The sequence below is a fragment of the Nostoc sp. genome, from assembly GCF_036917455.1.
Lineage (GTDB): Bacteria > Cyanobacteriota > Cyanobacteriia > Cyanobacteriales > Nostocaceae > Nostoc.
On record NZ_JBALDK010000059.1, the window covers coordinates 1 to 57671 of the forward strand.

The 57671-nt window shown below is 41.9% G+C and carries 48 protein-coding genes, 2 tRNA genes, 1 pseudogene and 1 other annotated feature (1 of these 52 running past the window's edge); of the genes and pseudogenes, 28 read left to right on the forward strand and 23 right to left on the reverse strand.

The window, feature by feature from the left end:
• Positions 1-875: 875 nt before the first annotated feature.
• Entirely contained in the window at positions 876-1820 is a 945-nt protein-coding gene (locus tag V7K42_RS06395; protein WP_334914578.1) for a glycosyltransferase family 2 protein, read from the reverse strand.
• 159 nt (positions 1821-1979) lie between these two features.
• Here V7K42_RS06395 and rplS point away from each other — a divergent pair, with 159 nt between their 5' ends.
• From rplS to V7K42_RS06440, 9 genes are all read left to right on the forward strand, one after another.
• Complete coding sequence (gene rplS, locus V7K42_RS06400; protein ID WP_012412089.1) at positions 1980-2342, forward strand: 50S ribosomal protein L19; 363 nt, start codon at positions 1980-1982, stop codon at positions 2340-2342.
• Positions 2343-2488: 146 nt separating this feature from the next.
• Positions 2489-2561 (forward strand) — tRNA-Trp (locus V7K42_RS06405).
• 260 nt (positions 2562-2821) lie between these two features.
• A complete protein-coding gene (gene secE, locus V7K42_RS06410; protein ID WP_094331819.1) occupies positions 2822-3043 on the forward strand; it encodes a preprotein translocase subunit SecE in 222 nt (73 codons plus the stop codon).
• Positions 3043-3684, forward strand: a complete 642-nt coding sequence (gene nusG, locus V7K42_RS06415) for a transcription termination/antitermination protein NusG (RefSeq protein WP_094331820.1) — start codon at positions 3043-3045, stop codon at positions 3682-3684. Before secE ends, nusG begins: the two co-directional genes overlap by 1 nt.
• Before the next feature lie 6 nt (positions 3685-3690).
• A complete protein-coding gene (gene rplK / locus V7K42_RS06420; RefSeq protein WP_094331821.1) occupies positions 3691-4116 on the forward strand; it encodes a 50S ribosomal protein L11 in 426 nt (141 codons plus the stop codon).
• Between the two features lie 94 nt (positions 4117-4210).
• Entirely contained in the window at positions 4211-4924 is a 714-nt protein-coding gene (rplA, locus tag V7K42_RS06425; protein ID WP_334914581.1) for a 50S ribosomal protein L1, read from the forward strand.
• Positions 4925-4987: 63 nt separating this feature from the next.
• Positions 4988-5156: a sequence feature (ribosomal protein L10 leader region), on the forward strand.
• Positions 5157-5218: 62 nt separating this feature from the next.
• The gene (rplJ, locus tag V7K42_RS06430) at positions 5219-5833 is read left to right on the forward strand and encodes a 50S ribosomal protein L10 (RefSeq protein ID WP_334914583.1); all 615 of its coding nucleotides are present in this window, start codon (positions 5219-5221) and stop codon (positions 5831-5833) included.
• 93 nt (positions 5834-5926) lie between these two features.
• Positions 5927-6316, forward strand: coding sequence for a 50S ribosomal protein L7/L12 (gene rplL / locus V7K42_RS06435; protein WP_334914585.1), 390 nt, complete (start codon positions 5927-5929; stop codon positions 6314-6316).
• 397 nt (positions 6317-6713) lie between these two features.
• Positions 6714-7889, forward strand: a complete 1176-nt coding sequence (locus V7K42_RS06440) for a sulfate ABC transporter substrate-binding protein (protein WP_334914587.1) — start codon at positions 6714-6716, stop codon at positions 7887-7889.
• Positions 7890-8002: 113 nt separating this feature from the next.
• On the opposite strand, the gene V7K42_RS06445 is transcribed toward V7K42_RS06440, so the two are convergent.
• The 3 genes from V7K42_RS06445 to V7K42_RS06455 all read right to left on the reverse strand — a co-directional run bounded on the left by V7K42_RS06445 (position 8003) and on the right by V7K42_RS06455 (position 10331).
• Positions 8003-9409, reverse strand: coding sequence for a lysophospholipid acyltransferase family protein (locus V7K42_RS06445; RefSeq protein WP_334914589.1), 1407 nt, complete (start codon positions 9407-9409; stop codon positions 8003-8005).
• 110 nt (positions 9410-9519) lie between these two features.
• Entirely contained in the window at positions 9520-9966 is a 447-nt protein-coding gene (locus tag V7K42_RS06450; protein WP_334914591.1) for a DUF2127 domain-containing protein, read from the reverse strand.
• Between the two features lie 292 nt (positions 9967-10258).
• Positions 10259-10331: transfer RNA gene (locus V7K42_RS06455), tRNA-Ala, on the reverse strand.
• 71 nt (positions 10332-10402) lie between these two features.
• On the opposite strand from V7K42_RS06455, the gene trhO reads away from it, so the two are divergent.
• Entirely contained in the window at positions 10403-11326 is a 924-nt protein-coding gene (trhO, locus tag V7K42_RS06460) for an oxygen-dependent tRNA uridine(34) hydroxylase TrhO (protein ID WP_334914593.1), read from the forward strand.
• Positions 11327-11414: 88 nt separating this feature from the next.
• On the opposite strand, the gene V7K42_RS06465 is transcribed toward trhO, so the two are convergent.
• Together V7K42_RS06465 and V7K42_RS06470 are read right to left on the reverse strand one after the other, a co-directional pair.
• Positions 11415-12914: a hybrid sensor histidine kinase/response regulator gene (locus V7K42_RS06465; RefSeq protein ID WP_334914596.1), complete on the reverse strand. Its 1500-nt coding sequence runs from the start codon at positions 12912-12914 to the stop codon at positions 11415-11417.
• Positions 12915-12921: 7 nt separating this feature from the next.
• Positions 12922-15720, reverse strand: coding sequence for a PAS domain S-box protein (locus V7K42_RS06470; RefSeq protein ID WP_334914598.1), 2799 nt, complete (start codon positions 15718-15720; stop codon positions 12922-12924).
• A gap of 571 nt (positions 15721-16291) precedes the next feature.
• Between V7K42_RS06470 and V7K42_RS06475 the strand changes: the two genes are divergently transcribed.
• From V7K42_RS06475 to V7K42_RS06505, 7 genes and pseudogenes are all read left to right on the forward strand, one after another.
• Positions 16292-16492 (forward strand): hypothetical protein, encoded by a 201-nt coding sequence (locus V7K42_RS06475; protein WP_334914600.1) that lies wholly within the window; start codon positions 16292-16294, stop codon positions 16490-16492.
• Between the two features lie 450 nt (positions 16493-16942).
• Positions 16943-17272 carry a hypothetical protein gene (locus tag V7K42_RS06480; RefSeq protein ID WP_094331831.1) on the forward strand — a complete coding sequence of 110 codons (330 nt, stop codon included), beginning with the start codon at positions 16943-16945 and terminating at the stop codon, positions 17270-17272.
• Positions 17273-17325: 53 nt separating this feature from the next.
• Positions 17326-17874: a GIY-YIG nuclease family protein gene (locus V7K42_RS06485; RefSeq protein ID WP_334914602.1), complete on the forward strand. Its 549-nt coding sequence runs from the start codon at positions 17326-17328 to the stop codon at positions 17872-17874.
• A gap of 53 nt (positions 17875-17927) precedes the next feature.
• Complete coding sequence (locus V7K42_RS06490) at positions 17928-19388, forward strand: protein kinase domain-containing protein (protein ID WP_334914604.1); 1461 nt, start codon at positions 17928-17930, stop codon at positions 19386-19388.
• Positions 19389-20179: 791 nt separating this feature from the next.
• Positions 20180-20539 carry a Mo-dependent nitrogenase C-terminal domain-containing protein gene (locus V7K42_RS06495; RefSeq protein WP_334914606.1) on the forward strand — a complete coding sequence of 120 codons (360 nt, stop codon included), beginning with the start codon at positions 20180-20182 and terminating at the stop codon, positions 20537-20539.
• Positions 20540-20561: 22 nt separating this feature from the next.
• Complete coding sequence (locus V7K42_RS06500) at positions 20562-20834, forward strand: cupin domain-containing protein (protein WP_334713516.1); 273 nt, start codon at positions 20562-20564, stop codon at positions 20832-20834.
• A gap of 166 nt (positions 20835-21000) precedes the next feature.
• Positions 21001-21087 (forward strand): annotated as a pseudogene (locus V7K42_RS06505) (four-helix bundle copper-binding protein); the annotation flags it as partial.
• A 124-nt stretch (positions 21088-21211) separates the two neighbouring features.
• Here the strand turns inward: V7K42_RS06505 and modB are convergent.
• Both modB and V7K42_RS06515 read right to left on the reverse strand, forming a co-directional pair.
• Positions 21212-23032: a molybdate ABC transporter permease subunit gene (modB, locus tag V7K42_RS06510; RefSeq protein ID WP_334914608.1), complete on the reverse strand. Its 1821-nt coding sequence runs from the start codon at positions 23030-23032 to the stop codon at positions 21212-21214.
• 249 nt (positions 23033-23281) lie between these two features.
• Positions 23282-24184: a class I SAM-dependent methyltransferase gene (locus tag V7K42_RS06515; protein WP_334914610.1), complete on the reverse strand. Its 903-nt coding sequence runs from the start codon at positions 24182-24184 to the stop codon at positions 23282-23284.
• Positions 24185-24365: 181 nt separating this feature from the next.
• On the opposite strand from V7K42_RS06515, the gene V7K42_RS06520 reads away from it, so the two are divergent.
• Entirely contained in the window at positions 24366-25874 is a 1509-nt protein-coding gene (locus V7K42_RS06520) for a hydroxysqualene dehydroxylase (protein ID WP_334914612.1), read from the forward strand.
• Between the two features lie 108 nt (positions 25875-25982).
• Positions 25983-26348 carry a DUF6464 family protein gene (locus tag V7K42_RS06525; RefSeq protein WP_334914614.1) on the forward strand — a complete coding sequence of 122 codons (366 nt, stop codon included), beginning with the start codon at positions 25983-25985 and terminating at the stop codon, positions 26346-26348.
• A gap of 107 nt (positions 26349-26455) precedes the next feature.
• Here V7K42_RS06525 and fmt read toward each other — a convergent pair whose 3' ends face one another.
• Positions 26456-27457, reverse strand: coding sequence for a methionyl-tRNA formyltransferase (gene fmt / locus V7K42_RS06530; RefSeq protein ID WP_334914616.1), 1002 nt, complete (start codon positions 27455-27457; stop codon positions 26456-26458).
• A gap of 861 nt (positions 27458-28318) precedes the next feature.
• On the opposite strand from fmt, the gene V7K42_RS06535 reads away from it, so the two are divergent.
• Positions 28319-29635 carry a hypothetical protein gene (locus V7K42_RS06535; RefSeq protein WP_334914618.1) on the forward strand — a complete coding sequence of 439 codons (1317 nt, stop codon included), beginning with the start codon at positions 28319-28321 and terminating at the stop codon, positions 29633-29635.
• Positions 29636-29913: 278 nt separating this feature from the next.
• Here V7K42_RS06535 and minE read toward each other — a convergent pair whose 3' ends face one another.
• The 6 genes from minE to V7K42_RS06565 all read right to left on the reverse strand — a co-directional run bounded on the left by minE (position 29914) and on the right by V7K42_RS06565 (position 36155).
• On the reverse strand, positions 29914-30204 hold the full coding sequence (minE, locus tag V7K42_RS06540; protein ID WP_012410010.1) for a cell division topological specificity factor MinE: 291 nt from the start codon (positions 30202-30204) through the stop codon (positions 29914-29916).
• Between the two features lie 36 nt (positions 30205-30240).
• A complete protein-coding gene (minD, locus tag V7K42_RS06545; protein ID WP_012410009.1) occupies positions 30241-31047 on the reverse strand; it encodes a septum site-determining protein MinD in 807 nt (268 codons plus the stop codon).
• A 288-nt stretch (positions 31048-31335) separates the two neighbouring features.
• The gene (gene minC / locus V7K42_RS06550; protein ID WP_334914620.1) at positions 31336-32370 is read right to left on the reverse strand and encodes a septum site-determining protein MinC; all 1035 of its coding nucleotides are present in this window, start codon (positions 32368-32370) and stop codon (positions 31336-31338) included.
• Positions 32371-32623: 253 nt separating this feature from the next.
• The gene (locus tag V7K42_RS06555; protein WP_334914622.1) at positions 32624-33946 is read right to left on the reverse strand and encodes a four-carbon acid sugar kinase family protein; all 1323 of its coding nucleotides are present in this window, start codon (positions 33944-33946) and stop codon (positions 32624-32626) included.
• 57 nt (positions 33947-34003) lie between these two features.
• Positions 34004-34666: a hypothetical protein gene (locus tag V7K42_RS06560; RefSeq protein WP_334914624.1), complete on the reverse strand. Its 663-nt coding sequence runs from the start codon at positions 34664-34666 to the stop codon at positions 34004-34006.
• Between the two features lie 283 nt (positions 34667-34949).
• Entirely contained in the window at positions 34950-36155 is a 1206-nt protein-coding gene (locus tag V7K42_RS06565; protein ID WP_334914626.1) for a glutathione S-transferase family protein, read from the reverse strand.
• A gap of 377 nt (positions 36156-36532) precedes the next feature.
• Between V7K42_RS06565 and V7K42_RS06570 the strand changes: the two genes are divergently transcribed.
• Entirely contained in the window at positions 36533-37804 is a 1272-nt protein-coding gene (locus V7K42_RS06570) for an ATP-grasp domain-containing protein (RefSeq protein ID WP_334914628.1), read from the forward strand.
• 32 nt (positions 37805-37836) lie between these two features.
• Here the strand turns inward: V7K42_RS06570 and V7K42_RS06575 are convergent, their stop codons facing one another.
• From V7K42_RS06575 to V7K42_RS06605, 7 genes are all read right to left on the reverse strand, one after another.
• Positions 37837-38709 (reverse strand): STM4011 family radical SAM protein, encoded by an 873-nt coding sequence (locus tag V7K42_RS06575; protein WP_334914630.1) that lies wholly within the window; start codon positions 38707-38709, stop codon positions 37837-37839.
• Positions 38710-38805: 96 nt separating this feature from the next.
• Positions 38806-38961: a hypothetical protein gene (locus V7K42_RS06580; protein WP_334914632.1), complete on the reverse strand. Its 156-nt coding sequence runs from the start codon at positions 38959-38961 to the stop codon at positions 38806-38808.
• Between the two features lie 81 nt (positions 38962-39042).
• The gene (locus V7K42_RS06585) at positions 39043-40386 is read right to left on the reverse strand and encodes an STM4012 family radical SAM protein (RefSeq protein ID WP_334914633.1); all 1344 of its coding nucleotides are present in this window, start codon (positions 40384-40386) and stop codon (positions 39043-39045) included.
• Between the two features lie 83 nt (positions 40387-40469).
• Positions 40470-41261: an STM4013/SEN3800 family hydrolase gene (locus tag V7K42_RS06590; protein WP_334914635.1), complete on the reverse strand. Its 792-nt coding sequence runs from the start codon at positions 41259-41261 to the stop codon at positions 40470-40472.
• A gap of 108 nt (positions 41262-41369) precedes the next feature.
• Positions 41370-42542 (reverse strand): STM4014 family protein, encoded by a 1173-nt coding sequence (locus V7K42_RS06595; RefSeq protein WP_334914637.1) that lies wholly within the window; start codon positions 42540-42542, stop codon positions 41370-41372.
• 83 nt (positions 42543-42625) lie between these two features.
• Positions 42626-43423 (reverse strand): hypothetical protein, encoded by a 798-nt coding sequence (locus V7K42_RS06600; RefSeq protein ID WP_334914639.1) that lies wholly within the window; start codon positions 43421-43423, stop codon positions 42626-42628.
• Positions 43424-43517: 94 nt separating this feature from the next.
• Positions 43518-44771 (reverse strand): STM4015 family protein, encoded by a 1254-nt coding sequence (locus tag V7K42_RS06605; RefSeq protein WP_334914641.1) that lies wholly within the window; start codon positions 44769-44771, stop codon positions 43518-43520.
• Positions 44772-45053: 282 nt separating this feature from the next.
• Between V7K42_RS06605 and V7K42_RS06610 the strand changes: the two genes are divergently transcribed.
• Both V7K42_RS06610 and V7K42_RS06615 read left to right on the forward strand, forming a co-directional pair.
• Entirely contained in the window at positions 45054-45266 is a 213-nt protein-coding gene (locus V7K42_RS06610; RefSeq protein ID WP_334914643.1) for a DUF2997 domain-containing protein, read from the forward strand.
• Between the two features lie 11 nt (positions 45267-45277).
• Entirely contained in the window at positions 45278-45739 is a 462-nt protein-coding gene (locus V7K42_RS06615; protein WP_334914645.1) for a hypothetical protein, read from the forward strand.
• A 61-nt stretch (positions 45740-45800) separates the two neighbouring features.
• Here the strand turns inward: V7K42_RS06615 and V7K42_RS06620 are convergent, their stop codons facing one another.
• Positions 45801-45971, reverse strand: a complete 171-nt coding sequence (locus V7K42_RS06620) for a hypothetical protein (RefSeq protein WP_334914647.1) — start codon at positions 45969-45971, stop codon at positions 45801-45803.
• 345 nt (positions 45972-46316) lie between these two features.
• Here V7K42_RS06620 and V7K42_RS06625 point away from each other — a divergent pair, with 345 nt between their 5' ends.
• The 5 genes from V7K42_RS06625 to V7K42_RS06645 all read left to right on the forward strand — a co-directional run.
• Positions 46317-46742: a sensor histidine kinase gene (locus tag V7K42_RS06625; RefSeq protein ID WP_334914649.1), complete on the forward strand. Its 426-nt coding sequence runs from the start codon at positions 46317-46319 to the stop codon at positions 46740-46742.
• Positions 46739-47194: a response regulator gene (locus V7K42_RS06630; RefSeq protein ID WP_334914651.1), complete on the forward strand. Its 456-nt coding sequence runs from the start codon at positions 46739-46741 to the stop codon at positions 47192-47194. Before V7K42_RS06625 ends, V7K42_RS06630 begins: the two co-directional genes overlap by 4 nt.
• 63 nt (positions 47195-47257) lie before the next feature.
• A complete protein-coding gene (locus V7K42_RS06635) occupies positions 47258-48751 on the forward strand; it encodes a hybrid sensor histidine kinase/response regulator (protein WP_334914653.1) in 1494 nt (497 codons plus the stop codon).
• On the forward strand, positions 48729-49859 hold the full coding sequence (locus tag V7K42_RS06640; RefSeq protein ID WP_334914655.1) for a hybrid sensor histidine kinase/response regulator: 1131 nt from the start codon (positions 48729-48731) through the stop codon (positions 49857-49859). The genes V7K42_RS06635 and V7K42_RS06640 overlap by 23 nt, the downstream gene beginning before the upstream one ends.
• Positions 49860-50367: 508 nt before the next feature.
• Positions 50368-57671 carry the 5' portion of a PAS domain S-box protein gene (locus V7K42_RS06645; RefSeq protein ID WP_334914657.1) on the forward strand. It continues 346 nt past the right edge of the window, so the window shows 7304 of its 7650 coding nt (coding positions 1-7304); its start codon is at positions 50368-50370; the stop codon falls past the right edge of the window.

The window sequence follows — 57671 nt, forward strand, 5'->3', positions numbered from 1 at the left end:
AATCACTTGTCTAGACTGAGTTTTACACGATTTTGACCACTGCAAACACCACGCTTGACAATTTCCCCTTTTCCTTAACTTGTCACCAATGGTTTCTAGTTATACATTCACAAATTAGATGTCGCCGTTCATAAATTAGTGTCATGGTTCACACATTAATGTTGCTCTTTCACTAATTGGTGTCGGTGCTTATTCTAGATAACCCTTCACAAATTAATGTCGCAATATTAGAGACTTATTGACTGTGTATGGTTACTGGTAAACATTAGACTTACATAATAGAAGACATAAGCTGAGTTAAGGCGTTTAGCATAGATTTGCTAATGCTTATTTAAGTTGTCTTTTTTTCTAGAGGGGCAAAGTTTGCTAGACAAGTAGTTTGTAAAAAGTAGGCGCACAGGCGACACACCACCCGCTACGAATGAAAGAAACTTTGAATAGGCGACCTATTAGTAAATACATTTATAAATATCACAAGATATATTTTGACAACGGCGAATTTTTAACAGCAGTTGTACCACTCCTTTAATAGTTCTCACACATCGCAGATTGTTATGCTCATTCCACATGGGTTTGCTGCGACTGGGACAATTCTGTTGCACGCATTCTAGTACTTTAGATGATGTCCCTTTTGGTTGAGGACTTTTTCTTGCCATTGATACACAAAATATTCTGTGCGTTCCCTAATTTACTTGAATATCTGACCTTCTCTAGCAAGCTTTGCGGTTCTAGAAAAAAATGAGCGAACCGGGAGTTATTAACTATAACTTCATGGAATTTATAAGAGCCTCCATCCACTTCTGAAAGCTCTAAATATGTTTTTTCTTTAGGTATAACGTTCTCTCATAATCAAACGATGGTCAAAGCTTAAAAAGCTAGGACTCAATCAATACAAGTTTACGAACCTGAGAATTGTTTCCCTGAGAACGACGTGATGAGGCAGCAGCTAGCAAAAACTTCCAAGACCGAGGAGAAAGTATAGAAGGATCTATCATTGAAAGAAAACTCTTAAGATTTTTTTGCTTCAGTGCTACTAAAATCCAATGGAGTTTGAGGTAATTTTTTATATCTTGAAATACAGGAATCTTTGAGCGATGTTGGTCATTTACCAAAGTGTAAATTTTTTCTTTCATCAGAATATTTGTCGCCAACCGCCGAGACAAAGAAAACTTTTGATTATATGCACCAGGCCAAATAGTGCGGTAAGCAAGACACTGATTAAAGAAAATAGCATCGCCAAACTGAGCAATCCGAATCCACGAATCGATGTCATCACAGTTAGCATCCAGTGTGGAATCCCAACCACCAGTTTGCAGGAAAGCATCACGTCGGCAAGCTACTTGTACAGGTGTGCCAAAGGGTACAAGCTCTAAGAGCATACCGTAATGAATATCGGCTTGTGGGATATAAAAAGCTAAACCGGGGCCAACTTGTGGAGTGCGACTGAGTTCAACTTCATTACCATCCACCTGAGCCGCCACACAAGAGCAGATTACAGCATCAGGACGAAGTGCGATCGCCTTAGCCATCTCTTCTATGCAGTTAGGCGCTAAATAGTCGTCATCATCTAAAAACTTAATCCAGTCGCCGCTAGCTTTCGCAACTCCAGCATTTACCGTTGCTGCATGACCAAGGTTTACTTCGTTTCGATGGTAAACTACCTTATTCCCTAAGCTTTTGAGATATGTTTGGGTATCATCAGAAGAACAGTCATCGGCAACAACCACCTCACACTCAATTGTTTGGTTCCGAGCCGACTCAACTGCTCTTTGCAGCAAGTTCAAGCGATTATAGGTACTGATGATGACGCTAAATTTCATAAATTGACACCTGTGGTACAGTATTTTGCAATATAGCTTTGATCTACTAAGTCTTGTCTCAGTAAAATTATCAATCTCCAATAAGTAGAAGTAGACTGAAATAGGATTATCGATTTATGATTGATGATCGTGAGTTTTTTTTAAGCAGACAGAAAGACTATGAGCGCTCAAGAGATTATCCGCTCCATTGAAGCGGAACAGTTAAAATCTAATTTGCCTGACATTTATGTGGGCGATACCGTAAAAGTAGGAGTGAAAATTAAAGAAGGCGAAAAATACCGGGTACAACCCTACGAGGGAGTAGTGATTGCCAAACGCAATGGTGGCATCAATGAAACTATTACAGTCCGTAAGGTTTTTCAAGGTGTAGGCGTTGAGCGCGTATTTCTGTTGCATTCTCCCCGGATTGACAGCATTAAGGTGTTACGTCGCGGTAAGGTACGCCGTGCTAAACTGTACTATCTCCGCGATCGCGTAGGTAAGGCAACCCGGATTAAGCAACGGTTTGACCGCCCTTTGTAATTCGTGTTTCTTTCATTATGGGAGAAATCTCAAGCGGCATCTGCCGCTGACTTGTTTTATCGACGAAATTGAAGTATGATATAAATCGCGTGTTGCGTTAAACTAAAATTTAGTTCAGCGCAATGACTGAATCAAAAACAGCTTGTGCGCTCTTAGTTCAGTTGGTAGAACGCAGGTCTCCAAAACCTGATGTCGGGGGTTCAAGTCCTCCAGGGCGCGCTCAAGAGCAAAAAACAAAGCCCGAAATAATTACGCAGTTGTTATATTAACAGCTAGCGATAATAATTTCGGGTAAACTTATTGTATTTGCAGTTGTTTTGCTTTCAGTTAACTAAGTAAAATAGAGTCGAAACTGCAAAACAGGATGACCGAATTTTAGATTTCTTCTCAATCCAAAATCTGAAATTGAGTACCTTTGCTGAAAGCACGGGATAAATCTAAAATCCAAAATTGACTAAGAAACCGGGGGATAAACGGTCGTGGCTAAAAAAAGTGAAGCAGAATTGCCAGAAACTACAAATGGGTTTAGCTTAGGCAACTTCATCCAGGGAACCAAAGAAGAACTTGACAAAGTAGTTTGGCCCAGTCGGAAACAGATAGTGAGCGAATCCGCCGCTGTGTTGTTGATGGTGGCGCTCTCGGCATCTTTGATATACTTGGTCGATGGATTGTTTGGTTGGGCAGCAAAACAGGTGTTCTGATGACTTTTGCAACAGACGAACCTCGCAACTCCACGTTGCAGTCGGAGGAAACAGGAGAAACAGCAGAAGCAGCGTCAAAAGAAGCACGCTGGTATGCTGTGCAAGTAGCTTCAGGCTGTGAAAAGCGTGTAAAGACTAACTTGGAGCAACGCATTCAAACTTTTGATGTAGCTGACAAAATTATCCAAGTAGAAATTCCGCAAACGCCAGCGGTGAAAATCCGCAAAGATGGCAGTCGCCAGCATACAGAAGAAAAAGTTTTTCCTGGCTATGTGCTGGTGCGGATGATGATGGATGATGATACCTGGCAGGTGGTACGAAACACCTCTCATGTAATTAACTTTGTTGGTTCAGAGCAAAAACGTGGTAGCAGCAAGGGTCGCGGTCATGTCCACCCCATACCACTGAGTGCTTCAGAAGTTGAACGTATATTCAAACAAACCAGCGAACAGGAAGCTGTTGTCAAAATTGACATGGCTACTGGTGATAAGATAATGGTGCTTTCTGGGCCATTTAAAGACTTTGAAGGCGAGGTAATTGAAGTGTCTCCAGAACGGAGTAAACTTAAAGCCTTGCTCTCAATTTTCGGCAGGGATACACCAGTAGAATTGGAATTTAATCAGGTAGAGAAACAGAGTTAAATACAAATGGCGAAGAAAGTAGTGGCGGTCATTAAACTGGCCCTAAATGCTGGAAAAGCCAACCCAGCACCACCAGTTGGGCCCGCCTTGGGTCAACATGGTGTTAACATCATGATGTTCTGCAAAGAGTACAACGCTAAAACAGCAGACCAAGCTGGAATGGTGATACCTGTAGAAATTTCGGTTTTTGAAGACCGGAGTTTTACCTTTGTACTCAAAACGCCACCAGCATCAGTGCTGATTCGGAAGGCGGCGAAGGTTGAAAAAGGCTCGAATGAACCCAACAAAAAGAAGGTTGGGTCAATTTCTAAAGCACAATTGCAAGAAATAGCCCAAACCAAACTCCCCGACCTCAATGCCAACGACATCGACGCGGCAATGAAGATTGTGGCAGGAACGGCTAAGAATATGGGTATAACAGTCACGGATTAGTCATTGATAACTGACGAAAGACAAAGGACAAAGGACAAATAACTAAAAATTATCGGGGGAGAGGCGAAGCTTCGGAATTACCCCAGGAGAAAAAATGGTAAAAATATCGCGTCGTTTGCAGACGCTACAAGCAAAAGTAGAAGATAAGGATTATCATCCTTTAGAGGCTTTAGCCCTTCTTAAAGACACAGCAACAGCTAAATTTGTTGAAGCTGCCGAAGCACATATCCGGTTGGGAATTGACCCCAAGTATACAGACCAACAGTTGCGGACAACGGTAGCACTGCCTAAAGGTACAGGGCAAATCGTGCGGGTGGCGGTGATAGCCAGAGGCGAAAAGGTAAACGAAGCGAGCAACGCTGGTGCTGATATAGTTGGTTCAGAAGAATTGATTGACGAAATCCAAAAAGGTAGAATGGATTTTGACAAACTAATTGCCACACCCGATGTGATGCCACAGGTGGCAAAGCTGGGTAAATTGCTTGGGCCGCGTGGTTTGATGCCATCGCCCAAGGGTGGAACCGTAACATTTGATATCGGAAGTGCGATCGCAGAATTCAAAGCTGGTAAACTAGAATTCCGAGCTGACAGAACTGGTATTGTCCATGTTATGTTTGGTAAGACAACCTTCTCGCCTGAAGATTTATTAGTCAACCTGAAGGCATTGCAGGAGACGATTGACCGTAACCGTCCTTCAGGAGCTAAAGGTCGTTATTGGCGGACATTTTATGTGTCAGCCACAATGGGGCCATCAATTAAAATTGATGTCACCGCCCTACGAGATTTAAAACTGAGCGAAGCTGGTTAATTTTTAGTCATTAGTTATTAGTCATTGGTCATTTGTAAAAGCAAAGGACAGAAGACAAATGACAAAATTGAATAGGCAAAGCCGGAGACAGCAGGTGCTAATAGCTTAAATATCCTGCCGAGGTTAAAACTCTAATTGTCAAAATTACCACCCCGAAAGGCGTGATAAGTATGGCATCACGAGTCTTAATACTCAACCCCGGCTAAATTAGTCGGGGTTTGTTGTTTGGGTTCACGTTTAGAAGAAAGCTACAAGTAGGGCAATCACCGATTGTTTTAAGGAGGTGAGATTGGAATGGGTAGAACACTAGAAAATAAAAAAGAGATAGTAGCTGACCTCAAAGAAACTTTGAGTAATTCAACTCTGGCACTGGTAATTGACTATCAGGGGCTAACGGTTTCTGAAATCACAGACTTACGGCGGCGGCTACGTCCTAGTGGCACCGTTTGTAAGGTGACAAAGAACACCCTAATGGGCATTGCCATTGAAGGTAATGAAAAATGGCAGCCTTTGTCAGAATTGCTCAATGGTTCTTCCGCTTTTTTGCTGGTAAAAGATGATTTTTCATCGGCAATTAAGGCATACCAAGAATTCCAAAAAGTCACCAAGAAGACAGAACTTCGCGGTGGTGTCCTGGAAGGTCGCCTACTGAAAGAACCTGATGTCAAGGTACTGGGAGACTTGCCATCTAAGGAACAACTCATCGCGCAAATCGCTGGGGCTATCAATTCCTTGGCTACCAAGATTGCTGTGGGTATCAACGAAGTTCCTGGTTCACTGGCTCGTGCTTTGCAGGCTGTGGCCGACCAAGAGCAAAGTGGTGGTAGCACTGAAACTGCTGCTGTCCAAGATAGCAGTGCCGAAACCGCAACTGTTGCTGATAGCAGCACCGAACCGGCTGCTGAATAGACTTCGTGGTTCATCAGTCAAGAGTCAAAAGTCTATAGTTACAGACCAATGGCCCATGACAAATAAATAATCAAAATTAGAGGAGTTATATCCATGTCTGCTGCAACCGATAACATTTTAGAACAACTAAAAGGACTGTCTTTGCTGGAAGCTTCTGAGTTAGTCAAGCAAATTGAAGAAGCTTTTGGCGTAAGTGCTGCTGCACCCGTTGGCGTAGCGTTTGCAGGCCCTACTGGTGGCCCTGCTCCTGCTGAAGAAGCTGTTGAGCAAACTGAGTTTGAAGTAATTCTTGATTCAGTCCCAGCTGATAAGAAGATTGCCGTGCTGAAGATTGTTCGGGAATTGACCGGTTTGGGTCTGAAAGAAGCGAAAGACTTGGTAGAAGCTGCGCCCAAGGCAGTTAAAGAAGGTATTGCTAAGGATGCTGCTGAAGATGCTAAGAAGCGCATCGAAGAAGCTGGCGGTAAGGTGACTATCAAGTAGTCGCAATCCTATTAAGCAGTCGCGCATTTAATTTGCACAACTAGGGCGGGTAAGATGCCCACCCCACAAGAGATTCATTTTTTTGAGGATGCAAATTAAAAGATTTTTAGCTTACTAGTTTTTATTGAGGAGCCTGAGTCAGGCTCCTTTTTTTCATATCAAGCTATAACAGTACTTTGGTTCTAATCAGCGTAAATTTTATTTTCGAGCTTTGCATTTAGAGTCCCCCATTTTGAAGGGGATTAGGGGGATTCTCCTGGAGAAAACATCACTAACCCAAGCGGATTAGTTTAAATTTAGGTTAATAAAAAATTATTTATCCTTAACCAATGTTTTATAATGCCCCTTAACAACAGCATCTTGCTCAAGATACCGCAGATTAACAGGGGAAAATTTGATGAACCAATGGCAACGTACTCCTAAGTTGGGGAAATATCTAACTAAATTAGTTGGCACTTATATCGTAAAAGCTTTACAGCCAATAATACTGTGGTGCATACAACCAATACGAAGTTGGTTGTATAGGTATTCTTCGTGGGTCGTTGGATCTCTATTTTTGGTCGGAGTTAGTTTGAGTGTCTTAATGGCTGCGTGTTCTTCAGGTAATGTTGATAACACTAGTAATGCTGATGCAACTTCCCCACGTGATGTAACCCTAACATTTGTTTCTTACTCGGTTACTAACGCAGCATACCAGCAGATCATTCCTAAATTTATCGAGCAGTGGAAGAAAGAACATAATCAAAACATCACTTTCAATCAAAGCTATGATGGCTCAGGTTCGCAGACTATTGCTGTAATTGACGGTAAGGAAGCTGACGTAGTACACCTGTCACTTGCACTGGACATTAATAAACTTGTTGAGGCAGGTTTTATTCAACCGGGTTGGGAAAAAGAAGCGCCTAACAATGCAATTGTTACCAAATCTCTAGATGCGATCGCTATTCGTGAAGGTAATCCTAAAAATATCAAAAGGTGGGCAGATTTGGCGCGAGATGGTGTAAATGTGGTTACACCTGACCCCAGAACCTCTGGCGGTGCTCGCTGGAATTTCCTTAGTCTTTGGGGTTCTGTGACAAAAACTGGCGGAAATGAAAATCAAGCAATAGACTTTATCTCCAAGGTATATAAGAATGCACCTTTGTTGCCTAAAACTGCTCGCAATGCCAGTGAACTGTTCTTCAACGATAATAAAGGTGATGTGTTGCTCAACTACGAAAACGAGATGATTTTGCTAGCAAAAAATGGCAAAAAAATCTCATACGTTGTGCCCGATGTAAATATCTCCATCGACAATCCTGTTGCTGTTGTAGATAAAAATGTAGATAAACATGGGACTCGCGCAATTGCTGAAGCATTTGTTAAATTTATTTATACCCCTGACTCACAACGAGAGTTTACTAAATTAGGATTTCGTCCCGTTGACTTAACTGTTACAAAAGAAACGGAAGGCAATTTTCCCAAAATTAAAACTATCTTCAAAGCTGAAGATTTAGGAGGATGGAACAAGATTCAGCAGAAATTCTTTGATGAAGGTGCAATCTTTGACAAAATTCGAGCTAAAAAGTCTTAGAAGTTTAGACATGCAATAAAATCCTTGTTTGTAGTGAGCGATGAATGGCTCATGCAAGGCTTATCAGGACTAAAGTCCTCACTACAAACTTAAATTGATTTACGTCTGGCTACTTAGCTAATCATCTTCTCTAAAGCGATTTGCAAATCTTTTGTCAAATCGCTCACACCTTTTCTAGATGCTTGGCGATCGCCCTGAGAATTTGACCAACGTTCTGTAACTGAAATTGGCTCTCCCACAGTAATTTGTGCTTGTCGCAAACCTAAGCGGGGTCGTCCTGGGAGTGTTGTATCCTGAATTCTAGAAAGCATATCGAATACAAGTAAAGCTGTTTCTGCAAAGCGTTCCGCCGTTGGTTGTTCTTGAATATAAGTCGCTGTGACTGCAACAAAACTTTCCACCATCCGCATGTGCCGCATTCGCAAGTCTGCTTCCTCTGCAATCCAGTCTGCCAAACCACGCTTAAATGGTGGTAAAGCATTAATATCTGGCAAATCTTCCCGATAAATGTAATTCCAGCCAGCCTCTTCTAAGCGGCGACATCGGTCAATAAAATTACCCTGTGCCTGAACTCCAAAATACTGCTCGGTAACTTGTAAAGCTTTATCCAGTAAGCAATGAAGTCGGTTAATCAACACCTGATTAGGACTAGCAGATTCATCAGTGGAAATGGTTTTTGGAATGTCTTGATGATAGAAGCGATGATAAAACTCTTCCATCTCGGTAATGAGATATTCAGCTAACCTACAGAGGCGTTGATAATAAATCTCTTGTTTATCGCCCGAATCAATTTCCTTAACTCCCAAACCGCTATCAGCTTCTAACTTACTTAAGAGCCAATCCAGTTTAGACCAAGGTGGTTCAACGTAGCGATACTGGATGGCGATCGGCACAATCATCACAGTCTCAGTCCGGTTGGCTTTTTGCAAGTCTTCTGCACACCAGAACCCCATTTGAGCAACACCAGGTTCCAGCGGGCTAACAATGCCACTATGACCATTAGTACCTCCTTCGGGTGCGACTGCGATCGGTACTTTCCCATTAGCAAACAACTCTCGTGCTGTTTGAATAGCTTGCCGATCTAGTCGCCTTCCGCGATGAACCGGCACACCCCCCAGCCGGGAAAACAACCAACCTAGCCAATTTCCAGCCCAAACCGTCATCCCGCGATCGTAGAGAAAATAGCTATGAACAAGCGATCGCAGGGTAATACCTTTCTGACGAGCTACCCGTGGCACAATGTGAGAAAGCAAATACAACATACAGAGGGGATCTTCCACCTCTGGGTGACGAAATGCCAACAAAAAGCGAATTTTTCCAGCTTGGAATTGTTGATAAAGTTCAGCTAATACCTCAATATTCTTGGCTTCAACGCTGACAATACCAGCTGGTAGCCAAGGGCGAGTGCGAAATCGTAGTGCGATCGGCAATAACCACCGAACAATCTGGAGTATTGGCAGATTAAGGCGTTGGGGAATAAATTTCAGTGGTGGTTGAGTAGAGTGAATCGTTTTAGGCAAGTCGCTCTCCAGATTGTATTTCTAGCGATTGTAAAACTTGGGGTCTTGGTTTGGCGTTAGATATTGCTCAGTTGTTACTTTTAACAATAGACCATATAACAGAATAAAAGTTATTTTTTATGTTTGGGAAAATTGCGGAATAGATACACAAAGACTGCTACATTTAACAAAAAAACTAATGTCTTAAGAGGAGATATTCCCTTAATCAATTCATAAATTTCTGGTGGAATGCTGATACCGACAAGTACCAATACTAAAATATGTGCCCAACGTTTTTCATACCACAAACCAACAGCTTCAATACCAGTTACAATAGCATATATTCCTGCGCCAATGCCGCTAAATGCCAGAGTTCTGGGATTTAAGTTGATAACTTTTTGTAAAACCCAATCAATGATTATCGATTTACCTTCTAAAACATAATCGTCTGAAAAAGCCTCTAAATTTTGATAATTTTTTAACGTCAATAATAAAGCGATCGAAGTAACCATAAGCAGCAAGGCGGTAAATGATTTGTAGAGAACAATTGCCACTAACCCCAATGGACGCTTTTCCAAACAACCCCCTAAGTATATATAAGTCAAATTTTGATTAGCTGGCTCTTAATGATGCCAACTAAGATGCCTATTGTAGCAGTACTTTATCGGACTATCTTGGCCCAAAAATTTATCTAACTAAGTACGACTTTGAATATTAGGGCAATTGGATGCAACACCAACTTATCTATCCCTTGACTCATTCCCTAGCGTATGCTATTACCCATTCTCTACTACAGAATGGGGTTTTGATTTAGGTGTGTTTGCTTTGGGATATTCCCAGCGATCGCACATTTATCAAAATCATATCCAATGGAGGTTAGCGGACTCGAACCGCTGACATCCTGCTTGCAAAGCAGGCGCTCTACCAACTGAGCTAAACCCCCATAAAATTAAAATAGTCGGTAACTTTGGTTGCCGTTGCTATTGTAACTTATATTGTTCCATTACTAAAGGGATGAAGCCAGAAAATATCCAAGTTGTCGCAGCATTGTATAAATTCGTCAAGCTGCCAGATTTTGCCGATAAACGAGATCCTCTACTATCTTACTGCCAAGCGCAAGGTGTCAAGGGGACAATTTTGTTGGCACAAGAAGGTATTAACGGTACAATTGCGGGTTCGCGTCAGGCGATTGAATCTGTTCTCTGGTTTCTGCGTTCTGACCCCCGTTTAGCAGACCTAGAGTCTAAAGAGTCCTATGCCGAAACCCCGCCCTTTGAGCGGATGAAGGTGCGGTTGAAGCCAGAAATTGTCACTTTGGGATTGCCTGAAATAGATCCAAATGAGCAAGTTGGCACTTATGTCAGTCCCCAGGAATGGAATGATTTGATTAGCGATCCTGAAGTAACTGTGATTGACACTCGCAATGATTATGAGGTGAATATCGGTACTTTTCAAGGGGCAGAAAACCCTCAAACTGGCTCATTTCGAGAATTTCCCGATTATGTGCTACGCCACCTCGACCCAACTAAACATAAAAAAGTTGCTCTGTTTTGTACTGGTGGCATTCGCTGTGAAAAAGCTTCATCCTTCATGCTTGCCCAAGGCTTTCCAGAGGTCTATCATCTCAAGGGCGGCATTCTCAAGTATTTGGAAGAAGTTCCAGCAGAGAAAAGTTTATGGGAAGGAGAATGTTTTGTCTTTGACGAGCGGGTAGCCGTTAGTCATGGTCTGGAGAAAGGGAGTTCTGATCGGTGCTTCAGTTGTGGGTATGCGATTTCTGAGGAAGATAAGGCATCTGACAAGTACGAGGAAGGTATCTCCTGTGCCTATTGTTTTGATAGCCTCACCGAAGATAAAAGAGTGCGTCAACATGAAAAATGGCGGCACTACCAAACCCAAGTTGCTAATTCTAAAAATCGGGATGTTAGTAACCTATAACTACTTTTCATAACCGAGATCAAAAAAGTTTACTCCTCAAAATTTGAGGTTTTTGAGGAGTAAACTTTGGGGTTTTCCAGCTAGATTTTTATAATTCAGAATTTAAGGGCAAAATTACAGTAAATGTCGTGCCGACTCCAACTTGACTTGTGACGCTGATTTGGCCCTTGTGAGCATCAACGCACCTTTTAACGATTACTAACCCCAATCCAGTACCCTGAATTGATTGGACATTTGAGGCTCGATAGAATGATTCAAAAAGTCGAGCTTGGTCTGGTTCAGGAATTCCTAGACCTCGATCTTGAACAGAAAAAATTGCTACTTCCTCAATGGAATCGCATATTAAATCAAGCTGAATCTTGCCACCTCTTGGAGAATATTTAACCGCGTTTGAGAGGAGATTACCGAACATATAATGTAAGAGTCCTTCATCCATTACAGCGTCGGTACGAGCGCTATGACAGGTAAAAACAATTTCATACACCTTATTTTCAACAATAGAAAAATCTTTGATTAACTCTCGACAAAATTCTTCTAAATTAAGAGGAGCAGGGTTATATACAAGTTTTTCGGACTCTGCTCGACCCATAAATAGAACTTCTTCCATGAGCTTTTCTAAAGATTGCACAGCACCTTGAATTCGTTTTAAATAAATACCTCTTTTTGCATCTGTCAAATTTACTCCTTGCATTTCTATCAGTTCTACTGCCGTTTGAATCACAGTTAGGGGATTACGGAACTCATGAGATACAGTAGAGATAAATAAGGACTTAAGACGGTTAAGTTCTTGCTCCTTTTCCAATGCTTGCTCTAGCAATTTTGTTTGCTGTCGTTCGCTAAGATCCCAGAAAACAACTACTACACCATTTATTTGGTCAGGTCGTCCCTTAAGTGGGGAAGCACTATCGCCAATTAGAACTCTTTTTCCATCTTTCCTAATCAGATATGTGAATTCTTCTAAATAAACAACCTGTTGTTCCCGCAGCACTTTTGTGATTGGGTTTTCTAATATAGTATCTGTAACTTCATTGACAAGATGAAAAATCTTCGTCGCCTCATTTCCTAAAGCATCTTTTTGCTGCCAGCCAGTCAATGCCTCAGCTGCGGGATTTATGAATGTTACTTTTCCGTGCTCATTTGTAGCGATTACAGCATCACTCATCGAGTTTAAAAGGGTTGCTAACCGATCTCGATTCTCCCGTAACTCACGCTCTAACTGGTGTTGTAAAAGGCCGATTTCGATCGCTATTCTTAAATCTTTTGTCGTAAATGGTTTAACGATGTATCCAAAAGGTTGAGTAATTTTGGCTCTTTCTAAAGTATGATCGTCACCATAAGCTGTTAAAAATATTACAGGTACATCTAACTGCTCACGAATCTGGCTAGCGGTAGCAATACCATCCATCTCACCTTTAAGAATAATATCCATTAATACTAATTCTGGTTGAGTTTCCGATGCCTTGGCAATGGCAACTTTTCCCGACGAAGCTGTTCCCGTAACAATATAACCTAGTTGACTTAGTTGGCTAGCAATAGTTCTAGCCACAATCACTTCATCTTCAACAACTAAAATCCTAGCTTGACCCATTTGATATTTACTGATGCAAAGTTAACTGCGTAAATTGGATTTTGAATACTGTTCCACGATTGCGTTCTAGAGTAATATCGCCTTCTAATTGTTCTGTAACCAAGTCATATACTAACGACAGACCCAAAGAATCAGTATTTGTCCAATCTAAATTATCTGGTAAACCAATCCCATTGTCTCTAATCGTCATCTCGATGTTATTGCCAATATTACGTAAAGCAATACTTATTTTTCCTGCTTGTTGATTAGGGAAAGCGTGTTTGAGGGCATTAGAGATTAATTCGTTGATAACCAGTCCACAGGCAATAGCTTGGTCAACATTCAAACTCACCGAATCTATATCAGTTTCTATAACGATTTTTTCCGGCCATATTTGATAGGAAATGAGCAAACTTGCTGCTAAATTATGGATATAGTCACATACATCAATTTGTCCGATATTCGCAGAAATATACAAATTTTTATGAATTAGAGATATTGACTCAATTCGGTTTTGGCTTTCTCGAAGAACTTTGATTACTTCAGGATCTTTGAGAGTTTGAGACTGGAGTTGTAAGAGACTGGAGACAATTTGCAAATTATTTTTAACTCGATGATGAACTTCTTTTAACAGAACTTCTTTTTCAGCTAAGGCGTGTCTTAACTTTACTTCAGCTTTTTGTCTTTGAACAAGTTCAGTTTGAGCTTGCTCAAAGATGCTAGATTGTTGAATTGCGATCGCTAATTGGACTGTAAGTTGATCGAGCAAATCTAATTGATTTTCTTCCCACTCCCGGAAACTAGAGCATTGGTGAGCAATCAGTAAACCCCAAAGATGAGAGCCAGGGTTTTTAGAACTCACTTCTAGTAAAATGGGCACGACTAAATTCGCTTTGACTTCAAACTGTTCTAACAAGCGAATATGGCAATCAGTTAGTCCAGCTTCATAAATATTAGCGATCGCTCTTTTACGTCCCTGATAATACTCCACTCCTGCGCCTGTTTGAAAACACGAATCATGAATCTGTACGCCCAAAGAAACTGTCCATCCAGGTTCTACCGACTCCGCCATAATTGTGCCGATCATCTCTGAATCAAACTGATAAACTACTACTCGATCAACCCCAAGTAAGTCTCGCACTTCTTGAACTGTTGCATTTAAAATATCTTGGAGATTTAGAGATTGACGAATCCGTTGAGCAACCGTTCGCATCAATTGTTCGCGTTCGGCTTGAGCTTTTAGAGCCAGTTCAGTTCGCTTCCGTTCTGTGATATCTTGTCCAATACCAATAATTTGACCATTTGAAAGTTTAACATTAGTCCAAGATGTATCTAGTAAATCACCATCCCGAACCTGAATTTTAAAGTCACCCCAATTGCGTTGTGCAGACTGCATAAAATTAATCACATACTGTCGATATTCAGCATTAGGATATAAGGCTTCCAGCACATCGCTAGTTTGAAAGTCGTTAAATTTCCAGCCCAAAACACTTTCCCATTCTTGGTTTACCCATTGGAGTTTGCCATTAGCATCAATGAGTGCAATCATCAACGGGATACTTTCAAAAATTTTCCGCAAAAACTCATTTTGTTCTTGAAGTTTTGTTTCTACATTTTTGCGGTTTGTAATATCATAAAATACTGTTAAAATTGCTGTTTCACTATTGAATTTCAAATATTGGAAGGAAGCGATCGCCCAGAAATCAGTTCCGTCTGCCCTCTTCAATTTAAGTTCATAATCTTGAAGAGAATCATTTTGATTAAGAGCTTCTAACATGGCTTCTAAATCGGCTGAATTATGGTATAAATCTAAATTTTTGCGATTCACCAAATCTTCAGATGAAAATCGAAATGTTTGCATTAACTCCGAATTAGCATATAAAATCAAACCGTCAGATAGACGCGAAATAATTAATGGAATAGGAATTGCTTCAGAAATAACTCTAAATCTCGCTTCACTTTCTTGAAGGGTTCTTTCTATACGTTTATATTTTGTAATGTCTCGGATATTAACCAACCGAGCATGGTAACTGGCATAGTTTATTGCATGTGTGACAATTTCAACATCAATAATCTGTCCGTCTTTTCGCCGATGTTGCCATTGTCCAGCAAAATGTAAGCTAGTGTGCTTTCGTCTTAAATATTCTCTGAAAATAGGCACATCTTCTGGAGTGCGAATATCAGTTATTCGCATTTGTAAAAACTCTTCTCGTGAGTAACCGTAGTGGACAACAGCAGCTTCATTTACATCTAAAAATTGCAGGGTATTCTGCTTATATACCCACATTGGATTAGGATTTTTAGAGAAAAGAAGATTAAAACTTCTTTGGCTATCATCAATTAATTTTTGTCTATGTAATTCTAAATACCTGATTGTTTGTCGAGCTAGCTGTTGTAAAACTACTTCTTCTTTAACAGTCAAGTTTCGCGGTGCAAAATCAATTACACAAAGACTACCCAATGCAAAACCGCTTGAGCTAATTAAGGGAACTCCCGCATAAAAGCGGAAATTAGGATTGGATATTACAAGAGGATTTGTCGCCAATCGTTCATCTTGCAAAGCATCCGGGATGATTAATATTTTACTTTGCAAGATAGTATAACTACCAAAAGAAATACTTCGAGGAATTTCCGATGTTGTTACTCCAATTTTTGACTTGAACCATTCCCGTTCTGTATCAACTAGGCTAATCAGAGCGATTGGTGTTTCACAAAGGTTAGCAGCTAATTGAGCAAGCTCATCAAAAATTTCTTCTGGTGGCGTATCTAAAATTTGATACTGGTTAAGTACTTCTAGCCTTTGACCTTCATTTTCAGGAAGTAGCATTATTGATTGTGTGAAAAATGTTTGTAAAATATCAGATTTTATTTGCTTTAATCTCAAAATAAAATTAATTTTTCTAAAATTTACGAAATTAAAATCAGATTTTTCCTAATAAGATATGATGATTTATTTTTGGGAAATGCCTTTTACTCCATAACATTGTTAAGATATTTATTTTTTTTCAGAATAATTTACTCTATGTGAATAGGTACTTGAGGTTGCTTAAAAGTGGGTTTAAAAAAATGTTATATTCCCTATCAGTATTTTTATCAAACTCTTGGCAGTTTTTGCAACATCCAAAATCGACATATGAACCATTTCCTGTCAACTATCAATAAAGCAATTTCAAAAGCATCTTGGACATCAAGCCCTTTCCAAGTTGTACTTTAACGATAGCAAGAGTTCTAAGGTTAACAAATTCTACATTTATGGATTTTTGTCAGCATACATAAGTAGTACTAAATAATACTTTCGATAGAGGGGCGAATCAGCAATAACTAGATTCCAGATAGATACACTCACATCACTAATTTCTTTAAAATGATCTCAAGAATAAATGATTAGGAATGTAGTCATGGCTGAACAAGAAAAACAAAAATCTGATAATCAAGAAGGTACGCCTACTGCTTCTGGTGGCTACCAAACCCCCATAGAGGAAGGTATCCGCAAAACTGGCGATGCTGAAAAGAGTGATGCTAAACCCAGTGCTACACCAGAAGCACCAGGAGAGGATTCTGTAGCAGGTAGCCCCAATCAAGGAACCGAGTCACGTTAGATTGGTTTGGACTTTCCCAAGTTTTAATAGTCTAGTTGGGTTGTTTCTACTAACGCGCATTTAGTAAAATTTGAGTGGACAGTTGTGGTTTATATCGCGATTGTCCACTCATTTTTATTGTGTGAGAATCGTTTTCAGGGAGGATGAAGGCTGATGTGGTAAAGTGCGTAGGCGTAGCCCACCAGAGGTATCACTTTCGTTTTATGGCATTTTGTAGTAATTATACAGCTAATTATTTTATTATAAATTTGATATTTATATTTCTAAGTATAATATCTGAAGTTTATCAGCACAGCCTTGCATAAAAATATCTATCCCTGAAATCTGCTAAACTTCATGATTCTTAATAATTTAGCTTCCTCTTGTGGCTGACAGAAGTCCCACAATCCCATAGGCTGATCTTAAAGTGGTAATTTTTCACTTAGTCGTTAATAACTACCTATACAGATAATGCCCCTGAAAATCGTCCAGAACTTTGATAGCAGTTTTACTCTTGAAACACAAGCTCAAGAAACTCTATTCAATTTATTGACAAGCGTTGCTTTCTTAAATCAAATTAGTCAACAGTTGCAATGCGAGCAAGTTAAATTTACTGAATTACTTTTCCAACCAGTTCCTTACAGCTTAACTACCACTAAAGGAATGCCAGCCGAGTTTGAAAAATATCATGAATCTGATGAGTATGCCATCATCAATGTACCGCCAAATTTCATGTTTAGTGCTAAGATTTTTAAACCAAGTCGCCTTTGTGCAATTTACCAAAAAATTGGTAATAGTTAATTTTGAAGATAATTTTTTCCTAATAGGCAAATAGTAAGTTTGATATTTTATATATGGCTCTTGAAACTAATCTTTCTTCTTTAGCAACCTTGGAATATATTCCTTACATTGACGATCGCGGGCAATTACCCGAACAATTTCAGAGTAAAATTGGGGTATATGCTATCTTTGATCCAGAAAAAGTGCTGCAATTTGTAGGCTATTCTCGTGATGTTTATCTCAGCCTGAAACAGCATTTAGTCCGTCAGCCACAGCATTGCTATTGGGTCAAGGTTCAAACTATTGAACGTCCTAGTCGCACAATTTTAGAAAATACTGAAAATGCTTGGATTGCTGAAAATGGCGGTATGCCTTGGGGAAATGGAGATAACAAGGAAAAATGGACGCATCCCATTGATGTAAAAGTTATCATGACACCCGAAGAACAGGCGAAATATCAAAATCCAGCGAATGATGAATTAGCACAAATAAAAATTCTTAAAAATGTGGCGCGGAGAGTAGAAGCAGAAATTTCAACACAATTGCTAGAAGTGCGGGGTTTGCAAATGCAAATTCGCTTTAATCCTAAATTGAAAGAAGAAGGTTTGCTAGATTTGAAATGAAGGTTGTTTTGGGGAAAACTAACTATAGACATGAATATCGCTTATAATCTCCCATGACAATACAGCTGCTGAACGATCGCTATCAAGTTATCCGCACACTGGGCGCTGGTGGGTTTGGTGAAACCTATCTAGCAGAGGATACCTATATGCCCTCAAAGCGCCGTTGTGTGGTTAAACAGCTAAGACCGATTCACAACAATCCTCAAATTTACCAGTTAGTGCAAGAGAGGTTTCAACGCGAAGCAGCAATTTTGGAACAACTCGGCGGCGCATCTGACCAAATTCCAGCATTGTATGCCTACTTCTCCTCTGGCGGACAATTTTACTTAGTTCAGGAGTGGATTGAAGGCGATACCCTAACTGGAAAAATTCAAAAGCAAGGGCTATTTAGTGAAAGCGCTGTCCAGGAATTATTTATGAATTTGTTACCCGTCCTGGATTACGTTCACTCTAAGCATATCGTTCACCGCGATATTAAGCCGGATAACATCATTGTGCGTAAGCAAGATGGTAAACCAATACTAATTGATTTTGGCGCTATCCGCGAATCAATGGGAACAGTGGTGAATTCTCAAGGCAATCCTACCAGTTCCATTGTGATTGGGACACCTGGCTATATGCCGAGCGAACAAGCCGCAGGGAGACCAGTATATTCGAGTGATTTATACAGTTTAGGAATGACGGTAATTTATTTGCTGACTGGTAAACAGGCGCAACAACTAGAAACCGATTCCCAAACGGGTGAAATTGTCTGGCGACAGTATGCGAGTCATGTTAGTCCAATCATTGCAGGAGTAATCGATAGAGCGATCGCATATCATCCGCGCGATCGCTACCCCACAGCCAGAGCAATGTTGGATACTTTGCAGAACATAGCAAATCCCATTCCAGCGACGCAACCCCTCTTGACTCAACCCACTTTAGTCTCTGCACCACCACCTCAGACAGTACCTGCTAAACCACAGCCTAGCGCTCAAAGTAATAGTCAGAATAATATCCTTATCGGCAGTTTAATCGCAGGTGGGTTGATTGGTGCATCTGTGATTATTAGTCAAGTCTTAACAAAACCTACTCAATCTACAACAGATAAAACAGTATTACCTTCAGAAACACCGTCAGCGATCGCAAGCCCCGTAATAGAAACCCCGATTATACCAACTACCCCATCTGTTCCTACTCAATCTACACCTTCCCCAGCTACATCAATATCGCCAGTAGCTACCACGACCGTCAACAATTATTTCTGGCTTTCCCAAAGACTTGTAACTGATGCAGATTTGGAGGGTAAAGACGGTTTTGAACTAGATATTATGCGAAATTCGATTTTTGCTAGTCACGGTCGTCGTTTTGAGACTCCTGGATTGCAAGATTACTTTGACAAGCAACCTTGGTATAAGCCTATATATCCAGCAAAATCATTTCCGGCTAATTCGCTGAAAAAATTAGAGCAACAGAATGTAGATTATATCGACAAATATCAAAATCGTTCCGGCTTGAGATATTTTAAGAAATAAGCTTTTGATTATTATACCATTTTATAAAATACCTGATATATTAGCAGGGGCGTACTTCTGTATGCTGATATCAATATAAGCCCCAAAAAGAGAATTCACGACTACACAAACTCTCGTCTGCTTCAGAAGACTAAGAGAAAATCAAGGTTTTAAAATCTGCCTGTGTGGGTTTTGTTTGTGTGGATGCAGTTTCTAACTGCCTTTTTGTTAAGTTGACACCATTAAGTGCTGTACGTCCTTACACCTACTGCAAATATTCTTGTAAATGCTATAAGTCGTAAGTGGATTAACTTGGACTTATCAAACAATTTCTTGCTACTTATTAGATAATATCTAGGTTAGCTAGTGTAACAGATTGCACAGACTATTATATTTTGTATGGTCTAAAATCGCTATATATTGCAGGCTAATCCTAGCGAAGTCTATATGGAGTCAGAACTAGACTGTTTTCTTATCCTCGAAAATCCATCTCTAAATACTAGTCAGTTTCATAACCAGGTATTTATATGTAATATATAAATTTGCTATTTACGTGATTAGCAATCCATAAGTTAAAGAAATGCCATTTTTATATTTTCTTTGTTATTTTGTATTTAACGGGACAGTTCTTCCTGATTTGGTGGGTTTAAATAACAATTAGTTAAACCATTTACCTCCAAAGGTGCATGTAAATTCTTTGAGTTGAGCTTATTTTGTTTCTTTCCTTACAAACAAGCAAAATGCAAATTGACTAGAGAAATTAGATGGTAATACTCCCAATCGGCAAATAGTTCATCTACACAAGGAAAACCATGCTTAAAACAAAGAATCGGCGCATTTTTCTATCTGCTTTTATTCCACCTTTAGGACAAAATCATCAAGCGGATAGTGAAAGCCAATTAGCTCAACCTAAATTAGATTTATTGCAACCCTTACGTCAATGGCTAGACACAATTGAGATTCAGAATCGGAAATTAGCCAAATTTATTGCTAAACTGATTCCCGCTCAGTGTCCATTCGAGCGTGATATCATGCTTTTTGGTCGCAAAGTAGCTCACATTCCACCAATGTGCAAGCTAAATCCGCTTTATAACGAACTTGTGTACTTACGTTTTCGCGCTTTGTGTTATCTAGTAGATCAGTGTGGAGAAGATATTCAATCTTACTGCTGAACATAACTAGAAAAAACACAATATGGAAATTAAAATTGAGCATCAACCCAAACAAGAACGCCTCAATGAATTGGGTGTCTATAAATGGGAAGTTTGGAAAAAGGAAGTCTCAAAATTCCCTTGGACTTATGATTCTCAAGAAACTTGTTACTTTTTGGAAGGTAATGTAGTTGTTACTCCTGATGGTGGACAGCCAGTACAAATGGGTAAAGGTGATTTGGTGATTTTTCCCTCTGGTATGTCCTGCATCTGGGAAATCACAAGCGACGTGAAAAAACATTATTACTTTGATTAGCCAATAGATAAAAGCTATCCCCATTAATTGACACGTTTGTTATTGGTTTGTTTGGTTAAGATACCTACCAAAATAGCGCTCATCTTTTTGACGAGTTTGATTGAAAATATAGCTTTCCGCCACAGGAAAAGAAATATACAGCACTTTCCAATCTAAATAAATTACGAGCGATGACGCAAAAATGATGGAATGTGCTGCCGCTTGCCGTAAGTGTGCAGAGTCTTGCAGAAGTATGCAGATGATGCCCGCATAATTCCACGACAATCTAGCAGAAGTTTCTCTGCAACCTAATATTCAAGCGCTCAGACTCTTTGGAATCTGGGCGCTTGAAGTAATATTATTTTGAAAAATTTCCCGCGTCCCGCCTATCTCTGCGTTTACTCCATCAAAATCAACCGTAGAGGATCTAAACGCACATACCAAGGAAAAGGCTGGTCTTTCATAGTCGCCCATTTTTCTTTGAAGACTTCAGCTTGCAGATGGTAATCTTGAGAATTCTTGCCAGCAGAATGTAATTTGAGAAATAATGTCATTCGATGGGGCGTTTCACTTGTTCGTACTACCCAGCAGGGAAAGGTATTTTCCTGTGATGAGTCATTGGTAAAAATGAACTGATGGGCACGAATGCCGATATGGGATAATTCGCTCTTGACTGGTTCAATTACTTGGAGACTACAACCCCAATCAGTCGCTTCCACCTGTTCTGATGACTGGAGAACAACGCGGGAAAAGTTTTTGCATCCGGTAAGTTGGGCGACACTAACGGTAGCAGGATGCTGGAAAATATCGTGTTTGGAGCCATAATGAACGGCTCTACCATGCTCCAATACCAACAGATTCGGGCAAATTCGATAAGCTTCTTCCATATTATGGGTGACAAATAGAGTCACACCTTGGTAGCCAGCTAGAGTTTCTGTCATTTGCTGTTCTAATTGGCTACGTAGATGGGTGTCAAGTGCCGAAAACGGTTCATCCAAAAGCAATGCTTCCGGTTGACTTGCTAATGCTCTTGCCAAAGCTACTCGTTGTTGTTGGCCCCCAGAAAGTTGGTGCGGATAGCGATCGCCTAATCCTTGCAACTGCATCGCTATTAGTTGCTCCTCTACCTGCACTCGAATGCTCCCAGGCGATAGTTTTTTGGGCAAGCCAAAAGCAATATTTTGCGCCACACTCAAATGGGGAAACAGGGCATAATTCTGCACTAAAAAACCGATGCGGCGATCGCGGCTGGGTAAATTAATTCCTTGTTCTGAGTCAAATAGGACTCTACCATTTAAAACTATACGTCCACTAGAAGGCGTTTCTATCCCTGCAAGGCAACGCAAAATCATGCTCTTACCTGCTCCAGAACCCCCTAACAATCCTAAAGGTTGCTCATCAGAAGTAAAAGCAACTTTTAAATTAAAGCTAGAAAGTACTTTTTCAATGTTGACTAATAATCTCCCATCACCGCTAGAGTGCGGAGTGTATAGAATTTCTCCCCCTGCTCCCCTCTCCCTGCTCCCCGCTCCCCGCTCTCCGCTCCCCGCTCCCCGCTTCTTTTCCCTCAATTCTTGCCAGAAGTTAACCCCAATAATTCCAGATAGAGAAATCACCATAATTGCGATCGCCCAAAACCACGCTTCGTTCATTGCTCCCGCTTCCACAGCAAAATAAATTGCCATTGGGATTGTCTGCGTTTGTCCGGGAATGTTACCAGCTAGCATCAACGTCGCCCCGAATTCTCCCAAAGCACGAGCAAAAGCGAGCATTGTGGCGGCGACAATGCCGGGTAGTGCTAAGGGTAAACTGATGCGCCAAAAGATTGTGGTTTCATTTGCACCAAGGGTTCTAGCTACTCGCAGTAAGTTGCCATCTATTTGTTCAAAGGCTCCCAGTGCAGTTTTATACATTAATGGGAAAGAAACTACTGTGGCTGCGATCGCAGCACCATACCAAGTAAAGACGATGCTGAAATCAAAAGTCTGCATGAGTTTCCCTACAGGGCCATTTTTGCCAAAAAATAGCAGCAACAAGAAACCGACAACTGTAGGCGGTAAAATCAGGGGCGCAATAAAGATACCCTCAATCAACGATTTACCTTTGCCACGATATCCCAGCATCCAGTAGGCAGCAGCAATACCCAAAAAGAAGGTGATAAATGTGGCAAGCAATGAAGTTTTGAGTGATATCCAAAAAGGCGATAAATCCAATGGCATAGTTGCGTAGGGAAAAATTAGCTTAACTAATCCCTAATTTACCAACTTTAGTTCCGAAACGTTGTTAAAAGTTGGTAAATTACCTAATAAAATCTTGAATCAAACGTACAGAAACAAGATCCCCGACATATTTTTACGAAGTCGGGGATCTGCGGCTTGCAATTCTCACAAATCAAAGCGGCTCCAGCCTATCTCAAAAGCTGGAGCCGCTTACTCAAAAGCTTTAATTATTCACGCCTACTTACTTAATTAGTCCAGTTTAGTACTGTAGGCACTAAAACCATAAGCCAAGGTTTCTTTTAAAGCATCTGATGGTTTAAGACTTCTGTTAATAGCATTAGCAAAGGGCACTGGAATTCCCTTAATAGTTTCCGGCAAAATTGCATATTCTTGTGTTGGTTCCACAATATATTGTGGGCACTTAGTTTGGATACCAGCAGTCGCTAACATTTCATTTATTTCAGCAGAAGAATATTGCTTGAGATAAACTGGATTTCTTACAAATGGGTTCAGCCTTCTAATAAAATTGTGGATAACATGAGAAGGACAAGACTTATTGTGAAAGGAATGATTAAAAACAAAAATTCCACCAGGTTTTAGGACACGAGATATATCAGCCAGCAAGCTTCTTAATTGTGCATCTGGGATATGCATAAAGACGCAGTTAGAAATTACCAAATCTATAGAATTATCTTCTAAAGGTAATATTTCAGCAGAAGTGCAAATCAAGTTAAATTCAGCTTCTGGGAAAAAATTATATTCTTGTTTAACCTTAATTAACCGCCGCAATAAAGGTTCAGAAATATCAATACCGTAATATTTTTCGCATCTAAGATTTTTCGCTTTCGAGAGATGCAAAGGTGCGCGGCCATAACCAGAGCCAATTTCTAGAATAGAGCCAACAGATTTATTCAATGGAAATTTGTTCCAAGTCCCTCCAGGTGTGCCAGTTAGCAGAGTGTAATCTTGTTTAATGGGTGATGTATCTGCAATTTTTTCAATTTTTTGGGAACCATAATATGTTTTACCAATTGCATCCCATGTTTTTTTATGTTGAGTATTATTCAATTGTTCATAGTCACTAGGAAAATAAATACCATCTCGTAATTCAAAGTCATTTAGACTGAATTTTGTATTTGCTAATTGAGTCATTATGATTATTCCTCATCAATAGTTAAGTCTGTTTTCTGTTATACTCTCAACTCAGCATTAACCGCAAGGGATTTTTACTGAACTGCATCCCCAAGAAAACCGCTATATTAATAACCTGTCACCCGATCGCAACACAAGTTCGTATACATTAGTTGATGGACAGCAACAATCGGAGGCTGGGATGGTAGAAGGATCGCAACAAAAACGGGTGGTAGTTGTAGGTGCTGGTTGGGCTGGTTTAGGAGCAACCTACCATTTAGCAAAACAAGGCTATGATGTGACCCTTCTAGAAGCAGGCCCCTATCCCGGCGGATTGGTGGCAGGTTGGCAAACAGCCGCCGGAAAATCTGTTGAAGCTGGGATTCATGGCTTTTGGTATCCTTACAAAAATATTTTTTCCCTAATCAATGAGTTAGAAATTAATCCTTTTACTACTTGGACTCGTTCTTCGCAATATTCGCCAGCAGGCTTAGAAGTTGAATCCCCGATTTTTCAAGACTTACCGCGACTTCCGTCCCCACTAGGAACTTTTCTATATACTCAGTTTAAACGATTGCCACTAATTGACCGTCTGAGCGCCCTGCCTTTACTTTATGCTGTTGTTGATTTTGATAATTCTGATCAAGCTTGGCGACGCTATGACTTTGTAACTGCCCGTGAATTGTTCAAAGACTTTAATGTTTCTTTCCGACTTTACCGCGAGGCTTTTGAACCAATGTTATTAGTGGGCTTGTTTGCCCCTGGCGAACAATGTTCAGCCGCAGCAACTTTAGGAATGCTTTACTTTTTTATTCTGGCTCATCAGCCTGATTTTGATGTAGTTTGGTGTCGGGGAACTGTTGGAGAAAAGATATTTCGTCCTTGGGTGGAACGGATTGAAAAAGCTGGTGCGAGAGTATTGCCTAAGCGTCGGGTTACAGACTTAATTGTTGATAGTAATCAAGTCAAGGGTGTGGTTTGTGGTGATGAAGTAATTGAAGCAGATGCCGTAATTTTTGCGGTTGGAATCACCGGGATGAAGAAAATTGTCTCAACTAGCCCTAGTTTACAAAGCCGTGAAGAATTCCGTAATGTGAGCAATTTAGGAGCAATTGATGTTTTAGCCACGCGACTATGGTTTGACCGCAAAGTTGATATTCCTCGTCCTTCTAATGCTTGTTTTGGATTCGATGCAAGTACAGGTTGGACGTTTTTTGATTTGAATGCTCTACATGATGAATATCGGGATGAACCGGGAACAGTAATTGAAGCTGATTTCTATCACGCGAATCAGTTTCTAGGTTTGAGTGATGAGGAGATTTTAGCAATAGTTCAGGGTTATTTAGCAACTTGTATACCAGCATTTCGGGAAGCAAAGATAATTGATAGCAGTGTAATTCGGCTACCTCAAGCGGTAACTCACTTTGCACCTGGCAGCTATCGTTATATGTTACCCGCGAAGACAAGTTTTGATAATGTGTTTTTGAGTGGGGATTGGATTGTGAACCGTCATGGTTCCTGGTCGCAGGAAAAGGCTTATGTTACTGGTTTAGAGGCGGCGAATTTGGTGGTGTCTTATTTGGGAGAAGGTCAGCCAGCTGAGATTTTAGCTGTAGAAGAGGATGAAGTGCATATCCAAGTAGCGCGATCGCTCAATCAAACTCTACGTGACTTGGGCAAATCTATCCTACCTAACTTTTGGTTGCCTTAATCCGTAGGGAGGCGAAGAGCGAATCAATAATTGTAATCTAAATTCGGTAAGCTAAAGAAAGCGATCGCGATATCATCCTTAGTAATGTAAATCAAATCATATCAGCTTATGGAGCCAGACTCTTTACAAACCGAGGTGATTCTGACACACCCGCGTGAGTCCCTCGGTAAAGTGCAACTTGATTGGACACCCCAACCCGGAAACTATCTTGATTTTCAAGGTAAAACCTACGCGGTTTTAGAACGCCGCCATAGATACCAACTCAGAGCAGGGCGCTACCATTTACACAACATTGCTATTTACGTCCAGTCTGCCAAACGACCATCTGAAAAAAGTTTGGTAGGTGGACGTTGGGTAATTGGCGATGCCACCTGTTGCTACAATGCTCATTCAGAACTCATTCGCTGTGCAGTCAACCCAGATGGCCCTTGCGAATCTTGCCGCTTTTATGAAAAGTTAGAAGTTACAAGTTAGGAGTTAAAAGTAGTTTTTCACGTTATTGAAGAGCCGTGTGAAAAAAAAGATTCAAGTACGGTTTTATAGCCGAGTCAGGAGGCTGACTTTCTGACTTAGTGACCCCCTCAACTCCCACCACCAAAAACTTCCCCTACTGTTAAGCGGCTACCATTAACAAAATCCCATCCCGACTGGGGACGTTTACCTGCTAGCTGAACTTCTCGCAACAACAACAAACCTTCCCCAGTTTGAACGATCGCACCAATTCCTTTAACAATGCTGACTACAACTCCCGGTGTATCTGATATATTTGACAAATCAGGCAATTTATGGATTAATTCTTGCAATTCTGGTGGGATGCGATCGCTTACAGAACCAAGAGGAACAGAAGCGGTGATTTTTAGCAAGTTGTCACGAAAGGTAGCCGTGCAGTTAGGGTAAAAACCTCTAATTTGATTGTGTAATTGGATCGCACTTTTTGACCAATCCAAACCATAATCTTCTTTTTGAATTAGAGGCGCATAAGTAGCTGCCAAATTATCTTGGGGTATTGGTTGAATTTCTTTACGTTCCAACTTCAGCAGAGTTTCCACTAAAAGATCCCCACCGATTTCTGCTAGTCTGTCGGCTAAATCTTGAGTATTATCCAGTAATCCGATAGGTGTAGTGGCTATTTGTAGCATTGGCCCGGTATCCATCCCCACATCCATTAACATGGTTGCGATCCCCGTTTCCTTTTCACCGTTATACAAACACCACTGAATCGGCGCTGCACCGCGATATTTGGGTAAAATCGAGCCATGCACATTAATGCAGCCCAATTTTGGCATCTTTAAGATTTTTGCCGATAAAATCTGTCCATAAGCGACAACAACAAACACATCTGCGTCTAATTGTTTGAGTTTGGTTAAAGTTTCAGTGTCTTTTTTCACCCGTTCCGGCTGCCATACTGGTAAGTTGTGAGCAGTAGCGATCGCTTTTATTGGTGTTGGTGTAAGTTTATTTCCGCGTTCCCGGCGTTTATCTGGTTGGGTGACAACCGCCAACACCTCAAATTCTGAATGATTCAATAACTTTTCCAAGGTGGGTACAGCAAACTGCGGTGTACCAAAGAATACAATTTTCATTAATGATTTAGTTGTTAATCGTTAGTTATTAGTTAATGGTAAATAATATCGGCTGTTTGGTGGTACAATATTTTCGTATTAGTGAAACTGAAAGCCTACTTGATTAACTTAATAGTTAAGTTTATAAGTGTAACAGGTAGCATAGAGGGCATCTGCGTTTAGTTAATCTAATGGTTTAGTGGTGTCTCGTCACGAGCCACTAGAGCATCTACCAAGTGAATTTTATTGTGTTCCCGATATTTAACCCAAATTGGCATTAAATACAGTTGGGTTTCCAAAAAACTATTGCATATTCTAGCTATTTCTGTAGTTGAGATTGCAATTTATGACTTTGGGTTGCTGATAGCAATATTTTCTGAGTATGATTTATTATGCGTTTGCTTTCCCAGCTTTCCATGTAACGCCTCACGTTTACCATCATGAGGGTTTGCGCTGTTATATTTAGTGTGTAACCTAGCTTGTTTGCTATGTACTAGCGATCGCTAGTACGATCCCCAATAACTAAGTTATCTCACTTTTAATTGCCAGCATCATTGCCTCACATATAACTTGTAATATCCCTTGACTAATACCTATTTTTGGTTTGGTTAGGTATAACAACAGCAGGATTATATATTGTGTAGTAATTACTGAGTTATCAGCATTTTTACTATACTCGCATATTTTTGCAAAAAAACATTCAGTACCTGAGTAATAAAAGGTGTGGACAATGATACTTAATTTTTGTAAAACTCTGCAAACTTTGAAGGAAATATATCGTCAAAGTTTTTAGTTTCTTGTTATACATATAATTACTGCTTGCCCCATTGCCGCATAGGTATTGCTTCTCACATAGCAACCGCCCCTCTAGAGAGTCTACAAATGCTTAAACCCCTTTTGCTGTCAGGATGGTTCCGCGCACAACCATTTCTAAATTACGTTGTCGTTGTGATACTGATTGCACCCTTGCTAGGGGCATCGGCTCACTCGTTCCCTGTAAAATCAGAAGTAGCTAAACTAACTTCGATAACTGGAGATTCTGACTCTGTATCAAAGGAAATAGCTGTAGTTGAGGAACCTGAGATAGCTGAAATATCAAAAACAGATCAAATCAACTCATCAACAGAAGAATCCGATCCTGTACCAACTCAAAGTACTGCCGTTCACGAACCGCAAGTATTACCATCGAATAAAATTGAGTCTTTGGCTCAAGCAGATACTTATGTATCAAATAGCGACTTAACTTTTCCAAATACTTTGGCAGCAGTCGAACTTGCACCATTAACAGATGTTCCTGTTAGTCAGCTTAATCTAATACAAAAACTCAAAGCTGCTAATATCAAGTCTTTGAAAGGAAAAGAAAATTATCTCTCTAGAGATAAATCTTTGACCAAATCATTGATAGCAACTCAAATAGCCCCAACTCTTAAGGAATCACAACCAAGCACAACGACGGAAACACCTGCTGAACTAGTTGATGAATCCCAAGCAGAACAAATAGATCCTTTAGGCAGTCCTCATCCTATTCCTTGGAAATGGATTACAGCGACTCAAGAGGCTATTGGTTCCAAGGGTGGTTCTGGAGTCCGCCACTACCGCAGCGTACCGGTGGTTTCTCCTGATGGTAAATATGCTGTTTATAGCCGAGTCCAATTAGAAGTAAAACCCGAAATGTACAACAGCCGTGTTACCAGCGTTCTGTTTGTTCAAGATATGCAAACTAAGAAGTTGTGGGTAATGGCTTCAACTACTCCTGTTAGCGATCCTTTATTAAAGGTAAAGGCTGTAAAGGCGGCATTGTCAGAAGAAACTGACACAAGTGGCAAAATTGGGGTATTAGTTCCAGTAAGCTGGTCGGAAAAAGGCGATCGCTTCTTAGCACGCAAGTTTGAAGGTATATTTAACACAGGCGATTCTACAGATAGTGCAGTGATTTGGGATCGAGAAAAAAATCACGCCAATACAGTTGCTCCTGTGAGTGAGGAAGAACATGAAAAAATTGCCGTATTGTTAGGCTGGAGTAAAAGCCAACCAGATCGTGTATTATTCCGTGCAGGTGAATTGGGCGAAGAAAACTGGCCGCTAATGCAAGTTGCTAATGATGGTAAGACTATCACTACAACAAACGACGATCAGCCGATTACTTTTGGTAAAAAGGTTACAGAAGTTTGGGCAGGCCCACAAGTTGCCTACCGATAGTTTATAGAAAAATTTATATACTCCCGTTGTCAGTAATGAAGACAACGGGATTTTTTATTATGTGGTAAATATTTTTGGCGTTCCTGAGTTTAGATAGCCTAAAAATAAGTGTAAAAGCGCAGATATGACAACAGCGATCGCACTTTCTATCCCTGCTAAATCATGTTCCCAAGCCTCATAAATTGGCGAAGGTATTGCAAAAAATAAAACATTTCCTAATTACACATCCTACTTTCTGATATTAAGTCATACAGAATTAAAATTAAAACTCTAAAGACTTATTTATCACCCCTTTCCCATTCAGGGATGGCTCCTTTTACCCTACGGATGGGCAAATTAGCAATTAAAGCTGTAGTTCGTTGGTTGCTTTCTAAAGAGAACTCCAAGCCCTCTGTCTCAATTTCGACATAGCGACAGACTACATCTAGGATTTCTTTCCGCATTTTTTCCAACGTTTGAGGATCTAAGTCAGCGCGATCGTGAGCAATCACCAATTGCAGGCGACGTTTAACTTGAGTTCGACTGCTATCAGGGCCGCGAGAAAAAAGTTTTTCTAGAAGTTCAATCATTACGAATAGGTCTGGCGCGAAGACTGGCAAAGTAAGTTAAACAATCTTAGTCCACAACAACCTTCGTAGACGGGCGAAGATGCTGTCTTGGGACGAGTCGATCTCCAGAAATTCGACACTTTCTCCTTCTAATCTACGAGCAATGTTCTCAAAGGCTGTGGCAGCTAAAGAGGGATTTTCCGCTAACACTAAGGGTTCACCGCGATTGGTAGATACAATAACACGCTCGTCGTCAGGGATTACCCCGATCAGGGGAATGGCGAGAAGTTCCTGAACATCTTGCACTGACATCATATCATTTGCCTGCACCATTGCGGGTCTGATGCGGTTAATTATTAAATGAACACGCTTGATACCTTGTGCTTCTAGTAAACCAACTACCCGATCGGCATCACGAACTGAAGAAATTTCTGGCGTGCTGACAACTAGCGCTTCTTTTGCCGGGCCGATCGCATTTTTAAACCCATTTTCAATCCCGGCGGGGCTATCGATGATCACGTACTGATATTTTTGTGCTAGGGCATTCACCAGTAACTTCATCTGTTCCGGTGTGACTGCATCTTTGGAGCGATTTTGGGCTGCCGGCAGGAGTACGAGATTGGGTTGGCGCTTATCTTTCACCAAGGCTTGTTCTAAGCGGCACTCTCTGGCCAAGACTTCTACCGCAGTATAGACGATGCGGTTTTCCAGCCCTAGCAGCAAATCCAAATTTCTCAAACCAAAATCCGCATCAACCAAGGCAACTTGACGACCCATTTTGGCTAAAGCCATGCCCAGATTTGCCGAAACTGTGGTTTTACCCACTCCTCCTTTACCGGAGGTAATCACTATAATGCGAGTCATGATAGAAATGCGGTCAATGAGGGTTCAGGAAATATAAAACTGTAAATTGCAGTATAAAGTATGAAGTATCGTATCAAGTATGAAGAAATATCTGATCTCCCTGATTCGGGCGAGGGATAAATATTTTTTGATTGCGATGTCTGGCGACAAGCTGCTTTGCGTCTACGCTCGGTCGTGTGAAATACACAACGCTAGGGACAGGGATTAGAGTAGTGTATTCCATCTACATGAAAACCGCTATATTTCATCCTTCATATTCTTCATATTTTAGGTAAATATTCAGGGCTACTAATTGCTCTTAGTAAATTGGTTTCTAGAAAAATCACTAGCTCTAGCGATGCGAATCCCTTGAGGCATAATATGTGCCACTTCTGGAGAAAATTGCATCGGTAATTTTTCTGGTGCCCTAGCTACAGCATCTGCGATCCGTAATTGGGTAGGTTCCATTTGCAAAGCCATAATCAGACACTCACGATTGCCTCCAGCCCCAGCATGAGCAATTCCACGTAAACGGCCCCAGATGATAATATCTCCATCTGCAATTACAATACCACCTGGGTTTACATCTCCCAAAATAATTACTGTACCAGGATGACGAATTTCTACTCCAGAGCGGACTGTTGTTTCTAGATAGAGGGCATCTGCCTGGGGTGTAGCTGTAGCTTCTGGCTCTGTATTCAGGGAAGTTAGAGGCTGCAATTGCTCTACAGAATACCCAGATGTGACGGCAGCGATCGCAGTTTGTCGGCGACTTGTTGAGACAGATATTAGCCGCAGTTCGACTTCACTTAAAGCCTCGGCAAGTTCTTGGAGTTGTCTGGCATCTACTAGGCGGTCTTGTGCCATCAGATGTACGGGAGTATTAGCGATCCGAAAGCGATCGCCTGCATTCAAACGTTGCCTAATTTGTTGCCAAATATCAGACCAACTGAGTTCTGAGGCAGATACTTGAGATTCCAGGGGCAAAATTAATAAAAGTCGTCCCTCCTTACTTTTTAACTGGACTTGGGTATTGTCATTTACGCGATACCCAGGTATTGCTGACTCATTGGGATTTGAATCAGTAAGGATAAAATCATCTGATGCTGTATCAGTACTTGACTCAACATCTGGGTTAGCAGGATTTGACTCTACATCCTCAAAGACAGGATTCGATTTTAAATAAAGGAGGACAGATTGTAACTCCGCATCAGGGGGGATAGGATCTGACTCTACATCAGAAACAGTAGGATTCACCTCTACCCCCGAAATAATAGAGTTTGATTGTGCATTAGGAAGTGCAGAATTTGACTTTAAATTGGGAATCGTAGGATCAGAAGTCATGCAGTACTAGCCAAAAGACAAGGGACACTCCGAATCATTACCAATATTAGATCAGTTGGAAAATCCAACAACATCGTCAGGTAAAAAAGTGCAGAGGATAGATTACTCCTTTCCCGCCATAAGATTACTTATATTTTCCTTTGCGTCCTTCTCTAGGAGACGCTACGCGAATGCGTCCTTGGCAGTTTGTTAAAAAAATTATCTTCTAGCAGGAAGGGAGTAGTTCAGAATTATCATCATCTTCACTCAACACTCAAGATTGTTTAGTCAACCTTTGATAAATTGTCCCCAAAGCATCAGCATCACCAACGTTACCTGGAAATAGCACCACAGGCAAATCAGGAAACTGGGGATGAGCGGATGGGGTTAACACCATTGAACAACCAGCTAAAATTTGACCGAGTAACCGGGCTGAAGTTAAGGCGAGTCCAGTACTCAAGACATCGTTTGAGGTAATGCCACCCTTGCTGATTAAGAATCCTATATCAGATGGTAAACCCCGCACAATATCCATCAATAAACTTGAAACTTTTGCCCCAAACTCCAATCGGGTATTGATATCTTTAAAACTCAGTTCCTGACGGCTAGTATAAACCACTGGTGTTTTGCCCGCTTCGTGTGCCGCCCGTGTACTTTCCTGAATTTCCGTTAGCAGTGCCGCAAACTGATTTGCATCATCAAGCAATCGCGCTACATTGACTTCGATTCCCACGGTTCCCTGTACTTGCAATAGCGCCTCTAACTGCTGAGTAGTCTTTTTCACATGGGAACCAACAATTACTGCCCCTGGTTTACCTTGACGCACGTATTGCGCCATGTTTTCGGCAGCAATCGGTTGGGGTGGTAAAGCGGCTAAAGCCGTTAAAATACTTGCGGCACTGCGAAACAGAAAGCGTTTTCCTTGACTTGCTGCTGCTAATATGTCTACTGCAAAGCGGTTGAGATCGGCTTGAGTTTCACCATCGACGACAGCGCACTGATTACCACTCAGTTGTAACAAGCGTTCCAAACTACCAGCGCGAATATCGGCTAGGAGAAACCTTTCTACAGCTTCGGCATTAATTCGTCCTTGAGTCTTTTCTTCAACATACTTGGGTAAGTAACTGTGATGGTAACTGAAGACGGAATCACGGGCAAATTCGGTTTCATCGACTGGGGTGGAGACACCAGCAATAATTAAGTAATGCACGCTGTCACGGGTGATGCGTCCGCCCTCAAAAAATGCAGGTACAAGGAAATGAGCATCGAAAGGGCCGAGTTCTTGGGCGATCGCATCAGTTTCAACAGGATAATGCCCCCGCAAAGTAGAATCAGAACGGCTGACGAGCAGAAAATCGTCAATTCCTTCCGCATTCAAGGCGATTTTCAGGTTTTGGCAAACTTCTTTGGTGACAGATGCAGCCGACTCTGGCGTTAGCGATCTAGTATTAGTCAGCACAAAGAAAATCGGCGAATCATCCTGTAACCCACTGCGTAAAGTGTCCACATCCCAGTGCATTAATAGCAAGCAGCTGTGGACTGTTTGAGAACCTGTGGGGTCATCATCTAGGACAATTATTTTTGGTTTGTTGCTCATTTAAGTCAACGGGGCGATTGTTTATTTAGTAAATTCATCAGTAACGAAAAACTTTACTCAGCCTTTGTGCAATTTTCTGATTTCTGCTTGCACATCGATCGCAATTTGCAAGGATTGATTTAGCAGTTGAGCGTATTCGCCTGCTTGACTACTAACTTGTAAAGCTTGCAGACTGGCTAAATTATTCACAAATAACTCTTGATTATTAGCAAGCAATTTTTTATTATCTCGCAAAATTCGTTCTGTTTTCAGAGCGCGGACTAAATCTTCTCTAATCAGTTGTAATGCGGCGGTTACTTTATCTCGGTCATGAATACTGCTTTCTATGTTTCCTGATGCTGCCAATTGGTCATTAATATCTATAGCGTGAACCAGGTCATGATATTTATCTACTTCATCTAAAAGTATTGTCAGTCCTTCAGGACAGGTCAATTGTCGCCATAGCCATCGCCCCACTAATATCGGCATTGGCACTAAAATTAGTAAAAGAATTCCGAATTTAATCGAAGAACCAATTGTTGGCAGAATAATAAATGCGTAAATAAAGCCCACAATTATGGGCGTTAGCGCCAGCGTCACCAGCGATTCATTGAGCAAAAACCCTAATCGCTTCTTGCTATCTCGCAAAACAGAGGGACGGAAAACGTCTTCTGGATCGAATCCAGTCAAACGTCTCAGTTCCCCCTTACTAATTTCCAAACCTATTAAGTCCGGCTGCACGGCTGGATAACTCCTATGGAAGCCCAAGTTGCGTATTTATTTTAATCGGGTTTGGTAGAGAAGCAATGGATGGTTACGTAATAGTTATGATTAAAAGCAAGCAAACTGTGTAACACGACTGCTTAAAGCTAAGAAGCCTTTTTGGATACAATGCAGTACTGATGTAGGCGATCGCATTTATCAATTATCAGTTATCAGAGTGGGAGTAAAAGCTTGAAACCAAGATAACTGTTCGCTGGCAACTGTTAAAGGAGCGCGATCTGCCAGGATGGGTTCCTGAATCCTACTTTCTGACAAAGTTAGACGGGTCTTGATCTCGTCGATGCTTAGTGGGAATTGGGGTTGGCTGTCCGTCACCCGCAAGGGCTGCGGTTTTTTCCAGTGATTCCCTCAATCGCTTGGCGGCGTAGATAGACATGTCTCGCGGTATATTAATGCGATCGCGCAAATATCGGAGAGCAACATCAGATCCCGGTGGAGGTACACAGTCTTCATTGGTCATCATGTGTGTTAAAGCACAACGTAGGGCTTGGTCAAACAATTTATCATCTAAAGGGTTGACTCGGATAATATTGATGCGATGCTCGATAGTTCGTTGAAGAGCTTCCATGCGAGAGTTTTCGGGTTCTGGATAAGTAACATCTGGTAGCCCGAACCAGGGCCCGTTATCCACCCGCGCTTTATTGATAAGCATCTGGGTGTCGCCGTTTTCCCAACAGCCCCCCATCTGGGGCGGCAAATCATGTACGTGGGTGTGAAAGTCACTCTGAGTACCGCAGTAGGTCGGTCGGCTTTCCATTGCTGCAAACCATGCCCTCAAGCGAGGGTTTTCCTCACGCAAAGAGTAGCCCTTGTAGTAGTAAAGGCTCGCATTCATCCGTTCGAGATATGGCGTAAAAATGACATCAACGATGCCGAAGCTATCTAGAAAGTAAGGACTTGGGGTGCAACCCAGAGCCTCCTCCACCCTAGCCACTACTTGGATGAATTGTTCTCGGTTACGTTGTTCTTGTTGAGAGTTCTCTGCTCTATAGCACAGCCAAGCACACCAAGCTCGAAATAAAAGTCGTTCTAGTTGACGTAGAGGAAGCACTGTGCGATCTTCCATCCCTTGGCTCAATGGCTCAAAAACCTTTGACAAAGCGATCAAAATGTCATCGCTTTCCTTAATAATCTGTCCATCTAGCTCGATCGCGGGGAGCATTCCTGATGGTACCTTACGTTTATACCAACTTTCTTTCTCCCCATAACAGAACATTGTCACTTTTTCGATGCGATAGGGGATCTGTTTTTCCTCTAGCCATAACCAAACTTTTTGACAGTAAGGACACCAGGCGTGGTTATCGCGGTACAGTGTTACCCGCACATCAGATTCGCGCTGACCAAACAAGCGCAACCTGGCTTTAGCGTTGGTGAGACCATTAACGGTATCTATTTGATAGTCCGTGAGGGTTTCTAGTTCTTGCCAGCTTAAGGGTGCGGTAGTCATAGGGTGAATTGCGTAGGCCAATACTTAGGACTTTTCTTGACTCTACAATATTTTCAATTACACCAAGGCTTAATTTCACCGATAGGTTCGCCCATTTGGAAAAGATATTGGAATTTTAGGATAGTGGCTCTATTGGGATGAACTATCTGTGTTAACGCTCAAAATACTGTGTATGATTCGGTGTCAGTCCCTAATAAAATTGATGAAGATGGTTTAATCACCGAGACTGTAACAGATAAGTTAGCAATTCGCAGTCCTTGAGTAATTTCACCTCCTCTAAGTTGGAATGACCTAACAAAACAAGGATTTTATATTTTAGTTTTTCTTTCCTATAAACAACTGTATTCACAAAACGATCCGATTTATCAGAGAAATTAATGAACTCAAAATATAACTTTCAATACTTCCAAGGAAGCTCTCTTTCTGATTTGTTTGCTCAAGATATCACAGATGCATCTTATGGGTTTATCTTAAATTACCCTGCAACTGCGAGTTGGGCTGCTTATCCCAACCGGAAAAAATATTTTATTCAAGATGGCAGTAGTGAAGCCACCAAAACCTCATTTGACAAGATTTGCCAAAAGGAATCTTGGAAAAATTTGGCTGTGTTAGGCGAGGGCATTCCTGGAATTGTGATTATTCCACCACCAAAGTTGCTGCTGGAATACTGGCAAGAGCATTTCGGATTTAATCACTCCAATATTGAGATGATGGACTGCTCAACTTATCTAGACGATCTGGGCCGCAACGAACGCTTTGATAAACTCATTACTCTATTTCCCTTCGATGGTTTAAAAACCGAAAAACACGCTGTTGATTCAGACACCCATTACCGCTTACTTAGTAAAGTAACGCTAGACGAACTGGGCGTGCAATGTCCAAAATACAAAACCTACAATCTGCACCAAATCAATCTCCAAGACATCCAGTTACCGCAATTTCCCTATTTAATCAAAACATCGCACGGACTCTCAGGAGAAGGCACTTATATCATCAAAAGTCCCAGCGATCTAAACTACTGCCTTGAAGAAATTAGAAAATATCTTGCTATTAAATTGCTCGATACGATTATTGTCTCAGAGTTCGTCAAGAATGAGGTGCAAAATTACTGCGTACAGTTTTATATCAACAAAGCGGGGGAGATAACCCTCATCGGTACTACTGGACAACTCGTTACTCCAGAAGGCAACTATTTAGGGGGACTGATTGACTACCGCAAAACTGACATGAGCAAGTTCTTTGAGATGATTGCCAACGTTGGTCAGTATGCTCACAAATATGGGTATTTCGGCGTGATTGGCTTTGATGTGTTGGAAAATCAAGATGGACAGCTTTTTGCAATCGATGCCAATTTCAGAGTTAATGGCTCGACTTCGTTGTGTTTGCAGCGCCATACTCTAGTGCGACTGGGAAAAGGAGTAGCTAAATATTCCGGTAGCTACCGAATGGAGGGGACATTAGAATCAATTCTCATAACCCTCAGACCAGAATTAGATCGCAAAGACTTGATTATTCTATCGGCTTTGGAGAAAGTCAAATACGGAAAAATCTATACAGAACTTTATGCGATCGCTACTGGAGAAACTATCGAACAAATGCAGTCTATTGAGCAGAAATTACAGAATAAGGGATTACAACTAGTCTCTTAAGGGCTAGTACTGATGCAGGTTATAAAGAATATCTACACTAGGCATTCTTGATAAACCCAATTGTCAGGAATTCTTTCTAAAATCCCATAACCAAACACCTGATTCATTTTTAAATATTCCAGATGAACGTAACCAATATGACAGTGACAAGTTTGGTTGCTACAAGGTTGATTAACCAAAGGTACTTCCCAGTCAGAATCATAAATATTACCAATAGGTTCTTTAATAAAATGACATCGGCGCATTGTCCCATCACCATCAACAGAAATCGCTGATTTTCCAGCCCTACAAGAATGCCCAAAGCTAGGATAATGTTGAGTATTTAATTCATATAATGGGTCAATAGATTGGAAAAATTCTCGATTTTCTGGTGATAAATTAGGAAGTTCAGCCTTGACAGCATTAATCCACAAATAAACATGGTGTGGTAACTCCTGACGTAAAGCTGCTATTTCCGCTTGAAACTTGGGAAAACCGACAACTCCAACGCTGAATTTGACATTTTTGTTGTCTAAATTGAGGCATTTTTGTAAAAAGCGATCGCGTGACACCCATCCTGAATGAAAAGTTGCCCAAAGTGCCAATTTATCTTTGTTACATTCATCTACCCAATCTAGCTGACAAGAGAGATTAGTTTGAATTGCGGCTTTCTTAACATTGGGCAATTGCGTTAATTTTACCAGCGCTTGCTGATACCAAGAATGGATTAGGGCTTCTCCCCAAGGAGTAAACAGAATTGAAAATTGATGTTGGGGATGTTGGGAAATCCAATTGACAAACCGTTCTAAAGATTGTTTATCGATTGCTAATTCTGCGGCTGTTTGTTGGCGTTTAGCAAAAGGGCAATATTCACACCCGTAGTTGCAACTGATTAAAGAACCGCGATAGAGAATGGTGAGGTGCATATTAATAATGAGTTAAATTGCATTATTCAGTAATAGAACAGTAGCGCCCGTGTATATAGTTGTATCCGTATCCTAATTTTCCTTGCTGACCATAAATTAATTGACAGCATCGATTCTGGCTTTGACTAGAAAACTTGCCAAGCGTTGTTTAACACCTTCAATTCCACCTAAAACAACACCTTGTACTGGTGGCGGTGCTTCTTTGCCAAGTACAACATCAAATTCTCTCGGTTCATTTTGATTGTTTATCATATTTTCTCCAACGGTAGATGTAATGTAAATATCCGTATAAATGTGATTAATCGCTTCTAGACAAATCTTTTTGAAGCCTCACTATTTCAACTCATAATCCTGCATTAATTCCTGCACTTTCTCAGAAAATAACCACGTGCCAATAATATCAGAACGCTCAATGCCAAATTCAGTTAACTGCAAAATATCCTCATCTTTTATCGCCAAATTAAAAGCAAGCAGTTCTGAAAATTCTGGAAAATCAGCGTATACTTCACTATCAAATTGCTGACGATAGCTAGCACAATTCAATCCTTCATCGGAAAGCAAAGATAATAAAATATACCGCCGACGTTGTTCTTCAGCATTTAGTTGAAAACCATAGTGCGCGTAATCAAATGACTCATCTACTGTTTGAATATACGCTTGTAAAATCTTACTGATTCCCTTTGCTCCCACTGCATATTCGTTGGAGTAGTGCAAAGTATCGGTGTAGGAACGTGCGCCACAACCTAAACCAATCATACCGTCGGCTTGACAACAGTAAACGGGAGATGAGGAAGGAAGATTGCTACCTTGTCCTTCTTCTAAGCGTTGGAACATCCGCATGGAAACTTGCGTATATCCTTTCGATAATAATAGCGATCGCCCTTCTCGATAACAAGCTAAACGAATATCATCCCATTCTTTATCTGTGCGTCCCAAACCTGTGAGCGATCGCACATACAATGGATATAAATAAATTTCTTCTGGTTGAAAACGCAAGGTAGCTTGTATTGATTGCAACCAAGTATTTACTGTTTGTCCGGGTAAACCGTAAATCAAATCAATATTAAGCGTGGGAAATCCCATCTCTTTGATCCTTGTCAGCGTTGCTTCTACTTGGGTAGTAGATTGACGGCGCTGGGTTGCTAAAACTTCCGAATCGATGAAGCTTTGGACACCAATACTAACACGATCGACGACGTGCGATCGCAACAGCTTTAACTTGTCCTCAGTGGCGGTTTCTGGCGAAACTTCTACAGAAATAGGAATTTCCTGTAAGTTTGCACCCATCGTATTTTCAGCAATATTGAGAATAGTTTTGAGATGCTGAATAGGTAATTGGGTAGGAGTTCCGCCACCAATAGCGAACCTAGCAAATGACGCATCACCCAACACCACTTTCATCCGTTGCGCCTGTCGGTGTAGTGTGTGGACATATTGATTCATAAAATCTTCATTGTAGCTGACTGTGGTAAACAGGTTGCAGAAACCACAACGCATTTCGCAAAACGGTATGTGTATGTAGAGAAATAGCGCTTGTCTATCTTGCTGCGCCCAAAGTTCTGGAAGATACACAGGTGGAGTTAGGGGACGATAAGCCGTTTTGTGGGGGTAAGAATAGACGTATGCTTGATAGGGAGACTGGGCGATTTTCGATTTAAGATTTTTGATTGTCAGCATAGAATTTCAAGTATTTTCGTAACAAGTTAAGAATTTGCTTTAAGTCTCACGCAAAGAATACCTCTGCGCCTCTGGGTGAGTTTTCATAAGATAAACTCTGCATAGGGAACAGTCCAAACCAAAGGATGGCTAAGTCGATGTCCAGTGTAACCATCTTCACCATAAGTTGTACCGTGGTCGGAACAGAGAATGCAAAAAGTAGAATGCCTTTGTCGTATAATATTCCAGAGTTTAGCTAATTGGCGATCGACATATTCCAAAGCTGCGGCGTGAGATTCAATGGTATCGATTTTATCTTCTACATCGGTAAGATAGAAATAATTTGGTTGATGCAAAGCAGAAATATTTATAAATAAAAATATACGTTGATTGTTTGGCATTTTTTCTAAAATATGTTGTGCAAGATTTACCTGATTTTCTGTAGATTCGGGGTTAGTAACTCCTAATTCTGGACTCCAATAACTTTCGGCAAACATTGAGGGAATTACATTACCTAAAGGGTTACGTTTGTTGAAAAAACCAACTCCACCAATGCAAACTGTATGATATCCCTTAGCAGCTAATCCATTAACAATATTTGAGTTATCTAACACACAAGTTGTATCAGTTGTAGTGGTACTTCCTTCAAATCCCAAAGCAAAAAGACGGGGGTGAATTCCAGGCGTTACAGGTGTGGGTAAAAAGCCTGCGAAAAACGCATGATGAGCAGCATAAGTGAAGTTTCCAGGTGAATGGCGTTCTTCCCAACCTGTTTTAGGGAGTACTTTTGCTAAGTTTGGAGTGCGTTTTTGTGCGAGTAGGTTTTTAGCTATGTTGTAACGCAATGTGTCTAGGGTAATAAATAAGATATCGTGAGTTCCGACGATTTCATTCATATTGAACATAGAAGTAAAAATTATATTTGATAACTTTTAGCCACATAGATATTAGGTTCACGCAGAGGCGGAAAGACTAGCGAGAAACTTATCTGCTCATAAAAATATTTATTCTCTCTCTGTTCTCTGTGTCTTTGTGGTTCGTTCCAAAATTGTTTTAACTTCACTCATATAAGTATCCATTCCACTCCATAAAATACCCGGTAACAAATCGCCAAAAGCATTAATCTCTAAAATCGCATGAGTTTTCCAATCAGGTAAAATCAGTAAATCAACTCCACAATATAAACTATTAGGAAATAACGCTGCTGCTTGTTCGCAAGTTCGCTTCATAATCTCCCAATTTTCTACACCAATTTTTGCTAAAAATTCCTCAGTATTTCCTCGTTCATTCCCCAAATGCAAATTTGTCATCGGACTTTTACCAAGACGAACAACGATATGCTGTGCTTCGCCATTGATAACCACCACACGAACATCAAACCCGCATTCTTGTAAATGTGCTTTGGGTAGCCATTCTTCAACTTGTACGCCTTCTGCTGTCAAAATGTTGATGATATCAGCGACTTCTTCGCGGTGAGTATAGTGTTTAATTTTACGGGAGTTGTAAAGTAGAGTTTCCCCATTTTCCCGTACTCGTTCGACGGTGGTAATAGCTGATTCAAAACGCGAATTTGCGCGGTAAGCCACAACTCCAGAAGCAGCCGAACCGTGGGAAAGTTTGACGAATACTCGTTCTATTCCCTGCGTTTGCATTTGTTCGCGTAAATGATCGTAGTTGTGAATTTTACCTAGCGATCGCGGAACGGGGATATTATGACGGCTGAATCTTTCGTGACAAGTTGGTTTGTCAAACATCACAGCGATGTCTTGGGGATGGTTCATGAACTCGCCATTTATGAGAAGGGGAGTAAGTTGTGTTTCCCATTTTTGCAAGAGATAGCGCCAACCTAAATACCACTGTCGCGGGTAGAGGATGAGTCCTTTGTCAAATTCTAATTTTGTCGCTGCTTCTGCACTGATACGTTGATGATTGGAAGTAGAAAAAATCTCTCTACTCCCTTCTGCAATGATGGCTTTATCAACATCAAAGTTTTTTTCTGGAGAGTCGAAGCGGATAATAGTGTTGGGTGTGTTGAATTGTTCGAGAGTTTGTTTTCCTGCTATTAAGTCGGCGTAATCTACTACGGTGACTGGTGGTAACTTGAAATGGACTAGGGCTTCTTGGAGGAAACCGACACGGCGGTTTTCGGGATTGGCGATGAGGATGAAATTAAGCATTATCTAATATATTCTTTATTCGTGGAGGGCAAAATAGCGAGAAGCACTATACCCGTAAGCTATCTCTTCTTGAGAATGAGCAATTAACAAACAATCAATAAGCGATGATTGTTTAATGTCGTGAATAAATTCTTCCGATACGGAATTGTGAGCAATATTAAGTGTATGTAGATTAATGATTGCTTGTGATTCAATAAAGCGTTCAAGCCTATGTCTGTCAAATTTTCCATTGACAAATCAAGTACTTCAAGAGTTGCAACAATGGGAGATTCAGCCATAAAAGAAGATTGAGCGATCACATCTGCTATTGCATCACTATAATCGCTACTACACAAACCTAAATATCGTAAATTTGGGAATGATTCACTAAAAATAATTAGTTTTAAACTATCAATAGTATCATCATAGCTATGTTCAGAACGTATACCCATCCATAAGTCAAAACACTCTAGTTTTGGTAAATCGAGTGAACAAAGGCAATAAATTGTGACATCGCTAATATTTGCTATCTCAACTGGATTGATGATACCAGCTTGAGCATTGAGACTTTCGGCTGTCCAATCTTTTAAAGTTGTAAAAAACAACCAAGCTTCACACCATAAAAGTGCTTGCTTTCCTTTGCCTTCTGTTTCTTGCAATAGCTCAAGGGCAATTTTATAGATTTTCTGCGAGGAATCTTGCAATGCATCAATCACTAAATCTAAACCTACATTTCCATAATTTAATGCGTCTGACAGTGCAGCAAATTGCACCTCAAAAACTCCCATATTTAACCTATTTTTAACCCCTTGTATACCTCCTAAAACCACACGACTATTAAATGGTACTTCGCCATCAAGTACTGTATCAAATTCTCTGGATTGATTTAGATTATTATTCATAGTTAAAAGTGAATTCATTAAGAGAAAGTTTTTTAACCCACGCATGGGGGTTTTGTCTGTGTAGCCGCGTCTTACAGTCACCTGATACTAAAGTTCACTCTGCAATAGAACAATAGCGACCGTGGATGTAACTATCCTCATCTTCTTGCTTCTGATTACTTACCAAAATACGCACATCCAATTCAGATAATTTATCAATCATCTCCTGAGATAAAAAGCTTTCGGAAACATTCAGAATATCGAGATAATTTGTCGCCGGACAATTGAGCAATTCTTCCGCACCTGCGTCACTCAGCGTCCCCATTGAAAGGTCAAGTACGCTGATAGAATTAATAATCGGAGAACCAACAATAACGCTGACGATTTCATTCGTGAATTGGCTATTACGTAATCCTAAATAAGTCAAGTTAGGAAATTTCCCTTCAAACAGAATCGGATTTAAATCTTCAACCCAACAATCTCCGCCGTAATCTTCACTGCCAAACCATAATTCTAAATGTTCTAATGCTGGCAGATTCATATTAAAAACTTCTGCAACAGTATCTCTACTTAAAGCCCCAGCTTCAACAATGAATGCTTTGAGGTGATTGTGTCGCACTTGGGGACTAAATTGTAAACCGTCCCCTCCACGAATTTGCAAAATTTCAAGTTTGGGATAAGCTTGCAAAACCAGACTGATATTACTTTGTCGAATCCAAGAAATTTCACAATCATGAGAATCTATATCACCGATGAAAACAGCTTTGAGATTAGTTAAATATTTTTTAGCATCAACTAAAGCTTGGACAATGCTACTTGAATCCCTTTCGTATGCTTCCACCCATAAACCAAACACTAAAGCTTCTAATTTCTCGGCGTTGGGTTCTTGTAGTAGTCTACTAAGTTTACTCGGCAAATTATCCTCATACTCATAATATTCAGACCTAAGAGCGTAAGCATTATTAACAGGTTCAACAATACCTATATTTGCATCGAAATCTACAATTTGCCGATTTGCAAATGAATTAACATTCATTGGATACTCATTTAATCTTTCTTCTAAATTCCAAGGTTTATATGTTCGCAATGCTTGTATAACTTGCGCTTCTACTCTTGGCTTTAATAGTCGATAAGCAAAACGCTGCACCAACCTCGATTTATCTTGCAATCCTTGAATTAATAAATTCAACCCAGCATCACCATATTTCAAGGCTTCGCTAAGTGCAGTAACCCGCACCTGAGTAACAGGATTTGATAAATAACGTTTAACTCCCTCAATTCCTCCTAAAACTACTCCATCCATAGGAGGCGGAGATTGTCCTCCCAACACTGCATCATAATCTCTGGGTTGATTTTGGTTGTCTGTCATAGTGCTTTACCTTTCAATTCTTTATTAGAATTCCCAAAAATGCGGAATATGCACACATCCAATGCATATTCCGCCCCGACTACTGGAAGCCGTAGCTACACAAACTAAGTCAGCTTGTACTCGTTCAAATATAGTACAATAGTTCTACTCTGTTGACAAAAGTTGTGGGGGATTCCTTTGTTTATACTAGTAGGCGTGCCAATTGCCGTTAGTGGAAATTTAGTAGAAGATAGAGATGATTGTGCCACTTTTATATCCTGAAGAAATCAAAATTCTACACTTATGGCAGAGTATCAAAAAGCTGAATATCGTATTGGCAAAGATGGCAAAATTACTGAAACCGTAATTGGTGCTTCTGGTGCAGCTTGTACCAGCACAACATCTGGAATTGAAGATGCTTTGGGAGAGGTAGAAACTCAAGAATTGCTTCCTGAATATTACGAAGGGCAAGAAAACGTGACAGGAACAGAACAACAGTCTCTCAAACAAAAATAGGAGAGATATAGATGCTCGCAGACATCATATCAAACATCCAGGAAAGCGGAATGTTTTCTCTGGAAAGTGTTTTGACGATCGCAATCGAATTTTTGGCGTTACTTTTGATTATTCCAGCAATTAAGGCTGCGATCGCTTCTCAACCACACAAGTTAACACAAGCGCGATCACAAGCACAAATTGAATCACTAGAAAATGAACTAAAAACAACTCATCAAAACTATTTAGAACAGCAGCAAAAAATACAACATCTGCTTTCTGAAAAAGCAGCACTCCATCAAGAAGGCTTCCGACTGCATGAAGAATTACAGCAGCAACGTGTTGAACTATCGGAGGAATTTCGCACTTCCACATTTGAGCAATTGCAGACATTGCTGACAAACTATCCAAGCATCCACCAGATGTCGTATTCATTGGTCTTTTTCCCGCTTTTTGCAATGAATGAACAATCCATCACGGCAATCATCGAGTGATTTTCAGACGTTGCTGCTTTGATTAGTTCCGCGTTGAACTCTAGCGTTGTCAAACTGTTTTTTAAACTGTCGGCGATAAGTTCTCTCTGTTCGTTGGCTGTAGCGGCTCAAGTTGGGTATTGTTTACCTTGCCACAGGCAATTAGAATTGTCGCAAACACCGTTGTCAATGCTTTTATCTGCGGTTTATGGAAAATCCCCATTTTGGTCAGTAAGCTTTGTACAATTTCCATATGGCTATCGAGTCGGTGCTTATTTGTTCTAATCAGCACCTTACAGCGCTTCCGGCTATTATGCAATACAGTTTTTCTCCTTGCCCTTTCCTATCAAAGCTTTCAGATTTGGGAATGTACCTCATAGCTGCCGTAAGTGCTGTAATGGTTCGATAGCTTTCTTGTCTATTCCCTCAACTAAAAATTGTCCGGAGTATTGTTGAGAAAGCCGATAAATACATCACCTATATTGTGAATGCTGCATCTCGAATGCAGGCACTTATTGAAGACTTGCTATCATATTCTAGAGTTGGTCGTTGCGATTTTCAATTAGTTTCGACCGATTGAAATCAGTTAGTTGACCAAGTGATTCACACATTCCATATTGCGATCGCCGAAAGCAACGCCACCATTATGCGCGATTGCCTCCCGACGATCAAAGCCGACAAAGAACAATTCACCCGCTTGTTACAAAATTTAATTGGCAACGCGATTAAATATCGTCAAGAAGAGCCTCCTCAAATTCACATCATTGCGACCCAACAAGACAACCAATGGCGATTTGCAGTGCGCGATAATGGGATTGGGATTGAAGCCCAATATGCAGAGCGCATCTTTATCATCTTTCATCGCTTACATACCCGCCGCCAATATTCTGGCACAGGACTGGGTTTAGCCATTTGCAAGAAAATTGTTGAGCGTCACAACGGAAACATCTGGGTGGAATCAGAGCTAGGGAAAGGATCTGTTTTCTGGTTTACAATGCCAGTAGATTCAGAAACCTCCCAATGAGCAAAGACTCTCACCCGATTGAACCCATTGAAATCCTTTTAGTCGAGGATTCACGAGAGGATGCCGATTTAACGGTTGAAATTCTGGACGATGCCAAAGTTCTCAACCGAATTCATGTGGTGGAGGATGGGGTTGAAGCCTTAAAATTTTTACGGCAGCAGGGCGATTATGCCAATGCACCTCGTCCAGATTTGATTTTACTGGATTTGAATCTATCTAGAAAAGATGGTCGAGAAGTCTTAGCCGAACTCAAAGCCGATCCCGATTTGAAGTTGATTCCGGTTGTGGTTTTAACAACCTCTGCGGCTGATGAAGATATTTTGCGAACTTACACACTGAATGCCAATTGCTATGTTAACAAACCTGTGAGCTTAGAAGAATTTGCTAAGGTGATTCGTTCGATTGAATTTTTTTGGCTGGTGGCTGTGAAGCTTCCCAAACTTGCATCGTAGGCTATAGTTAACATTTGGCGTTGATTTAAGGATTGGTTTTGGCATCACTTTTAGGTAGAACTCATGATGAAGAATGATTCTCTACAAATTCTGTTAATTGAAGATAGCCTAGAAGATGCAGATATATTACAAGAATTTCTGGAAAACGCAGATCAAACTAGCTGGAAAGTTACAGTCGTAGAAAAACTGGCACTAGCCCTCGAACAACTGCATCGCCGCAGCTTTGATGTGATTCTATCCGATCTCTCGCTGCCCGATGCTCATGGCTTGGAGACAATTACCCAACTTCATGCGGTGGTTCCAACCTTGCCGATTGTCGTACTCACCAGCCTCAAAGACGAAGCGATCGCTTTAGAGGCAGTGCGGCAAGGCGCACAAGATTACCTTGTAAAAGGGCAAATTAACGCCTATGCCTTGATTCGAGCCATTCGCCATGCGATTGAGCGATCGCTAATGCAACAGGTAATGCATCAACAGTCAGTGGCGATCGCCGCATCAAGTGAAGGAATTGCCATTTTAGACACCCAATGGAACTATGTATATATCAACGAAGCCTATGCCAAAATCTACGGTTACAAAGATTCGAGTCTACTGCTACAGACCAATTGGAAAATTCATTATGACCCTATTCAACAAGCCCGCTTGAACAACGAAATTAAGCAAAGCCTACAGCAACGGAGATTTTGGCGAGGAGAGACTGTTGGTCATAAATGTAATAGTCAATCTTTTGACCAAGAACTTTCAATCACATTGTTACCGGATGGGGGAACAGTGTGTATTTTGCGAGATATTAGCGATCGCAAACGAACAGAAGCTGCCATACAAGAAGCTTTGCAGCAAGCCAGAGAATTACACCAACTCAAGTCTCAATTCATCACGATGGTTTCCCATGAATTTCGGACACCGCTGAGTGTGATTTTGGTAGCAACAGAGTCGTTAAAACGCTATGCTCATCAATGGACTCCAGAAAAAAACCAGATTCGCTACAATCACATCATCGGTGGAGTGCAGCGGATGACTGAGTTACTCCACGATATGCTGGTTATGAACAGATCGGGGGAACATCAGACCAAATTCAACCCTCTACCACTGAACTTAGAAAAGTTCTGTCAAGAATTAATTGCGACATTAACGACCAGTGAACACCCAATTATTTTTGAGAGTCAGGGCAACAATCGGCAAATTTGCCTCGATCCAACCGTCTTGCAACTCATACTCACCCACTTGCTCTGCAATGCAATTAAATATTCTATGGACGGTGGGAGGGTGATGTTTGACCTGATTTTTGCTCCTGAACAGGTAACTTTCTCAATTCGAGATGAGGGCATTGGCATTCCTCTAGAAGACCAGGACAAATTATTCATCCCGTTTTATCGCGGTAGCAATGTTGGTAATCTGGCTGGGACGGGCATCGGGCTAGCAATTGTTAAGCAATGTGTGGAACAGTGTCAAGGTGTAATCAATGTTACTAGTCAGGTGAATCAGGGTACTCTAATCATAGTAACCTTGCCCATTGCTTTAGTAGAGCAGATTCATGCCCAAGATCCTGGTAATTGAAGATGAGCCATCCCTACGCGAAGAAATACTCGATATTTTAGAATCTGAGGGGTTTGATGTAATGGGAGCAGAAAACGGGGTACAGGGTCTTCATTTGGCTCAAACAACCCCCCCTGACCTGATCCTCTGCGATGTCATGCTACCCGAAGCTGATGGGTATACAGTGTTATCTAGCTTACGACAACACCCAGACACAGCACTGATTCCTTTCATTTTCCTCACCGCTAAAGCGACCCGCGAAAATGTTCGGGAGGGGATGGAGTTAGGCGCAGATGATTATTTAACAAAACCCTTTAGGACGGATGAGTTGCTTAACGCTATTACAAGTCGATTGAATAAGCAAGCAGCGATCATCCAGATCCATCAGAAAGTTACCCACCTTCAGCACTCTAATTTACTCAAAGACGAATTTATCGAGACTGCATCACAGGAATTACGAAGACCTGCGACCAATATTATGATGGCGTTGAAACTCCTGCGACAAGCTTCCAACCCAGAGCAAACGCAACGCTATATCGATCGATTGCAGCAGGAGTGTTCCCGCGAAATTAATCTGATCAATGACTTGCTCGATTTGCATTATTTGGGTGCAAACGAACGTCCCTTACAACCGGAAACGGTGAATTTACAAACCTGGATTCCAGCGATCGTCGAACCATTTAAAACCCAGGCTCGACAACGCCAACAAATCCTCTGGAGCAACATTCCACCCTATTTGCCAATGCCCATAATCGATGCCGCAGATTTCAAGCGCATCTTGAGCGAACTGCTCAACAATGCTTGTAAGTTCACGGCTCCCGGCGGCAAGATTGTTTTGGAAGCTCGTTGTGATTTGATTGCATCCGATGGTCAGATGATTATGTTCATTATTAGCAACGAAGCAGAGATTCCAGATGAGTTCATTCCCAATCTGTTCCAACCGTTTTATCGGGCACCAGAGGTCGATCGATGGCAGCAAGGCGGCAATGGTCTAGGCTTAACACTGGTTGAGAAATTGGCTGAACGACTAAACGGTAAAGTTCAAATTAGTAGTAAAGCGGGTTGGACTCAGTTTACCCTTCAACTACCTATGGAGACTAATCTGCCTGTTGCCTTGGCTCCTAACTAAATCAGAGGAATTCATAGCAGAGATAAGTAGGTCGGCTTGAAGAAGGCAGGAGGCAGGATAGCGCAGCGTTAGCGAGTCCGCGTTCGCTTTTAGCGTCTCGTAGAGAGCGTCGCCAGGGGGCAGAAGGGAAGAGAAATTTAATCGAGGCGTTGCATAAATCCGGGATGAATCGGCGCTTGAAAACATTGATAATTCATTCCAGATTGGGCGAAAATATCCTATCCCTCTTCTGTCACTCTCCGAAAACATTTGCCATTTCTAGATTCTAGAGCTTTTGTATAGCAAACGATCGCGCGATTATTTTCTAATAACAAATACAAGACTCATTTTTTTTCTAGTAGTATAGCTTGTATTGGTTGCCTCATGAGGCTTCTAGCGATCACCCTCCCGGAGAGTGACAGAAGAGGGTTAAGCTAGACTGAATTGTTAGAGCAATCTCTGGGTGGTGTTCTGGTTTTACCCTGAATAACCCGATGTTTCTGATCCCACTATTGCGGCTGGAAAGGTTATGTTCTTGCCCCACTCATTTCTGCTAAGGCTTGCCCTAGAAAACACGATCGCACCGCCGCCCATCACAGTTACGCAAGATGTGCTGGTGACAGAGGCGATCGCACTTTTGAATTCCAGTTCTTGCAACTTCGATCCCGGTATGGGCGCTAACGACTGCACAGGCTGTTTAGCTGTAGTCAGTGAAAACCAACTGGTGGGACTGTTCAGCGAACGAGTGGTGACACGTCTTGTTGCCAGTGGGCGATCGCTCGCTGGAGTTACTTTAGCAGAGGTGATTGAACCACCAGCGATCGCCTTACGGCAATCTGAGTTAACTAATCCTGAGGTTGCCCTGAGCCTTTTAAGAAAACACCAGATTCAGCACTTGCCGATATTAGACGACAATGGGCAGTTATTAGGGCTGCTGACCTACGAAAGTTTATGCCGTTTGCTGCAACCTGTAGAACCCGATCGGCCAGATGAGGCATCAATCGCCGCTTTGAAACTTCAGACAGAGCAATCGCAGCTTTTAATGGCAGTCTCAACGCGGATTCGAGCTTCGCTGAGTTTGGCGGAAATACTCAATGCCACGGTGTCTGAAGTGCGGCAGTTTTTGGGCTGCGATCGCGTGTCGATCTATCACTTTTTGGAAAATGGGCAGTTCCAGGTCGTGGCAGAGTCCCTCGCTGTCGGTCAACGCTCCTTTGTCAGTGAAGCGATTTACGATCCTTGCTTTGCTCCAGATTGGGCAGATCGATATGGCCAAGGACGAGTGCTAGTAGTTCCCGATATCTATACGGCAGGGATGACCCCCTGCCATGTTGAGTTATTGGAGCATTTACAGATTAGAGCCAAAATTCTAGTGCCGGCGATCGTTAACAACCAATTTTGGGGGCTGGTTAGCGCCAGTGAATCGGCTGTGCCTCGTGATTGGCAATCGGCTGAGGTCACATTTTTAGAACAACTTGCCATTCAGGTGGCGATCGCCATTCAACACAGCGAAACGGCGACCCGATTCCAGCAACAGCGACAAGAGCTTACCGCATTGCTAGATTATTCCCCTGACGTGATTTTTCGGCTCGATCGAGACTTACATTACCTTTATCTCAACGCAGCTGTTGAGGTGGAGTTGGGCTACGCGCCTGAAGCGCTGATTGGTCAACCATTGCTCGCTGCCACCTTTGCCCCAGAACATTTTGCTGAGTGGCAAACTCTCACTCAACGAGTAGCAGCAACCCGCCAAGAACAAACGAGTGAATATCAACTTTGCCTTCACTCGCGCTCCATCTGGTTTCAAACCCGTGTCGTTCCAGAATATGACATGGATGGAACCGTTACGTCGTTTTTGTGCGTGGCGCGCAATATCACCCAAAAGAAGCAAGCTGAAGCTAGACAAGACGTTGATATAGGCGGCTTGCTAGAGTGGCAAAACCGCCATCATGCTGCCCAGCTAGCCACTAAGCAAGTGCTGTATGAATGGGATACATCCTCCGATCGCATGACGTGGGGCATCAATGCCGAGCAGGTGTTTGGCTATAGCGCCTCTGAAATGCCCCAGACATCAGCCGATTGGTTTGCTAACATTCATCCAGAGGATGAGAAGCGGGTGCAAACGGCCGCTGCAGAGTATTTTGAACATCAGGGACATCTCTACTTGCAATATCGGTGGCAACATCAGGCTGGCCATTACATCTGGATTGAATCTCAGGCACAGTTTTTTGCAGATGCTAACGCCAACTTAACTCAGATTATCGGGTATGTCACTGATATTAACGAGAGGAAAAGGTTAGAAGCCGAACGCACGCAGCTAGAAACTGCCCTCAGAGAAAGCGAAGCCCAACTCCGACAAATTTTTGACAACAGTCAGGATGTGTTTTTTCTCAAATCCCTCGATGGTAAGCAGATGATTTATACCAGCCTAGCCTGGGAATATCTTTACCAAACGCCGTTGCAGCAAACCTATGATAATCCTCAAGCTTGGCTCGATTTTATTCATCCAGATGATCGCGATGGCATAGCCACATTTGACAAGCAAGCTTGTCAAAGGAAAGAGGTTTGCTCCTTTGCCTATCGGATTATCCGTCCCGATAAATCCATTCGCTGGCTCTGGAACCGCAGCTTTCCGATTCGCAACGAAGCCGGAGAGATTTACCGTCTTGCTGGGGTCAACATCGATATTACTGAGCAAAAAAAACTGGATCTGGAATTAAGTGCAGTCAAAGAACGCTATCAACTCGCCATTCGGGGTATCGGCGAAGGAGTGTGGGATTGGGATATTGTCAGCGATCGCATCATTGCCAGCGATCGCTATTGGAAAATTTTAGGCTACCCACCCCCAGCCAAAAACGCCTGCAAGTTTGCCTATGAGGTGCTTAGTGAAGAGATCCATCCCGACGATCGCGATCTGATGCAATTAACCCTAAAAGGCCACCTAGAAGACCATCTGCCCTATGAAGTAGAATTTCGCAGACGTAAGCAATCAGGTGAGTATATTTGGTGTCGTTCTCGTGGAGAGGCAATCCGCGATCAAACTGGCAAGCCGATTCGCATGGTGGGAGCGATCGCAGATATCACAGAACGGAAAGCAATGGCAACTGCTCTACAAGCTAGTGAAAAAACCCTGCGCCAGGTAGTCAGTACAGTTCCTGGAGTGGTTTATACCTATTGCCGTTCTGTGGATGGAACGAAAAGTTTTCGATTTATTAGCCAAGGTATTATCAAGCTTTGCGATCGCACCCCAGAGGAAATCCTCAACGACTCCCAAGTGCTTTGGCATCTGATCGTTCCAGAGGATGGAGAGAGGGTGCGGGATTTGATTGACCAATCTGCCGCAATGCTCACCCCTTGGACGGCTGAGTTTCGCCTGATAACTGCTAGCGGGGTCTTAAAATGGGTTTCCGGTCATTCCATCCCCTCCCGACAAGCAGATGGTAGTATTATTTGGCACGGCATTATAATTGATATTAGCGATGTCTACGACGAGCTTCGCTTACGCAAACAAGCCGAGCTAGAACGCCAGCGCAGCGAAGCTCTGCTTCAGGCATTTATCGCAGCCTCTCCAGTTGGGCTAACTCTGTTCGATCGGGAACTGCGCTACCTCTATGGCAACGAGGCATTAGCCAAAATGAATGACCTGCCATTAAGTGAGCATTTGGGACGCACCTTATGGGAAGTTTTGCCGAAAATGGCATCTCAGTTTGCTCCCATGCTGCTCCAGATTATGGAAACCCAAGTGCCAGTTCTGAATCTGGAGTTTAGCGGTGAGGTCAAACCAGGTGAATTTCGCAGCGCAATCTCCAATCACTATCCTGTTTGTTTACCCAATAGGGAAGTAATCGGCGTTGGCGTATCCGTGATGGACATAACCGAACTTGTCCAGGCACGACAAAAACTGAGGGAAAGTGAAGCCCGCTTCCGTACCCTGGCAGACAACATTTCTCAGTTTGCTTGGATAACTGACGAACATGGCTGGATTGAATGGTATAACCAGCGCTGGTTTGACTACACAGGCACCACACTGGCAGAAATGCAGGGCTGGGGATGGCAGCAGGTACATCACCCCGATCATGTCGATGGGGTAGTGAAGAAAATTAGCCACTGCTTTGAAACAGGCGAAATCTGGGAAGATACCTTTCCCTTGCGCGGTGGAGATGGGCAGTACCGTTGGTTTCTCTCTCGTGCTATTCCCATCCGAGATGAACAGGGTAGGGTGTTGCGCTGGTTTGGCACCAATACAGAGATCACCGAACAAAAACAAACCGAAGTTGCTCTGCAAACAAGTGAGCAAATACTGCGTCAACTTACTAATATGGTGCCTGGAGCCGTCTATAAATATCAGCGCTTGCCGAGTGGGTCAAAGAGCTTCATCTTTATAAGCGAAGGTAGTGTCGATTTGTATGAATATACGCCAGAGGAAATCCTCAAGGATATGCAAATCGTGTGGGATATTATTTTGCCAGAAGATATAGAACAAATCGACGCTTCCATCGATCGATCGGCTGCAACGCTCGAAGCATGGGAGATGGAGTTTCGCATCAGAACTCCTAACGGCATCTTGAAGTGGATTTCAGGACATTCTATTCCCTCTCAGGAAGAAGATGGCAGTATTATTTGGTTTGGCATCTTCACAGATATAAGCGATCGCAAACAAGCCGAGCTAGCGCTTCAAGCAAGCGAACGCCGTTATCTAAACTTAGCTGAACTATCACCAGTTGGCATTTTCCACACCGATCCGAGCGGAGACTATAAATATGTCAATTCCCGCTGGTGTCAACTAGCAGGGCTGTCCTTCAAGGAGGCAATGGGCACGGGGTGGGCACAAGCATTGCACCCCGAAGACCGCGATTGGGTCTTTCTCAACTGGCAAATATCTACCCAGTCCCAGACTCCCTTTTTAATGGAGTGTCGCTTTCAGAGACCAGATGGAAAGGTGCATTGGCTGATCTGTCTGGCGATCGTTGAAACTGGTACCGCTGGCAACGTAATTGGCTATATAGGAACTATCACTGACATCACTGAGCGCAAATACTCTGAACAAGCTCTGCGAGAAAGCGAACAACGCTACCGCGACCTGGCAGAAGCAATGCCCCAGATGGTCTGGTTGACAGATGAAACAGGTGCCGTTAACTACTTTAACCAACGCTGGTATGACTACACGGGGCAAAGTCAAGCTGAGGCAATGGGATTGGGCGGAGCAGCAGCGATTCATCCCGATGAGCGCGATCGCACCCTCCAGGAATGGGGAGAAGCCATCACAACGGGCAAGTTATTTGAGATCGAATATCGTGTCCGTCATCATCAGGGACTATACAGCTGGTTTCTGGCGCGCGGAGTGCCAATCCAAAACCTAGCAGGAGAAATTACAGGTTGGGTCGGCACAATTACCGATATCGATGACTTTAAACGCGCAGAACTGGCACGGAAACAAAGCGAAGCCCGTTTCCGTGCTGTGTTTGAGCAGGCAGCAGTGGGAATTGTGGAAATGGATGTGGCCGGTCGATTTTTGCAGGTTAATCGCCGTATTTGCGACCAATTAGGCTATACGGAAGCAGAAATGCTGGAGCTAAACTTCCAGAGCCTCATACCCAGACCAGATGATTTAAAGCTCTATTTAAACTACTGGCAACAGCTTTTCGCCAAAAAGATTGATTCCTTTTCGCTGGAAAAATGTGTGCTTCACAAAAACGGAGAGTTACGCTGGTACAACATTACAGTGGCTTCAGTCCGTGATGCAGATAAAACCGTAAATTATTGTATTGGTGTAATTCAAGATATTCAGGATCGCAAACAGGCAGAACTGGCACTACAAGAGCTTAACCAGGAGCTAGAAGCCAAAATTGCTCGACGCACAGCAGCATTGAGTGAGAGTGAAGTGCGCTATCGGTCTTTGTTTGAACAGGCATCTGTCGGCATTAGCCAATGTCACGCATCAGGACGCTATATCCAAGTCAATCAACGCTTTTGTGAACTGACTGGCTATACTCAATCTGAGCTACTGGAGATGTCTTGGCAAGACTTGATTCATCTAGAAGATCTGGAAGTAATCCAAGGTGAGTTGGCTCATTTACATCACGGTGAGTTGGCATCGATAACCCCTGAAATCCGCTATATCCGCAAAGATCGTCGGCTACAATGGGTTAGTCTTACAGTATCAATGCTGTATAACGCTGCGGGTACACTCATTGGTGACTTGGCGGTGGTGGAAGACATTAGCGATCGCAAGCACATTGAGCAACAACTCCAAAACAGCGAAAAGCGCCTCAAAAAAATCATTTCTAAGACAGTTGATGGCATCCTGATTCTAAATTCCCAAGGACAGATTCTTTTCAGCAATCCGGCTGCCGATCGAATTTTCAATTGCCAAAAGGCAGACTACCAGGGTGCAGATTTAGGAATTTCCATCACGCTCCAAAAGACGTTTGAACTGGAGATTCCGCATCCCACTGGCAGGGTGACTACAGTTGAAGTGCGCGTTGAGGAAATTACCTGGCAGGATCGTAAAGCCTTTCTAGCTGCGATCCGAGATATCAGCCACCGCAAGCAAACTGAGATCGATCTGCAAGCAAGCGAGCTTTCCTATCGCACCCTAGCTGAAAACCTACCGGGAATTGTCTACAAGCTGTATCCCGCTCAAAATAATACATTTGTCTTTTTTAACGATCGCTTAATGACGTTATTCCAGCTTGACCCGATAGATATCGCCAATCAAGGCACTCTCTGCCCAGTCAACTCGCTGATTGTGCCAGAAGACCGCGATCGCGTTATCGAAGTAATTCAAGCCGCGATCGTCCATCAACAGCCCTTTCAGGTCGAATATTGCATTCAGATCCCTGCAACCGAAGAAAAACGATATTTGCTTGAGCAAGGCAGCACCGTAACTGACGACATTGGGCAAGCGTTGCATATTGTTGGGATTATTTTTGATGTCACAGAAATCAAACAGACTGAGGAAAAACTTCGGAAGATTAATGAACGACTAACTATTGCCAATGCGGAACTCGCACGAGCGACCCGCCTCAAAGACGAATTTCTGGCAAACATGAGCCACGAACTTCGTACCCCTCTGAACTCCATCCTGGGACTGTCTGAAGTCTTGCAAGAAAGAACCTATGGCAATTTAACCGAGCAACAACACCACGCCTTAACCACAATTCAAACCAATGGTCAGCATTTATTAGAGCTAATTAATGACATTCTCGATCTAGCCAAAATCGAATCCGGCAAGCTATATCTACAAATGACAACCGTTTCAGTTCAGCAGCTTTGTCGAAGCACAATTCCTTTTATCCAACAGCAAGCCTTCAAAAAGCAAATTAGTTTTACCCTTGAACTGTCTCCCAATCTGACTTACATCGAGTTAGACGAACGACTTATCCGGCAGGTATTGATCAACCTACTCACCAATGCCGTCAAGTTTACACCCAACGGTGGTGCTGTCATATTAAAAGTGCAAGGCAATGCACTAGAACAAACATTGAGCTTCAGCGCAATCGATACTGGCATTGGGATTGCTCCAGAAAATATTAGCAAGCTGTTTCAGCCTTTTGTTCAAATCGATAGCAATTTGTCTCGGCGTTATGCTGGTACGGGGTTAGGTTTAGCCTTAGTCCGACGCATTATCGAGCTACACAAAGGCTCCGTGACGGTTCGCAGCACTGTCGGTCAGGGTAGCCAATTTACAGTGGTGCTTCCCTGGAAACACGTCAACCCGCCCAACTCAGACAAGTCTCTCGATCGCACCGCTGCTGTTATCCAAATTGCTTCAGAATTCTTACCTGTAGAAACAATGAATATAGCAGAGAAACCTGTCGTTCTACTGGTAGA

Bases quoted from the DNA above. Each gene is read 5' to 3' on its own strand.
- V7K42_RS06610 (WP_334914643.1), top strand. From the start codon at position 45,054: ATGGCAGAGTATCAAAAAGCTGAATATCGTATTGGCAAAGATGGCAAA.
- V7K42_RS06605 (WP_334914641.1), bottom strand. From the start codon at position 44,771: ATGACAGACAACCAAAATCAACCCAGAGATTATGATGCAGTGTTGGGA.
- V7K42_RS06535 (WP_334914618.1), top strand. From the start codon at position 28,319: ATGCTTAAACCCCTTTTGCTGTCAGGATGGTTCCGCGCACAACCATTT.
- V7K42_RS06630 (WP_334914651.1), top strand. From the start codon at position 46,739: ATGAGCAAAGACTCTCACCCGATTGAACCCATTGAAATCCTTTTAGTC.
- V7K42_RS06495 (WP_334914606.1), top strand. From the start codon at position 20,180: ATGCTTAAAACAAAGAATCGGCGCATTTTTCTATCTGCTTTTATTCCA.
- nusG (WP_094331820.1), top strand. From the start codon at position 3,043: ATGACTTTTGCAACAGACGAACCTCGCAACTCCACGTTGCAGTCGGAG.
- V7K42_RS06640 (WP_334914655.1), top strand. From the start codon at position 48,729: ATGCCCAAGATCCTGGTAATTGAAGATGAGCCATCCCTACGCGAAGAA.
- V7K42_RS06615 (WP_334914645.1), top strand. From the start codon at position 45,278: ATGCTCGCAGACATCATATCAAACATCCAGGAAAGCGGAATGTTTTCT.
- V7K42_RS06620 (WP_334914647.1), bottom strand. From the start codon at position 45,971: ATGGAAATTGTACAAAGCTTACTGACCAAAATGGGGATTTTCCATAAA.
- V7K42_RS06485 (WP_334914602.1), top strand. From the start codon at position 17,326: ATGGCTCTTGAAACTAATCTTTCTTCTTTAGCAACCTTGGAATATATT.
- V7K42_RS06515 (WP_334914610.1), bottom strand. From the start codon at position 24,184: ATGACTCAATTAGCAAATACAAAATTCAGTCTAAATGACTTTGAATTA.
- rplJ (WP_334914583.1), top strand. From the start codon at position 5,219: ATGGGTAGAACACTAGAAAATAAAAAAGAGATAGTAGCTGACCTCAAA.
- V7K42_RS06500 (WP_334713516.1), top strand. From the start codon at position 20,562: ATGGAAATTAAAATTGAGCATCAACCCAAACAAGAACGCCTCAATGAA.
- trhO (WP_334914593.1), top strand. From the start codon at position 10,403: ATGAAGCCAGAAAATATCCAAGTTGTCGCAGCATTGTATAAATTCGTC.
- V7K42_RS06595 (WP_334914637.1), bottom strand. From the start codon at position 42,542: ATGCTTAATTTCATCCTCATCGCCAATCCCGAAAACCGCCGTGTCGGT.
- V7K42_RS06395 (WP_334914578.1), bottom strand. From the start codon at position 1,820: ATGAAATTTAGCGTCATCATCAGTACCTATAATCGCTTGAACTTGCTG.
- V7K42_RS06525 (WP_334914614.1), top strand. From the start codon at position 25,983: ATGGAGCCAGACTCTTTACAAACCGAGGTGATTCTGACACACCCGCGT.
- minD (WP_012410009.1), bottom strand. From the start codon at position 31,047: ATGACTCGCATTATAGTGATTACCTCCGGTAAAGGAGGAGTGGGTAAA.
- V7K42_RS06585 (WP_334914633.1), bottom strand. From the start codon at position 40,386: ATGCTGACAATCAAAAATCTTAAATCGAAAATCGCCCAGTCTCCCTAT.
- V7K42_RS06490 (WP_334914604.1), top strand. From the start codon at position 17,928: ATGACAATACAGCTGCTGAACGATCGCTATCAAGTTATCCGCACACTG.
- V7K42_RS06480 (WP_094331831.1), top strand. From the start codon at position 16,943: ATGCCCCTGAAAATCGTCCAGAACTTTGATAGCAGTTTTACTCTTGAA.
- V7K42_RS06520 (WP_334914612.1), top strand. From the start codon at position 24,366: ATGGTAGAAGGATCGCAACAAAAACGGGTGGTAGTTGTAGGTGCTGGT.
- modB (WP_334914608.1), bottom strand. From the start codon at position 23,032: ATGCCATTGGATTTATCGCCTTTTTGGATATCACTCAAAACTTCATTG.
- rplK (WP_094331821.1), top strand. From the start codon at position 3,691: ATGGCGAAGAAAGTAGTGGCGGTCATTAAACTGGCCCTAAATGCTGGA.
- V7K42_RS06565 (WP_334914626.1), bottom strand. From the start codon at position 36,155: ATGACTACCGCACCCTTAAGCTGGCAAGAACTAGAAACCCTCACGGAC.
- fmt (WP_334914616.1), bottom strand. From the start codon at position 27,457: ATGAAAATTGTATTCTTTGGTACACCGCAGTTTGCTGTACCCACCTTG.
- V7K42_RS06575 (WP_334914630.1), bottom strand. From the start codon at position 38,709: ATGCACCTCACCATTCTCTATCGCGGTTCTTTAATCAGTTGCAACTAC.
- V7K42_RS06570 (WP_334914628.1), top strand. From the start codon at position 36,533: ATGAACTCAAAATATAACTTTCAATACTTCCAAGGAAGCTCTCTTTCT.
- rplS (WP_012412089.1), top strand. From the start codon at position 1,980: ATGAGCGCTCAAGAGATTATCCGCTCCATTGAAGCGGAACAGTTAAAA.
- V7K42_RS06470 (WP_334914598.1), bottom strand. From the start codon at position 15,720: ATGCTACTTCCTGAAAATGAAGGTCAAAGGCTAGAAGTACTTAACCAG.
- minC (WP_334914620.1), bottom strand. From the start codon at position 32,370: ATGACTTCTGATCCTACGATTCCCAATTTAAAGTCAAATTCTGCACTT.
- V7K42_RS06475 (WP_334914600.1), top strand. From the start codon at position 16,292: ATGGCTGAACAAGAAAAACAAAAATCTGATAATCAAGAAGGTACGCCT.
- V7K42_RS06465 (WP_334914596.1), bottom strand. From the start codon at position 12,914: ATGGGTCAAGCTAGGATTTTAGTTGTTGAAGATGAAGTGATTGTGGCT.
- V7K42_RS06590 (WP_334914635.1), bottom strand. From the start codon at position 41,261: ATGAATGAAATCGTCGGAACTCACGATATCTTATTTATTACCCTAGAC.
- V7K42_RS06440 (WP_334914587.1), top strand. From the start codon at position 6,714: ATGAACCAATGGCAACGTACTCCTAAGTTGGGGAAATATCTAACTAAA.
- V7K42_RS06600 (WP_334914639.1), bottom strand. From the start codon at position 43,423: ATGAATAATAATCTAAATCAATCCAGAGAATTTGATACAGTACTTGAT.
- rplA (WP_334914581.1), top strand. From the start codon at position 4,211: ATGGTAAAAATATCGCGTCGTTTGCAGACGCTACAAGCAAAAGTAGAA.
- V7K42_RS06555 (WP_334914622.1), bottom strand. From the start codon at position 33,946: ATGAGCAACAAACCAAAAATAATTGTCCTAGATGATGACCCCACAGGT.
- V7K42_RS06580 (WP_334914632.1), bottom strand. From the start codon at position 38,961: ATGATAAACAATCAAAATGAACCGAGAGAATTTGATGTTGTACTTGGC.
- rplL (WP_334914585.1), top strand. From the start codon at position 5,927: ATGTCTGCTGCAACCGATAACATTTTAGAACAACTAAAAGGACTGTCT.
- minE (WP_012410010.1), bottom strand. From the start codon at position 30,204: ATGATTGAACTTCTAGAAAAACTTTTTTCTCGCGGCCCTGATAGCAGT.
- V7K42_RS06635 (WP_334914653.1), top strand. From the start codon at position 47,258: ATGATGAAGAATGATTCTCTACAAATTCTGTTAATTGAAGATAGCCTA.